Source organism: Mesorhizobium sp. NPDC059025 (assembly GCF_042739655.1).
Lineage (GTDB): Bacteria > Pseudomonadota > Alphaproteobacteria > Rhizobiales > Rhizobiaceae > Mesorhizobium.
The window spans coordinates 241258-286552 of the sequence record NZ_JBHYIM010000008.1 but is presented as its reverse complement, the minus strand read 5'-3'; the positions used below and the strand labels follow the sequence as shown (position 1 = coordinate 286552).

General features: G+C 62.9%; 44 protein-coding genes and 1 pseudogene (1 of these 45 cut by a window edge). 23 read left to right on the top strand and 22 right to left on the bottom strand.

Features of this window, described 5'->3' with window-relative positions:
• The 10 genes from ACFWYE_RS20700 to ACFWYE_RS20655 form a co-directional block, all read left to right on the top strand.
• Positions 1-191 (top strand): hypothetical protein (locus ACFWYE_RS20700; protein WP_379113936.1); only part of this gene is annotated, 191 nt, incomplete at its 5' end.
• Positions 192-369: 178 nt separating this feature from the next.
• Positions 370-1308 (top strand): diguanylate cyclase, encoded by a 939-nt coding sequence (locus ACFWYE_RS20695; protein WP_379073166.1) that lies wholly within the window; start codon positions 370-372, stop codon positions 1306-1308.
• Between the two features lie 228 nt (positions 1309-1536).
• Positions 1537-2493 (top strand): cellulose biosynthesis protein BcsN, encoded by a 957-nt coding sequence (gene bcsN, locus ACFWYE_RS20690; protein ID WP_379113934.1) that lies wholly within the window; start codon positions 1537-1539, stop codon positions 2491-2493.
• A gap of 164 nt (positions 2494-2657) precedes the next feature.
• A complete protein-coding gene (gene bcsA / locus ACFWYE_RS20685; RefSeq protein ID WP_379062491.1) occupies positions 2658-4856 on the top strand; it encodes a UDP-forming cellulose synthase catalytic subunit in 2199 nt (732 codons plus the stop codon).
• On the top strand, positions 4853-7168 hold the full coding sequence (locus tag ACFWYE_RS20680) for a cellulose biosynthesis cyclic di-GMP-binding regulatory protein BcsB (protein ID WP_379113933.1): 2316 nt from the start codon (positions 4853-4855) through the stop codon (positions 7166-7168). The genes bcsA and ACFWYE_RS20680 overlap by 4 nt, the downstream gene beginning before the upstream one ends.
• 199 nt (positions 7169-7367) lie before the next feature.
• A complete protein-coding gene (locus ACFWYE_RS20675; protein ID WP_379113931.1) occupies positions 7368-9506 on the top strand; it encodes a cellulose synthase in 2139 nt (712 codons plus the stop codon).
• 152 nt (positions 9507-9658) lie between these two features.
• On the top strand, positions 9659-10453 hold the full coding sequence (gene paaG / locus ACFWYE_RS20670; RefSeq protein WP_379113929.1) for a 2-(1,2-epoxy-1,2-dihydrophenyl)acetyl-CoA isomerase PaaG: 795 nt from the start codon (positions 9659-9661) through the stop codon (positions 10451-10453).
• Positions 10450-10890, top strand: a complete 441-nt coding sequence (gene paaI, locus ACFWYE_RS20665) for a hydroxyphenylacetyl-CoA thioesterase PaaI (protein ID WP_379062484.1) — start codon at positions 10450-10452, stop codon at positions 10888-10890. The genes paaG and paaI overlap by 4 nt, the downstream gene beginning before the upstream one ends.
• Positions 10891-10964: 74 nt before the next feature.
• Positions 10965-12275, top strand: a complete 1311-nt coding sequence (gene paaK, locus ACFWYE_RS20660; protein WP_379113927.1) for a phenylacetate--CoA ligase PaaK — start codon at positions 10965-10967, stop codon at positions 12273-12275.
• Positions 12276-12302: 27 nt separating this feature from the next.
• Positions 12303-12899: a TetR/AcrR family transcriptional regulator gene (locus ACFWYE_RS20655; RefSeq protein ID WP_379062480.1), complete on the top strand. Its 597-nt coding sequence runs from the start codon at positions 12303-12305 to the stop codon at positions 12897-12899.
• Between the two features lie 186 nt (positions 12900-13085).
• Here the strand turns inward: ACFWYE_RS20655 and ACFWYE_RS20650 are convergent, their stop codons facing one another.
• Positions 13086-16517: an indolepyruvate ferredoxin oxidoreductase family protein gene (locus tag ACFWYE_RS20650; RefSeq protein WP_379113925.1), complete on the bottom strand. Its 3432-nt coding sequence runs from the start codon at positions 16515-16517 to the stop codon at positions 13086-13088.
• Positions 16518-16669: 152 nt separating this feature from the next.
• On the opposite strand from ACFWYE_RS20650, the gene ACFWYE_RS20645 reads away from it, so the two are divergent.
• Positions 16670-17128, top strand: coding sequence for an Lrp/AsnC family transcriptional regulator (locus ACFWYE_RS20645; RefSeq protein ID WP_379113923.1), 459 nt, complete (start codon positions 16670-16672; stop codon positions 17126-17128).
• Positions 17129-17140: 12 nt separating this feature from the next.
• Here ACFWYE_RS20645 and paaZ read toward each other — a convergent pair whose 3' ends face one another.
• The 8 genes from paaZ to paaA form a co-directional block, all read right to left on the bottom strand.
• Complete coding sequence (gene paaZ, locus ACFWYE_RS20640) at positions 17141-19201, bottom strand: phenylacetic acid degradation bifunctional protein PaaZ (protein ID WP_379113921.1); 2061 nt, start codon at positions 19199-19201, stop codon at positions 17141-17143.
• Between the two features lie 37 nt (positions 19202-19238).
• Positions 19239-20000: a Phenylacetic acid catabolic protein gene (locus ACFWYE_RS20635; protein ID WP_379113919.1), complete on the bottom strand. Its 762-nt coding sequence runs from the start codon at positions 19998-20000 to the stop codon at positions 19239-19241.
• 290 nt (positions 20001-20290) lie between these two features.
• Entirely contained in the window at positions 20291-21364 is a 1074-nt protein-coding gene (gene paaE / locus ACFWYE_RS20630) for a 1,2-phenylacetyl-CoA epoxidase subunit PaaE (RefSeq protein ID WP_379062474.1), read from the bottom strand.
• A 7-nt stretch (positions 21365-21371) separates the two neighbouring features.
• The gene (gene paaD, locus ACFWYE_RS20625; protein WP_379113917.1) at positions 21372-21875 is read right to left on the bottom strand and encodes a 1,2-phenylacetyl-CoA epoxidase subunit PaaD; all 504 of its coding nucleotides are present in this window, start codon (positions 21873-21875) and stop codon (positions 21372-21374) included.
• A gap of 7 nt (positions 21876-21882) precedes the next feature.
• On the bottom strand, positions 21883-22644 hold the full coding sequence (gene paaC / locus ACFWYE_RS20620; protein WP_379113915.1) for a 1,2-phenylacetyl-CoA epoxidase subunit PaaC: 762 nt from the start codon (positions 22642-22644) through the stop codon (positions 21883-21885).
• Positions 22644-22928: a 1,2-phenylacetyl-CoA epoxidase subunit PaaB gene (paaB, locus tag ACFWYE_RS20615; protein ID WP_054313507.1), complete on the bottom strand. Its 285-nt coding sequence runs from the start codon at positions 22926-22928 to the stop codon at positions 22644-22646. The genes paaC and paaB overlap by 1 nt, the downstream gene beginning before the upstream one ends.
• Positions 22925-23338 carry a hypothetical protein gene (locus ACFWYE_RS20610; RefSeq protein ID WP_379113914.1) on the bottom strand — a complete coding sequence of 138 codons (414 nt, stop codon included), beginning with the start codon at positions 23336-23338 and terminating at the stop codon, positions 22925-22927. Before ACFWYE_RS20610 ends, paaB begins: the two co-directional genes overlap by 4 nt.
• A 17-nt stretch (positions 23339-23355) precedes the next feature.
• Positions 23356-24354 (bottom strand): 1,2-phenylacetyl-CoA epoxidase subunit PaaA, encoded by a 999-nt coding sequence (gene paaA / locus ACFWYE_RS20605; RefSeq protein ID WP_379113912.1) that lies wholly within the window; start codon positions 24352-24354, stop codon positions 23356-23358.
• Positions 24355-24712: 358 nt separating this feature from the next.
• Here paaA and ACFWYE_RS20600 point away from each other — a divergent pair, with 358 nt between their 5' ends.
• Positions 24713-25138 (top strand): GNAT family N-acetyltransferase, encoded by a 426-nt coding sequence (locus tag ACFWYE_RS20600; protein ID WP_379113910.1) that lies wholly within the window; start codon positions 24713-24715, stop codon positions 25136-25138.
• Positions 25139-25256: 118 nt separating this feature from the next.
• Positions 25257-25655, top strand: coding sequence for a VOC family protein (locus ACFWYE_RS20595; RefSeq protein ID WP_379113908.1), 399 nt, complete (start codon positions 25257-25259; stop codon positions 25653-25655).
• Here ACFWYE_RS20595 and ACFWYE_RS20590 read toward each other — a convergent pair.
• Positions 25639-26277: a TetR/AcrR family transcriptional regulator gene (locus tag ACFWYE_RS20590; protein ID WP_379113906.1), complete on the bottom strand. Its 639-nt coding sequence runs from the start codon at positions 26275-26277 to the stop codon at positions 25639-25641. The two genes, ACFWYE_RS20595 and ACFWYE_RS20590, sit on opposite strands and share 17 nt — an antisense overlap.
• Positions 26278-26376: 99 nt before the next feature.
• On the opposite strand from ACFWYE_RS20590, the gene ACFWYE_RS20585 reads away from it, so the two are divergent.
• The 3 genes from ACFWYE_RS20585 (at position 26377) to ACFWYE_RS20575 (ending at position 30358) form a co-directional block, all read left to right on the top strand.
• Complete coding sequence (locus ACFWYE_RS20585; protein ID WP_379113904.1) at positions 26377-27933, top strand: FAD-dependent monooxygenase; 1557 nt, start codon at positions 26377-26379, stop codon at positions 27931-27933.
• A gap of 190 nt (positions 27934-28123) precedes the next feature.
• Positions 28124-29041: a LysR substrate-binding domain-containing protein gene (locus ACFWYE_RS20580; RefSeq protein ID WP_379113902.1), complete on the top strand. Its 918-nt coding sequence runs from the start codon at positions 28124-28126 to the stop codon at positions 29039-29041.
• Positions 29042-29173: 132 nt separating this feature from the next.
• A complete protein-coding gene (locus tag ACFWYE_RS20575) occupies positions 29174-30358 on the top strand; it encodes a GGDEF domain-containing protein (RefSeq protein WP_379113900.1) in 1185 nt (394 codons plus the stop codon).
• Positions 30359-30400: 42 nt separating this feature from the next.
• Here the strand turns inward: ACFWYE_RS20575 and ACFWYE_RS20570 are convergent, their stop codons facing one another.
• The 7 genes from ACFWYE_RS20570 to ACFWYE_RS20540 all read right to left on the bottom strand — a co-directional run bounded on the left by ACFWYE_RS20570 (position 30401) and on the right by ACFWYE_RS20540 (position 35553).
• On the bottom strand, positions 30401-30844 hold the full coding sequence (locus ACFWYE_RS20570; protein ID WP_379113899.1) for a c-type cytochrome: 444 nt from the start codon (positions 30842-30844) through the stop codon (positions 30401-30403).
• A 2-nt stretch (positions 30845-30846) separates the two neighbouring features.
• A complete protein-coding gene (locus ACFWYE_RS20565) occupies positions 30847-31347 on the bottom strand; it encodes a c-type cytochrome (protein WP_379113898.1) in 501 nt (166 codons plus the stop codon).
• Positions 31340-31879: a methylamine dehydrogenase light chain gene (locus ACFWYE_RS20560; protein ID WP_129411057.1), complete on the bottom strand. Its 540-nt coding sequence runs from the start codon at positions 31877-31879 to the stop codon at positions 31340-31342. Before ACFWYE_RS20560 ends, ACFWYE_RS20565 begins: the two co-directional genes overlap by 8 nt.
• A 34-nt stretch (positions 31880-31913) precedes the next feature.
• The gene (locus ACFWYE_RS20555; protein ID WP_379062449.1) at positions 31914-32513 is read right to left on the bottom strand and encodes a redoxin family protein; all 600 of its coding nucleotides are present in this window, start codon (positions 32511-32513) and stop codon (positions 31914-31916) included.
• Positions 32513-33079: a MauE/DoxX family redox-associated membrane protein gene (locus ACFWYE_RS20550; protein WP_379113897.1), complete on the bottom strand. Its 567-nt coding sequence runs from the start codon at positions 33077-33079 to the stop codon at positions 32513-32515. Before ACFWYE_RS20550 ends, ACFWYE_RS20555 begins: the two co-directional genes overlap by 1 nt.
• A gap of 5 nt (positions 33080-33084) precedes the next feature.
• Positions 33085-34242: an amine dehydrogenase large subunit gene (locus ACFWYE_RS20545; RefSeq protein WP_379113896.1), complete on the bottom strand. Its 1158-nt coding sequence runs from the start codon at positions 34240-34242 to the stop codon at positions 33085-33087.
• A gap of 291 nt (positions 34243-34533) precedes the next feature.
• The gene (locus ACFWYE_RS20540; RefSeq protein ID WP_379113895.1) at positions 34534-35553 is read right to left on the bottom strand and encodes an AraC family transcriptional regulator; all 1020 of its coding nucleotides are present in this window, start codon (positions 35551-35553) and stop codon (positions 34534-34536) included.
• Positions 35554-35794: 241 nt separating this feature from the next.
• On the opposite strand from ACFWYE_RS20540, the gene ACFWYE_RS20535 reads away from it, so the two are divergent.
• Positions 35795-36679, top strand: a complete 885-nt coding sequence (locus ACFWYE_RS20535) for a cytochrome c3 family protein (protein ID WP_379113894.1) — start codon at positions 35795-35797, stop codon at positions 36677-36679.
• A 23-nt stretch (positions 36680-36702) separates the two neighbouring features.
• Here ACFWYE_RS20535 and ACFWYE_RS20530 read toward each other — a convergent pair whose 3' ends face one another.
• The gene (locus ACFWYE_RS20530; protein WP_379113960.1) at positions 36703-37002 is read right to left on the bottom strand and encodes a DUF982 domain-containing protein; all 300 of its coding nucleotides are present in this window, start codon (positions 37000-37002) and stop codon (positions 36703-36705) included.
• Positions 37003-37278: 276 nt separating this feature from the next.
• Here ACFWYE_RS20530 and ACFWYE_RS20525 point away from each other — a divergent pair, with 276 nt between their 5' ends.
• Positions 37279-37806, top strand: coding sequence for a DUF4142 domain-containing protein (locus tag ACFWYE_RS20525; RefSeq protein WP_379113892.1), 528 nt, complete (start codon positions 37279-37281; stop codon positions 37804-37806).
• Between the two features lie 94 nt (positions 37807-37900).
• Positions 37901-38770 (top strand): non-homologous end-joining DNA ligase, encoded by an 870-nt coding sequence (ligD, locus tag ACFWYE_RS20520; protein WP_379113890.1) that lies wholly within the window; start codon positions 37901-37903, stop codon positions 38768-38770.
• Between the two features lie 101 nt (positions 38771-38871).
• Here the strand turns inward: ligD and ACFWYE_RS20515 are convergent, their stop codons facing one another.
• Positions 38872-39309 (bottom strand): CBS domain-containing protein, encoded by a 438-nt coding sequence (locus ACFWYE_RS20515; RefSeq protein WP_379062435.1) that lies wholly within the window; start codon positions 39307-39309, stop codon positions 38872-38874.
• A gap of 168 nt (positions 39310-39477) precedes the next feature.
• On the opposite strand from ACFWYE_RS20515, the gene ACFWYE_RS20510 reads away from it, so the two are divergent.
• The 3 genes from ACFWYE_RS20510 to ACFWYE_RS20500 all read left to right on the top strand — a co-directional run bounded on the left by ACFWYE_RS20510 (position 39478) and on the right by ACFWYE_RS20500 (position 40563).
• Positions 39478-39903 (top strand): low affinity iron permease family protein, encoded by a 426-nt coding sequence (locus ACFWYE_RS20510; protein ID WP_379113888.1) that lies wholly within the window; start codon positions 39478-39480, stop codon positions 39901-39903.
• Between the two features lie 88 nt (positions 39904-39991).
• Complete coding sequence (locus ACFWYE_RS20505; RefSeq protein WP_129411046.1) at positions 39992-40156, top strand: DUF3309 family protein; 165 nt, start codon at positions 39992-39994, stop codon at positions 40154-40156.
• A 17-nt stretch (positions 40157-40173) separates the two neighbouring features.
• On the top strand, positions 40174-40563 hold the full coding sequence (locus tag ACFWYE_RS20500) for a hypothetical protein (protein WP_379113886.1): 390 nt from the start codon (positions 40174-40176) through the stop codon (positions 40561-40563).
• Between the two features lie 19 nt (positions 40564-40582).
• Here ACFWYE_RS20500 and ACFWYE_RS20495 read toward each other — a convergent pair.
• A pseudogene (locus ACFWYE_RS20495) lies at positions 40583-41440 on the bottom strand (ABC transporter ATP-binding protein); the annotation flags it as partial.
• 181 nt (positions 41441-41621) lie between these two features.
• Here ACFWYE_RS20495 and ACFWYE_RS20490 point away from each other — a divergent pair.
• Complete coding sequence (locus tag ACFWYE_RS20490; RefSeq protein ID WP_379113884.1) at positions 41622-43943, top strand: Tex family protein; 2322 nt, start codon at positions 41622-41624, stop codon at positions 43941-43943.
• 34 nt (positions 43944-43977) lie between these two features.
• On the opposite strand, the gene ACFWYE_RS20485 is transcribed toward ACFWYE_RS20490, so the two are convergent.
• Together ACFWYE_RS20485 and phnF are read right to left on the bottom strand one after the other, a co-directional pair.
• A complete protein-coding gene (locus ACFWYE_RS20485) occupies positions 43978-44886 on the bottom strand; it encodes a 2-hydroxyacid dehydrogenase (RefSeq protein ID WP_379073163.1) in 909 nt (302 codons plus the stop codon).
• 305 nt (positions 44887-45191) lie between these two features.
• Positions 45192-45295, bottom strand: partial view of a phosphonate metabolism transcriptional regulator PhnF gene (phnF, locus tag ACFWYE_RS20480; protein ID WP_379113882.1) — the final stretch only. It continues 634 nt past the right edge of the window; the window shows 104 of its 738 coding nt (coding positions 635-738); its start codon lies off the right edge, out of view; the stop codon is at positions 45192-45194.

Genomic DNA, 45295 nt, shown 5'->3' with positions numbered 1-45295 from the left:
GCTTCCAGGCGCTGCCCGGTACCGCCTTCAGCATCGAAGGCGCCAATCCCGACCGCTACAGCGCACTCCTCGACGCCGGCATCGAATACGCAACCAACAACGGCTTCTTCGCCGCCGCAAGCCTCCAGGGCGAACTCTCCGGAAACGTCCACAACGTCGCTGGAACCGCTAAAATCGGCTTGAAATGGTGATCGCCAGCGGCTGGCAGCAACCAACTGTTGGTTCTGCCAGCCGCACGTGGCTCGATACGGGCAGGAGCCGCGCTGGTGACGGTTCGTTCATGTCGATTGACATCAAACCAACGCAATCCAGTCGCACGTGATAGTATGCTAACGTACTGTCTGATGCGGGGACTTGCAGCGGCTGATGATGGAAGACATCGTTCTTCGGCTATCGGAGGTCCAGGAAATTTCCGGCGCCATGGTGGCGCTCTATGACGGTTCCGATCGCCTGAGATATGCCAATCGGGCGTTCCGCGACGTTTATTTCATCGATCCCGACGAGACGCCGCTCTGGGCGGAGATCATGCGTCGGAATTTTGCCCTGTCGCGCGGAACGATAATCCGGGCTGCCAGCTTCGAGGAATGGCTGGTTTCGACCCAGGCCAGGCGCGGAAAGGTTGGCTTTCGGGCCTTCGAGACGGATCTGTTCGACGGGCGCTGGCTCTGGATGACCGAAACCGTCGATGCCGAGGGATGGATGCTATGCATCGCCAGCGACATCACATCGATAAGGGCGACCGAGCGAAAGGTTCGGCAGGATCGCGATTTTGCCCTCAAGGTCGCCCAGACCGACGAACTGACTGGCATACCAAACCGCCGCTTCGTGCTGGCGCGGGCGGAAGAAATCATCGCCAGGGCAACTGCCGTGCCTGACAACAGCTGTGGTTGTCTGGCGATCCTCGACCTCGACAATTTCAAGAACATCAATGATCGCTTTGGCCATGCCGCCGGCGACATCGTATTGCGAGACTTTGCCATAACCATCCATGGCATGGTGCGCCGTCTCGACAGCATGGGAAGGATCGGCGGTGAGGAGTTTGCGCTCGTTTTGCCGGGCGCCTGCCTTCCAGATGCCGAAAACATCGTCGAAAGGATGCTTTCGCAGGTCCGTCAATCGCGGCCGCTGAGCATAGATACTGCCTTTGGCTACACGTTTTCGGCAGGAATTGCCCAGGCCCGGCCTGGCGATACGCTCGACAGACTATACGAGCGTGCCGACAAGGCGCTTTATCGGGCAAAGCTTGGCGGCCGGAACCGCATCTGTCTCGAAGGTGAGCCCAGAAACGAACCGGCGCCAGTGATTTGATCCGGCCTGACAGTGATAATCTTCTGGCGGCGATGCATGGTGGCAAGCGGGCCGCTGCGTTGATCCAATGTGGCAATTTCGACTCAGGCCACATCAAAATGTGATGAACCGCTAAAGGGCTGGCTTTCGCGCTTCGTTGGACAGGCCGAATCTCTTAGCTTCGGCGCCATGCGAACTTTGCTCAAAAGCAGGCTGCCTGCAGCAAAGACCGGAAAAGCACGGCCTCCCATGCTGGTTTTATCCGGCATGATGACGGGACTGCTTCTGGCCAGCTGTGCCCAGCAGACCCATGTCGGTTCGCTGTCGGACACGCAGATGGTCTCTGCCGAAAAGGCCTTCGCCTATCCTGGCCCTGGCGGACCGGCAATCACAGGGATCATCGAACGGCAATATGCCAACGCGCTTCAGCAGGAGATCGCATTGTCGACCTCCGCGCATTCTCCCGGCCAGAACATGCTGAGGGTTCAATTGTTCGGCCCCGTCGACCGCAAGGTCGCAGGGCAGACCGAATTGCGCGCGGGGTTCCTGCCGCCCAGCAACATCGGCACCGAGATGCGCCAGCTCTTTCCCGGCGTTCGCATGACCCGATCACCTTACTACGTGCAGAACCGGTACGGCCCGTTCGGCTACGCCGTCGGGCGGTCATCTTCTGGGGATACCTGTCTCTATGCCTGGCAGCGCCTGACTTCCACCGGTTCGACGCAGACGCTCATCGGCAACAAGGGTTCGATCCAGATCAGGTTGCGGCTCTGCGATCAGGCACTGCCGGAAGAGCGCCTGCTGCAGGCCATGTATGATTTCACGATCTCGTCCTATTTCCGTTCGAGTGGCTGGAATCCTTATGGCGCGGTCAATGCGCCGGATGCTTCGCTCGGCAAATCCGGCGCCCCCGTCTATCCGACGGCATCGGAGAAGTTCGCGACGGTGACAACGTCTCCAGTGCGCGAGGCTCCGTCGGTCGAGCGGGTCGTGCGACCGAGACATATCGCGCCTGCCCCACAACGCGTGCCCGCCCTGCCGGAGCCGACCGGGCCGATCGTTCCCCCGCCGCCGGGGACTGCCACATCGCAAGCAGAAACGCGGCTGCCGACAGCACTGGTTCGCCAGGTACCCACAGCAAGTCAGCCGGCGGTGATCGTGCCGCCGCCGCCGTGTGATCCGGTGAGCTCCAACTGCAAACAATGAGAAAGGAATCGCTAACCATATCTGCGGGCAGGCAGGCAACGGAGACCTGCATCGGCCATTGATTGAAGGGAGCGGGAATCGGCTTCCTGGAAGGCGCGGCGAATCCGCGTGTCGCGCGATGACCGCAGCGGCGAGGTTTGAGGAATGATGGAAAGACAGGTCTGATGCGTGGGTTGTTGATCGTGCTGCAGTGGGCGATCGCCTCCGTGGCCGTGCTGGGGCTGGTAACGCTTCCCATCAGCCTCGAGACGCAGCTGGTCGCGGGACTCTCGGTTCTCCTCGCGATGATGATCCTGAAGCTGGTCCGGCCAGACGGGATCTGGCGCCTGGTAGCGCTCGCCTTCGGCACCGCGATCGTCATGCGCTATGTCTATTGGCGCACCACCAGCACCTTGCCGCCGATCAACCAGCCGGAAAACTTCATTCCAGGCATCCTGCTCTACCTTGCCGAGATGTACAGCGTCATGATGCTGGCGCTCAGCCTGTTCGTGGTTGCGCAACCGCTGCCGTCCCGGCCATCGCGGGCGAAATTCGACGGCAGGTTGCCGACCGTCGATGTGTTCATTCCGACTTACAACGAGGAGCCGGCACTGCTGGCGAACACCATCGCCGCCGCCATGGCGATGGACTATCCGAAGGATCGCTTCACCGTCTGGCTGCTCGACGACGGCGGCACTTTGCAGAAGCGCAATTCCGATCGGCTTGCCGAGGCCGACAATGCGCAGCGGCGACATGCCGAACTGCAGCAACTGGCGAGCGATCTCGGGGCACGCTACCTCACGCGCGAGCGCAATGAGCATGCCAAGGCCGGCAACATGAACAACGGCCTGGAGCACTCGACGGGAGAGCTCATCGCGGTCTTCGACGCAGACCATGCGCCGGCACGTGATTTCCTGAAGGAGACCGTCGGCTATTTTGACGAGGACCCGCGCCTGTTCCTTGTGCAGACGCCGCATTTCTTCCTCAATCCGGATCCGATCGAACGCAACCTCAGGACGTTCGAAAAGATGCCGTCCGAGAACGAGATGTTCTATGGCGTGATCCAGCGCGGTCTCGACAAATGGAATGCCGCGTTCTTCTGTGGTTCGGCGGCGGTGCTGCGGCGGGCTGCCTTGCTCGAAACCAACGGTTTCAGCGGCGTCTCGATCACCGAGGATTGCGAGACCGCGGTCGAGCTTCACTCGCGTGGCTGGCATAGCGTCTATGTCGACCGGCCGCTGATCGCCGGTCTGCAGCCGGCCACCTTCGCTTCCTTCATCGGACAGCGCAGCCGCTGGGCGCAAGGCATGATGCAGATCCTGCGCTTCCGCTTCCCGCCGCTGAAGCGCGGCCTCTCGTTTCCGCAGCGCCTCTGCTACATGTCATCGACGCTGTTCTGGCTGTTTCCGTTCGCGCGGGCGATCTTCCTGTTCGTGCCGCTTTTCTACCTGTTCTTCGATCTCCAGATATTCACGGCGTCCGGCGGCGAGTTCATGGCCTACACGCTCGCCTACATGATCGTGAACCTGATGATGCAGAACTACCTCTATGGAGCGTTCCGCTGGCCCTGGATCTCCGAACTCTACGAATATGTGCAGACAGTTCACCTGCTGCCGGCGGTCGTTTCCGTCATGATCAATCCGAGCAAGCCGACCTTCAAGGTGACGGCAAAGGACGAGTCGATCGCACAGAGCCGGCTCTCCGAAATCGGGCGACCTTTCTTCGTGATCTTTGCCGTGTTGCTGGCTGCCGTCGCGATGACCGCCTACAAGGTTTACGCCGAACCTTACAAGGCTGATGTGACGCTGGTCGTCGGCGGCTGGAATCTGCTCAACCTTCTCATGGCCGGATGCGCCCTCGGCGTTGTCTCGGAGCGAGGCGAGCGGGCTGCGACGCGTCGCGTCAAGGTAAGCCGACGCTGCGATTTCAACTACAATGGAAAATGGTTGAAGGGCACGATCGAGAACGTGTCTGCGAACGGTGCGCGTGTCGTGGTGCCCGGCGCCGAACTCGATGACCTCGCCAGGGGAGCCGACGCGACCTTGCGGTTCATGACATTTGCCGATGACGCCGAAGGCGCCTTGCCGGTCAAGATCCGCAATTTCGAACGGACGACCGAGGGCATCGCCATCGGCTGCCGCTACACGCCGCAGGAGGCTCGGCACCATCGGCTCGTCGCCGACCTGATCTTCGCCAACTCCAGGCAGTGGGAACAATTCCAGCTGTCACGTCGCGGCAATCCCGGCCTGCTGCGCGGCACGTTCTGGTTCTTCCGGTTGGCGCTTTTCCAGACATATCGTGGACTGGTCTATTTCTTCCGCGATCTTCGTGGCCGGACAGAAATCAAGGCTGCGGCCGGTGAAACCGCGGGGCATCAGCCATGAGATGGCGGCATGTGGCCCTTGCCCTTCTCATGTCGACGGCGGCTGCCGGAGCGCAGGTGGCGCCTTTCGACATGTCGCCGGAAGCGCCGGGGCCAGCAGAGCCGGCGAAGCCGGCCATTGCCGATCCTTCGGGCTCTACAATCGGCAAGCAAACCGTCTTGCCTGCCTCCGAAAATCAGCGCCGCTATCTGATACCGTTTGGAGAGCTGGTTCTGGCAGGAGAGACCGCGCGCCGGTCGTGGGCGATCTACCTGACGCCGCAGGAGGCAGAATCTCCGGCGTCCGTGCAAATGGCCTTTCAGAATGCGATCGTCGTGGCGCCAGAGGCCTCCCGCCTGAAGCTGTCGATCAACGGCACCCGGCTGATCGACACGCCGGTGTCATCTCCAAACAGTGTTGCGCAGCTCGATGCCGCCTTGCCTGCCGGAGTTCTGCGGCCCGGGTTCAACGAAATCGTGGTGGAGACAAGCCTGCGTCACCGCACGGACTGCACGATACAGTCCACCTATGAATTGTGGACCCAGTTTGATCCAACCCGAACCTTCCTGACCTTCCAGGGGGCAGGGGCGGGGCGCTGGAAGAGTTTCGAGGACATCCGGGCCATCGGTGTCGATGAGCGCGGCGAGACCAGCTTCCGCTTCGTCGTGCCATCCTTGACCCAGGCGGTCGCGACAGCGCCCGTTGTCAGGCTGGCGGAGGCGCTGGCGATATTGGCCAATATGCCCAACCAGGCTTTCGAGCTGCGCGAAACATTGGGCAGCCCTTCGGGCCCGGGACAGGCCACCGTCGTCATCGGACCGGCAGCGGAGATCCAGCAGCTTCTGCCAAATCTGCCGGCGGGGGCATCGACAACCCCGGTGTCGGCGATGGTCGAAGAGCCTGGCAGGGCGTTTGCAACATTCGTCATCACCGGGCCCGACTGGCAGGCGGTGAACTCGGCGATAGACGAACTGATCAGGCAAGTGGATCGCCCGGCCGAAAGCCGGCGCACGAACCTTGCCACCCAGACCTGGCGCATGCCCGACGTGCCGATCTTCTTCGATGCCGGCCGCAAAAGGTTTTCCGAACTCGGAGTGCCGACGCAGGAGTTTTCCGGACGGCGGTTCAGGACTGATTTTTCAATCGGGGTGCCGTCCGATTTTTATGCCGATTCCTACGGTCATATCACCCTGCTGCTGGATGCCGCCTATTCCGAGCAGGTTCTGCCGGGCAGCCACATCGACATCTATGTCAACGACAACATCGCCGCCACGATACCGATCACGGCGGCCAGGGGAGAAATCCTGCGGCATCTGCCGGTCAACGTCACGATGCGCCATTTCCGGCCAGGGGATAACAAGATCTCCATCGAGGCCGATTTGCGCACGCAGGCCGATTCCGTCTGCGCACCCGGGGCCACCGCATCCACCAGCAGCCGCTTCGTCCTGTTCGACAGCTCCGAACTCGTCATGCCGGCATTCGCGCGTATCGGCAGGACGCCGAACCTGGCGGCGATCGGCGGCACCGGAGCTCCCTACAGCAGGGCCGTCAGCCCGGTCGCACTGGTCGTGGACAATGCCCAGCCGCAGGTACTGTCCGCAGCGGTTTCGCTGATGGCGCGGCTATCGGCCGCCGCTGGCCGACCAATTCCGTTCGACGTCACCGCAGCACCAGCAGCCATCACCGATCGCGATGCCATCTTCGTCGGTGCGGCATCCCAGATACCTGCCGCCGTGCTGTCACAGGTCGGCATCGCCGACGACAGCAGGACCGCATGGGGGGAAGCTGTCAATTCGGCAAGATCGGGAACGGATGTCACATTCGACCAATGGCGCGACAAGCTGCGTGGAAGCGGTTGGCGTGGACAGGTCAGTGCACTGGAGGACTGGCTGAGCCGGACCTTCAATCTCTCGGGCAGTTCATTGCGATTGATACCCGGGACCGACGCGCCCTATTCGCCGACAGGAAACGCCACGCTGCTCGTCGCCCAGCAAAGCAGTCCCGGCGGCTCCGGAACGTGGACGCTGGTTACGGCACCCGATGCCAGCAAACTGCATTCGGGAATGGACATGCTGACCAATCAGGCCGTGTGGCGGCAACTGGGCGGGCGCATCACCACGATCGATGCAAAGAATGCGAAGGTTGCTGTTCAACCGGCGGCGCGGACCGCCTTTGTCGAAACGCTGCCTTTCTCCATCTCCAATTATCGCCTGATCATCGCGAACTGGCTGTCGGCGAATGCGCTGTTCTACGCGCTGATCCTTGCCTTGCTGTCCATCGTCCTGGGCCTTGCCACGGCCGGCCTGCTGAGCTCAACCGGGCGGCGATCGTGAGGTGGACCAGGCACCTGACAACAGGCCGCCCGAAAAACGGCTCGATCCTGTTTGACGAATCATCGACATTTCCGGGAGAGAGCCGGGCAGGGCGAAAGACGAGGCAGCGGGTTCGGATTGTCATATCTGGAACAGAGCAGGACAGACGGAGCAGCGGCTTTGAACGCGCCCGGCCGGCCGCAAGGCGGATGAGGCATCGATGAGGTCGCTTCTCCTCCTACCAGCCGGCGTGGCTATTCTCGGGGCAGTCGCACTCGGGGGTCCGGGCCTGGTCGATCGGTTCTTGCCGCGCCAGGGTGGAGAAAACCCTTCCTCGCTGGTCAAGACGGAGGCAGTCGAGCCGGACACTCCCGCGGACGTTGTCCCGGCGCAATCGGGCGGCGGAACTTCTCCCCGATCCGGCACGACCGATCAGTCGGGCACGGTCGATGAAACGGCGTTGCGATACTTCGCGGCCAAGGGCGATACCAAACGGCTGGAGGCTGAAATTGCCCGGCTCAAGGCGCTCTACCCGGGCTGGACGCCGCCGAAAAACCCCCTTGCGACGGGGCCAGCCAGCGATCCGCAACTCGATGCGATGTGGAAGCTCTATTCCGAGGGCAAGTTCGCCGCCGTGAGGAAAGCTGTTGCTGAGAGGCAGGCTGCCGAACCGGGCTGGCAGGTGCCGCAGGATCTGCTCGAGCGTCTGGCCGTCGCGGAGGCGCGCGACCAGCTCATCGGCGCTTCCGATCTCAAGCAGTACGACAAGGTCGTGCAACTGGCTGCGACCAATGCCAGCCTGCTGACCTGCGGCGATGTCGACGTCCTGTGGCGCGTGGCCGAAGCCTTTGTCCGCACGAACCGCAAGGATCGCGCGCGCGATGCCTATCTCTACGTCCTGAAGAACTGCGACAAGTCCGAGGAGCGCTTTGCCACCGTCCAGAAGGCGCTGCCTTTGCTGCCGCGGACCGATATCGATCAGCTGCTGGCAGAAGAGCGCAAGGCGCCGGACGGCAAGGGTGAGTTCGATCCGTTGCGGACGGATATCGCGCGGCAAAGCCTGGCGAATGCCGGCGACGATCCGAAACTCCTCGTGGCGCCGGCAGACCTTGCTTTGGTTGAAAAGCTGGCGAACGATCAGGGTCTTGTCTCCGACGCGGTTCTGCTGGGCTGGTACCATCTGCGTCGCGATAGCCCCCAGGCTGCGGAAACCTGGTTCCGCCGCGCCTATGGCAAGGAGAATTCCGCCGAAACGGCACAGGGGCTGGCCCTTGCTCTCGTCGACATCAGCCGTCCGGCCGAGGCAGAGAGCGTGCTTTTCCAATGGCGGAACACCAGCGACGACACCAGGAAGGTTTATCTGGCTGCTGTCGCCAATCTTCTTGCCGTGACACCGCCGCCGCAGATTGCCGTTGAGGTGCTGGATCGCATGTCGCGTGCCGTTGCCGAGGCCAGGGATACGACCTCCGCCGAACAGTTCGGCTGGTATGCCGATGCGCTGAATCAGTTCCAGACGGCCGCGCAATGGTTCGCGCTTGCGCTTGGCTGGAAGCCCGACGACGAACCTTCGGCCTACGGGCTTGCCCTGATGCGCTGGAAACTTGCCGATCATGCCGGTGTCCGCGATATCCAGAAGGCGTGGATCGGGCGCTCGGAGCGTATCGCGAGGGTCGGCGAGCCGGAAGCGAAGCCGCGCGAGACTGGCAGGGTTCCGTCCGCCGTGCCGCCGTTGCAGCAGCCAGGACCGCAGCCGGAAACCGCCGCCAACACATCGCAGAGAGCGATGCCGCCCGATCTCGGCCCGCGCGCTGGGACGACAAGGCAGACAAGGGCTGCACCTGCAAAGACCACAGGATGCCGGGAGACGCGGGACCCAAGAGCGCTGACGCCGACGCAAGCGCTGACACGCGGCTGGTGCCTGATGGAAATCAACCGGCCGCTCGAGGCCGCCGCCGCATTCGACGTGGCGCTGGGTGGGACCGGGCAGACCCGCAGCGATGCCGCCTACGGCCAGAGCCTCGCCTATCTGCGTGCCGGCCTGGCCGACCAGGCGGCGGTTGCTTCTTCGAAGGCACCGTTGAGCAGGGAACGCGCAGTCGAGGTCCGTGTTGCCCTGCTCGAAACGCAGGCGCTCGCTGCTTTCGAACATCAACGTTATCCCGAAACGATCATGGCCCTTGAAGAGCGTGCCCGGATCGCTCCCGAGCGGATCAACCTGATGATCCTGCGCGGCTACGCCTATCTCAAGCTCTATCGTTTCGGCGATGCCGAGCAGGTGTTCCGCGCTGCCGCCGCGACCGGTGATCGCGATGCCTTGAAAGCCCTGGGCGACCTGGAGCGTGCGCGCAACCGCAACTGACGCGGTGGGATTTCATCCGGCGCTTGGGAAGCGTCCGACCAAGCCAGGCACATGCCGCGCGGTTAATCGCTGGTTTCCTTTATATTGACCGACCGGTCGGATTATGTAACTGTCAAGCCTTCGCCGAAGAGGAACTGGCGGGAGGAAATGACGTGAGCCAATCTGATCCGCTGTTGGTGGCGGTGGCCGACGGCGTCATGACGCTGACGCTCAACCGTCCGGACAAGCTGAATTCCTTCAATCCGGAATTGCATAAGGCCCTGCGTGCTGCCTTGGAGCAGGCTCGCGATGACGCGGCGATCCGTTCTGTTCTGCTGACCGGCGCTGGCCGCGCCTTCTGCGCCGGCCAGGATCTTGGCGATCGCGATCCGCGTAAGGCCGCCGAGGCGCCGGATCTCGGCCACACGATCGAGACTTTCTACAATCCACTGCTGCGTCTTATCCGCTCGCTGGACAAGCCCATCATCTGTGCGGTGAACGGCGTCGCCGCCGGTGCGGGCGCTAACATAGCGCTGGCCTGCGATATCGTGCTCGCGGCCAAATCGGCCAAATTCATCCAGGCCTTCTCGAAGATCGGCCTGATCCCCGACACCGGTGGCACCTGGACATTGCCGCGTCTGCTCGGCGAGGCGCGCGCAAAGGCTCTGGTGCTGACGGCCGAGCCGTTGCCGGCGCAGACCGCCGCCGACTGGGGGCTGATCTGGAAGGCCGTCGATGACGACCAGCTCATGGCAGAGGCAAGCGCGCTGGCGAAACGCCTGGCTGCAGGCGCGACCTTCGGCATCGGGCTGACCAAACAGGCTATCCATGCCAGCGCCGCCAACACGCTCGACCAGCAGCTCGACCTCGAACGGGACCTGCAACGCAGGGCGGGCCGCAGCGCCGACTATGCGGAAGGCGTCGCCGCGTTCCTCGACAAGCGGACGCCGGAGTTCAAGGGCAAATGACGATCGACATGGGTGATCCCAAGGCTGTCGCCGCGGCGTCGGCCGAGGCGATGTGGCGGGAGGATCGCGCTTCGCGGCATCTCGGCATGGAACTGGAACATGTCGGGCCTGGCGAAGCGACGGTTTCCTTCACCGTGACCGACGCCATGACCAACGGCCACAACACCTGCCATGGCGGTTACATGTTCACGCTGGCCGATTCCGCCTTTGCCTTCGCCTGCAACAGCTACAACCAGCGCGCTGTGGCGCAGCACTGCTCGGTGACTTTCGTTGCGCCGGCCTTTCTCGGTGACCGGCTGACGGCGCGAGCCCGCGAGGTTTCGCGCGCCGGCCGCAACGGCATCTACGACATCGCGGTGATCAACCAGAAAGGCGAGCGGGTCGCTGAATTCCGTGGCCACTCGCGCACAGTCAAGGGAACACATCTGCCGGCATAGAGCACCGTGCGTCCGCCTTCGGATGCGCAAAGGGCGTTCCAGCGTGGAACGACCGCACAGTCTGGGAGGATTGAATGGAAGACCTGTCTCCGCGCCCGGGTGATCTGGAGCCGATAGAGATTGCCTCGCGCGACGAGATTGCAGCACTTCAGCTCGAGCGGTTGAAGACGACGCTGGACCATGCCTACCGCAACTCACCGCACTACAAGGCTAAGTTCGACGCGGCTGGTGTCCATCCCGACGACCTGAGGCAGCTGTCGGATCTGTCGAAATTCCCGTTCACCGTCAAGAAGGACCTGCGCGACACCTATCCGTTCGGCATGTTCGCGGTGCCGCGCGAAAAGCTGGCACGCGTCCACGCCTCCTCCGGAACGACCGGCAAGCCGACCGTTGTCGGCTATACCCGAAACGACATCGACATGTGGGCAACCTGCGTTGCCCGCTCCATCAGGGCGTCGGGCGGCAGGCCAGGCGACATCTGCCATGTCGCTTATGGATACGGCCTGTTCACCGGCGGTCTCGGTGCCCACTACGGTGCTGAGAAGCTCGGTTGTACTGTGGTGCCGGTCTCCGGCGGCATGACAGAGCGCCAGGTGTCACTGATCGAGGATTTCAAACCGCGCATCATCATGGTGACGCCGTCCTACATGCTGTCGATCCTGGACGAATACCGGCGGATCGGTGTCGATCCGCGTTCGTCGTCGCTGGCGGTGGGCATCTTCGGCGCCGAACCCTGGACAAATGCCATGCGCGAGGAGATCCAGGGCGATTTCGACATGCATGCCGTCGACATCTACGGCCTGTCGGAAGTCATCGGTCCCGGCGTCGCCAACGAATGCGTCGAGACCAAGGACGGCCTGCATGTGTGGGAGGATCATTTCTATCCGGAGGTCATCGATCCCGAGACCGGCGAAGTGGTGCCGGACGGCGAGATGGGCGAACTGGTCTTCACCTCGCTGACCAAGGAAGCCCTGCCGATCATCCGCTACCGCACGCGCGACCTGACCCGCCTGCTTCCGGGCACCGCGCGTTCCATGCGGCGTATCGAGAAGATCACCGGCCGTTCCGACGACATGATGATCCTGCGCGGTGTCAACGTCTTCCCGACCCAGATCGAGGAACAGCTGCTCAAATGCGCGGGGCTGGCGCCGCATTTCCAGATCGTGCTGAGCCGCGAGGGGCGCCTCGATGACATGACCGTTCATGTCGAGGCCATGCCGCATGCCGTGGAGACTGCCCAGCGCACCGCTTCCGCCAAAGAACTTGCACACCACATCAAGAGCGTGGTGGGTGTCAGCACGAAGATCGTGGTCGGTGACCCCGATTCGGTCGAGCGTTCGGCTGGCAAGGCCAGGCGGATCGTCGACAACAGGCCTAAAGCATGATGATGCGCCGGACAAAGAGCTAGGAAGATGGCAAGGACGAGGGCTGCGGATTTCGACGAGAAACGGCGCAGCATTCTCGACAGCGCCGCCGCGGTTTTCGCCAAGCTCGGCATGGAGCGCGCCTCGATGGCGCAGATCGCGCAGGAGAACAACGTCTCCAAGGCGCTGCTCTATCATTACTATCCGAGCAAGGAACTGCTGTTGTTCGACATCGGCCGCACCCATCTCGTCGAGCTGGAACAGGCGATCACCGAAGCCGACCGGCCTGACCTCGAGCCTCGGCAGCGCCTGCGTCATCTCATCGGCGGCGTGCTGGAGAACTACCGCACCGCCGCCAATTTCCATCAGGTCCTGCTCAACGGCACCGGCTCGCTTTCCGAGGCGCAGAAGACCGAACTGCAGCAGATGGAACGCCGCATCGTGAAGGCATTTTCCGACGTGCTGGCTGACATCAACCCACAGCTTGGCAAAGCCCGTGCCGGCGTCACGCCGATCACCATGTCGCTGTTCGGCATTCTCAACTGGGCCTACACCTGGTTCAAGCCGAGCGGTGCGCTGAACCGCGAAGGTTATGCCGACATGGTGACTGCGCTGTTCCTCGATGGCGTGAATTCGCTGAAGTAGGGTGGCGGTGCGTCCTTCGAGGCTCGCCCTGACAGGATTACGCTCATTTTCCACCCGTCTGCGGGCTCGCGCCTCAGGATGAGGGTGATCGGCATGGCACAACGGTCCTCATCCTGAGGTGCTCGCCTGCGAGACGCTGGAAGAATAGCAAAAATTCAGGCGGGCGAGCCTCGAAGGACGCACCAATCACGCCGCCTGCTTCATCTCCGCCTTGGTCAGCAAAGCCGCCACCCGTGCCTTGACCTTTGCAACCGCCTCGTCCTTCACCGGGCCGTAGCCGCGGATATCCATCGGCGCCTTTGCCAGTTCGACCAGTTCGGCGGGAGAGCGGCCTGGAAGCTGTTCGATCATCTGGTCGACCAGTTCCCGGTACCAGCCGATCAGTTCCCGCTCCATCCGCCGTTCGGCCGTGTAGCCGAACGGATCGAAGGCTGTGCCGCGCAATCGCTTCAGCCGCGCCATGACACGCAGCGGCGTCTGGATCCACTGGCCGAACTGGCGTTTGCGGGGCCGGCCGCGCGCGTCCTTCTCGCCGCCCATGAATGGCGGCGCGAAATGATAGTTGACCTTGTAGTCGCCATCGAATTCGCGCTGGAGTTCGGCAAGGAAGCCGGTCTGCATGTGCAGTCGCGCCACTTCATATTCGTCCTTGTAGGACATCAGCTTGAACAGCGAGCGGGCAACGGCACCGGTCAGGGCCTCCGAGCCGAATGGCTGCTCGGCGCCGCGAACCCGATCCACCGTCGCGCGATAACGCTGCGCCCACGCCCGATCCTGATAGTCGGTGAGGAAAGCCTCACGCCGCGCGATCATCTCGTCCAGGTTTTCGCTGGGCGCCGGCTGATCGGGAGCAAGTGAGCGCGGATCTGCGGCAGCCAGCCGGCCGGCGGCGAAGGCCTGTTTGTTGCGGTCGACGGCGACGCCATTCAATTCGATCGCCCGTTGCAGCGCGTCGTGCGCGATCGGCACCAGGCCACGCTGCCAGGCACAGCCAAGCAGGATGATGTTGGCGAAGACGGCGTCGCCGAACAACCGCTCGGCGAGCGCGTTGGCGTCCAGAGCACGCACATTGTCGCCTCCGGCCACGCGTTCGATTTCCTTCAGCCGCCGGCGGGTCGAAAGGTCGGCATCACGCAGCCGCACGATGTCGCCGGTCGGCATTTCCGCCATGTTGACCACCGCTTGCATGCCGGGCCGATAGCAGCCGGAAGCCTTCGGTGACGACGACACCACGATATCGCCGCCGATCAAGGCATCCGCGGCACCGGCATCGATGCGCACCTGGTTGATCTGGGCAGGCGTCGCCGCAAGCCGGATGAAGGACAGCACCGGTCCGAATTTCTGCGCGAAGCCGGTGAAGTCGAGCACCGAGCTGCCCTTGCCTTCCAGATGCGCCGCCATTGAAATCAGTGCGCCGACCGTCACCACGCCGGTACCGCCGACACCGGTAACCAGCAGATCATAGGGTCTGTCGAGCGTTGGCGTCTCCGGCCGAGGCAGTGCGGCGGCGCGGGCGCTGAAATCCTCGCCGCTTGCCTGCCGCTTGCGTCGGATCGCGCCCTCCACGGTCACGAAGCTCGGGCAGAAGCCGTTCAGGCAGGAGAAGTCCGTGTTGCAGTTGGAAAGGTTGATCTTGCGCTTGCGGCCGAACGGCGTCTCCTTCGGCTCGACGCTGAGGCAGTTGGACTCGACCGAACAGTCGCCGCATCCCTCGCAGACCAGGTCATTGATCCAGGCAAAACGCTTGGGGTCTTCCATCGTGCCGCGCTTGCGCCGCCGCCGCTTTTCGGTTGCACAGGTCTGTTCGTAGATGAGCACCGAGACGCCTTTGACCTCGCGCAGGTCGCGCTGCACGGCATCGAGTTGTGAACGGTGGTGCAGCGTCACGCCGGAAGGAAATGCCGCAATGCTGAATTTGTCGGGCTGGTCGGAGACCAGCGCGATGCGGTCCACGCCTTCGGCGCGGACTTCCTGCGCGATCGCCTGAACGCTGATCGGGCCGTCCACCGGCTGGCCGCCGGTCATGGCGACCGCGTCGTTGAAAAGGATCTTGTAGGTGATGTTGGCCTTTGCCGCGATCGCCTGGCGGATCGCCATCGAACCGGAGTGGTAGTAGGTGCCTTCGCCGAGGTTCTGGAAGATGTGGCCCTTGCCGGTGAACAGCGATGACGCCGCCCAGTTGACGCCTTCGCCGCCCATCTGGATCAGAGAAGTCGTTTCACGATCCATCCAGCTTGCCATGAAATGACAGCCGATGCCGGCCAGTGCCTTGGAGCCCTCCGGCACCTTGGTGGACGAGTTGTGCGGGCAGCCGGAGCAGAAGTAGGGCGTGCGTGTCGCACCCGACACCTGGATCAGCCGCTCGGATTCCGGCAGCAGGGCCGCGGCACGGTCGAGCAGGCGCAGGTTGGGGAACACCATGTCCAGCCGCCTGGCGACGATTGGCGCCAGCATACGCGGCGACAGCTCGCCAATCCACGAGATCAGCCGGTTGCCGTCTTCGTCGCGCTTGCCGACCATCGAGTGCGGCTTGTGGCCCGGATAGTCGTAGAAATACTCCTTGAGCTGGCTTTCGATGATGCCGCGCTTCTCCTCGACGACGAGGATCTCCTTCTTTTCCTTCACGAACTCCAGCGCGTCGCGGCGCGCCAGCGGCCACACCATGCCGACCTTGTAGATGTCGATGCCGAGCTTGCGGCAGGCCTTTTCGTCCAGTCCGAGCAACCGCAGCGCTTCCATCAAGTCGAGATGCGCCTTGCCGGTGGTGACGATGCCGAAGCTGGCATCGGCAATGTCATAGATACACCGGTCAATCGGATTGGCTTCGGCGAAGGCATAGACGGCCATCTTCTTGGCCTCCATGCGTTCTTCGATCTGGGGTCCGGGCAGGTCGGGCCAGCGGTAATGCAGGCCGGTCGATGGCGGCGTGTATTCAGGCTGCTGGAACTCGCGATAGGCGACCACTTCCACCGACTGGCCGCTCTCCACCGTTTCGGAGATCGCCTTGAAGCCGACCCACATGCCGGTGAAGCGCGACAGCGCATAGCCATATTCGCCAAAGGCCTGATATTCGCCGACGGATGAAGGGTTCAGGGTCGGCATGAACCAGGCCATGAAGGCGACGTCGGACTGGTGCGGCATGGAGGACGACACGCAGCCGTGATCGTCACCGGCCACCACCAGCACGCCGCCATGCGGCGAGGAGCCATAGGCATTGCCGTGCTTCAGCGCGTCGCCGGCGCGATCGACGCCGGGACCCTTGCCGTACCACATCGAAAACACGCCTTCGACGGTGCGCTCCGGATTGGTCTCGACCTGCTGTGAGCCGAGCACAGCGGTGGCGGCAAGATCCTCGTTTACCGCCGGCAGGAATTCGATGCCGTGCTGTTTGACGAGGTCCTTGGCTCGCCACAGTTCGAGGTCGACGCCGCCGAGCGGCGAACCGCGATAGCCGGAAACGAAACCCGCCGTGTTCAGGCCGCGTTCCTTGTCGCGCCGCGCCTGGTCGAGCGTGATGCGCACCAGCGCCTGCGTGCCGGTGAGGAAGACACGGCCGTCCTTCTTTGTGTAGCGGTCGTTGAGATTGTAGTCGGCAAGAGAGGGGGCAGCGTCAGCCACGGCGGGAATCTCCCGAAAGGATACCATCCGATCCAGTGTACGCTTGCTGCTTGAAATATCCTGCCAGTCTCACCCCGGTTTGCTCGCGATGTGGTCAATTATACCGGGATCAGATATAGGATTGGTATAATTGACCAGGGGACGAAATTTCAATGCAACTCACCGAACCGGACCGGATTCTGCTGCGGCTGCTGCAGCAGGACGCCCGGATCTCCAACCAGGAACTGGCTGAGAAGGCAGGCATGTCGGCGTCGGCCTGCTGGCGACGGGTTCGGTCGCTGGAAGAGGCCGGTATCATTTCCGGCTATGGCGCCGTCGTCGATCCGATGAAGGCCGGCTTGAGTTTTTCCGCCGTTGTGCATGTCATGCTGTCGCGGCACGAGGCGGATCACGTCGCCACTTTCGTCTCGCGTGTCGCGGCACGGCCTGAGGTGCTGGAGTGTTTTTCAACCACCGGCGAGGCCGACTACCATTTGCACGTCGTCTGCCGTGACAAGGATGCCTATAACGACTTCCTCGAACACTTCCTGTTCAGGTTGCCCGGCATTGCCCATGTGCGCACCAATCTGGTGCTCAAGGACATCAAGGTGCACGGGGAGGTGCCGGTCTGACGTTTCCTGCGATTACTGCGGCCAGGTCTTCGCCACCATGGTCAGCACGTCGTACTGCGCCACCACCTGCGTGTCCTGGTTGGTCACCGCGCAATCCCAGCGCACCTCGCCATAGCTTTCGGTCTCGCGCGGGTTGATCTGCTTGGCCGTCAACGTCACTTGCAGCGTATCGCCCGGGTTGACGGGCGTGAGGAAGCGCAGCGAGTCCACGCCGTAGTTGGCAAGCACCGGCCCCGGCGCCGGGTCGACGAACAGGCCGGCAGCGAAGGACACGATCAGGTAGCCATGCGCCACCCGCCCGTCGAAGAACGGGTTTGCCTTGGCCGCCTCCTCGTCCATATGGGCATAGAAGGTGTCGCCGGTGAAACTGGCGAAATGCTCGATGTCCTCCAGTGTCACCGTGCGTGTACCCGTCACCAGCTGGTCGCCGATTTCCAGTTCGGCCAGTGATTTGCGGAAGGGGTGCGTAGTGTCGTGCCTGGCCTTCGCGCCCTGCATCCAGCGGCCGGTGACTTCCGAAAGCAGCCAGGGCGCTGCCTGCACTGCAGTGCGCTGCATGTAATGCTTGACCGAGCGCATGCCGCCGAGTTCTTCACCGCCGCCAGCACGGCCGGGTCCGCCGTGCACCAGCACCGGCAAGGGTGAGCCATGGCCGGTCGACGACTTCGCGCTGGCGCGATTACCGATCATGACGCGGCCGTGCCAGGGGCCAAGCGCATGCACGGTATCGCGCGCGAATACCGGGTCGTTGGTGAAGACGGATGCTACCAGGCTGCCCTTGCCACGCCTTGCGAGCGTTGCGGCCTCCTCGGCGGTTTCGTAGGGGACGATCGTGCTGACCGGCCCGAAGGCTTCCACATCATGCACAGCCTTCGCCGTGTTCGGCCTGTCGCAATAAAGCAGGACCGGGCTGAGAAACGCGCCCGCTTCGGCGTCGCCGGAGGCGACATTCGGCCGGTCCGGGTCGCCAGCGACGATTTCGGCATCGCCCTGCAGATCCTTGATACGCGCCCGCACCTCGTCGCGCTGCGCCAGGCTCGCCAGCGGTCCCATCTTGATGCCTTCCTCGCCGGGATTGCCGAGCGGTGTCTTGGCCAACCGATCGCCGAGCGCCTTGATAAGCGCGTCGACGCTGGCGCGCGGCGCGATTACCCGACGGATCGCCGTGCATTTCTGGCCGGCCTTGGCGGTCATTTCGCGGGCTACTTCCTTGACGAAGAGGTCGAACTCCTCGGTGCCGGCGACTGCATCGGGTCCGAGGATCGCCGCGTTGAGTGAATCCGCCTCCATGGTGAAGCGCACGGAATTCTCGATGATCGCCGGATGCGCCTTCAGCTTGCGCCCCGTCGTCGCCGAGCCGGTGAAGGTCACGACATCCTGGCAGTCGACATGGTCGAGCAGGTCGCCGACGGAACCGCTGACAAGCTGCAAGGCGCCCTTGGGAAGGATGCCGAGGTCGATGATGCGGCGCACCATCAGCTCGGTGAGATATGCGGTCTGGCTTGCCGGCTTGACGATTGCCGGCATGCCGGCAAGCAGCGTGGGGGCGAGCTTCTCCAGCATGCCCCAGCAGGGGAAATTGAAGGCGTTGATGTGAATCGCCACGCCTTCCAGTGGGCTCAGTATATGCTGGCCGGAAAAGCTGTTGTCGCGCGACAGCAGCTCGACGTCGCCATCGACCAGCGTGTGGGTGTTGGGCAACTCGCGCCGGCCCTTCGATGCGTAGGAAAGCAGCGTGCCGATGCCGCCCTCGATGTCGATCCAGCTGTCGGTGCGGGTCGCCCCTGTCGCCGTCGACAGGGCGTAGAACTCTTCCTTGGCTTCCATAAGCGCCTGACCCAGCGCCTTCAGCATCAGCGCCCGCTCGTGGAAGCTCATCCTGCGCAGTGTCGGGTTGCCTGTTTGGCGGCCAAAGTTCAGCGCCGCCTTGAGGTCGATGCCGCTGGCATCGATCAGCGCTACCGGTTCGCCGGTAGCGGCATCGAGCAGCGGCAACGCCTTGCCGGCTCCGCGGACCCATTGCCCGGCGATGTAGGATTCCAGCTGGCGGACATTTTTCACGGGCGCATTCATGGCTGGCTCCTCGATGACTTTAAAGGCGAGCAGGGGATCAGTTGAGACCGATATCGCCCAGCAAACCGTCGACCTGGCGCGCCCATTCGGCCGCGAGTTCCGCATTGCCGGTATGACGCAGGCCGAATTTTTTCTGCGTGCCGAAGTTCTGGGAGGCGTTGGCACCGAAGCTCGCCGCGACGCGCGGGCGCCAGTAGGCGATCGATTCCGCAATGGCCGGCTTGTTGGCCTCGTCCTTGAGCAGCTTGCGCAGGCCCTCTTCGCCAAGCTCCATGTGCCGGCGCTCCCGCGGCAGGATCGCCCGGAAGATGTCGCCGAGCGGCTGGTAGGACAGTCTTGAAAATTCGTCGAGCTGGATCGTCACCGCCCGGCCCATCAGCACGTTCATCACGACCGCATCGAGCCAGTCCTGCAGCGGATAATGCAGCACGGCCAGCCGCATATCCGAGCCGTGGCGGGCCGCGCCGAGATCGCTGTCGCGCGCGACGCGCGCGGTCCAGGGATGGTGGCTGGCGTAGCGCGAAACATCGGCACCGAACTCGCCCATCACGGCAAGCACGCGTTCGGCATGGTCGAATTTCTCCAGCACGATACGTGAGGCCGCGATGCGTTCCTTGATGCCGGGTCCCTGGTTGATGATGTCGGCAAACCCTGCGGCGCCGGCCAATTCGCTATCGACAAAGGTCGCCATCAATCGCAGCAACTCCCCGCGATAGCGCGGCGGTGCGTTCTCCGGCGTCGTCAGCTTGCCGCCCTGGGCGAGATAGTCCTCCAGCGGCATGGTTTCGGTGTCAGACATGGTCGTACCTTGTCGGTATGAACCGCACGCGCGCATTCCTTCTCCCCTTGTGGGAGAAGGTGGCCGAGCCAAAGGCGAGGTCGGATGAGGGGTGCTGGACGGAGTGCGATCTTTCCGGACGGGGTGTGGTGTTGAAACAGGTGTTGATCCTTGCGCTGCCCCGTTTTTTCCAACACCCCTCAACCGTCTCGGCGCTGCGCGCCGATCCACCTTCTCCCACAAGGGGAGAAGGGGTCGTCGTCGCCATGCCAAAGATCTCGATCTGTAGACGAGGGTGGCTTCGGACATGCCTACTGGTCATAGGTCACCACCACGTGGTCCGACAAAGGATGGCACTGGCAGGTCAGCACATAGCCCTGGCGTACCTCATAGTCCTCCAGCGCGTGGTTGGTCTCCATCTCCACCTCGCCTTCCAGCACCATGGCGCGACAGGTCGAGCAGACACCTGCCTTGCAGGCATAGGGCGCGTCGAGGCTGGCCGCCAAAGCAGCCTCCAGGATGGTTTCGCCCTTCTTCGCCATTTCAATGACGCGGGTGGAGCCGTCGAGCGTGATCGTTGCCTTGCAGGTCTCTGCCCTGTCGCCGTCGGCTGCAGCCTTGACGACATGCCTGGCGCGGCGCGGCGCCGAGGCAAACAGCTCGAACTTGATCTGGTCGTCGCGCAATCCGTGCTCGCGCAGTGAAGCGGCGATCGCCAGCATCATCGGCTCCGGTCCGCAGATGAAGGCCATGTCGATGGCGGCGATGTTGACCCAGCCCTTGAACAGGCGCGCGCATTTCTCGGCATCGATGCGGCCGGAGAACAGGTCGATCTCCTGCGCCTCGCTTTCCAGCACATGCACCACGTTGAAGCGGCCGAGATTGGTGTTCTTGATGTCCTCGAGTTCCTCGCGGAACATGATCGAATTGATCGAGCGGTTGCCATAGATCAGCGTGAAGCGCGATCCGGGTTCGCGCGCCAGCGTCGTCTTGATCAGCGACAGCACCGGCGTGATGCCGCTGCCGCCGGCAAAGCCGAGATAATGCCGGCTCACCTCCGGCCGCAGGGGCACATGGAAGGCTCCCATCGGGGCCATCGCTTCCAGCGCGTCGCCAGGCTTCAGGTCCTCATTGGCCCATGTCGAAAAGGCACCGCCGTCGACACGCTTGATGCCGACCTTGAGCAGGCCTTCATCCTTGCCGGCACAGATCGAATAGGATCGGCGCAACTCCTCGCCTTCGAACGAGCGGCGGAAGGTAAGATACTGGCCCTGCGTGAAGTCGAAGGCTTCACGGTCCTCGGCGCGCGGGGCAAGCGTCACCACGACAGCGTCGCGGGTCTCGCGGCGGACGTCGGTAACCTCAAGGGGAAAGAAGCGGGCCATCGGCGCCTCAGATGCTCTTGAAATAGTCGAAGGGTTCCAGGCACTCGGTGCAGCGGTAGTGCGCCTTGCATGGGGTGGAGCCGAACTGGCTGATGCGCTCTGTTCTTGTTGAGCCGCATTGCGGGCAGGATACAGTCAGCGGCTTGAGCGCGCCGGCGCAGGCCGCCGTGCCTTCCTGAGGTGGGGCGATGCCATAGGCGCTCAGCTTCTCGCGCCCTTCGGCGCTGATCCATGCCGTGGTCCATGCCGGCGACAGCTGCCGCTTGAGTTCGAGCTTTTCGATGCCGTGTTCACCGAGCGTGCGTTCGATCTCGAAGTTGATCACGCCGGTCGCCGGGCAGCCCGAATAGGTTGGCGTGACTGTCACCTCGAGTGTGTCGTCGCGCCAGGCGACGTCGCGGATGATGCCGAGGTCGATCAGCGAAATGACCGGAATTTCCGGATCCGGGATCTCGGCGAGCCAGGACCAGACCTGGTCGAGGCGAGGGCGGGTGATGGTGGCGACGTTCATTGCGGTCTCACCATTTCACGCCTGGGTAGGCGCGCTGCAGGAACTGCATTTCGGCAAGGATGAAGCCGAGATGCTCGGAATGCACGCCGCGTTTGCCGCCCTTCTGGGCATAGCTCTTATCCGGCGCCTTCAGCGTGGCCTCGGCAAGCGTGCGGCCGACATGCTGATCCCAGGCGGGCCGCAGCGATGCGGGTGCCGGTGCTATGCCGGCTGCTGCCAACTCTTCATCCAGCGCATCGCTGAGGAACATCTCGCCGGTATAGGGCCACAGGAAATCCAGCGCCGACTGCATCCGCCCCTGGCTTTCACGGGTCCCGTCACCGAGGCGCACGACCAGATCGGTGCTGCGCTCGAGATGATAGGCAACCTCCTTGGACGCCTTCTCCGCGATCTCGGCGATGCGCCTGTCGCTGGAGTTGACCAGCGCCTTCAGCATCGGCAGGTGCCAGGCGTCGAACAGGAACTGGCGCATGATGGTGCGGCCGAAGTCGCCATTCGGCTGTTCGACCAGCAACAGGTTGCGGTAGCTGGAGGCATCGCGCAGGAAGGCAAGCGCATCGGCCGTCCTGCCCTTGCCTTCGACTTCGCAGGCAAGGCCGAGCCACAACTGCGCCTGGCCGACATGGTCGAGTGCGGTGTTGGCGAGCGCGATGTCTTCCTCGAGCGCTGGTGAATGACCGCACCATTCGGAATCGCGATGGCCGAGGATCAGGCAGTTGTCGCCCATGCGCAGCGCGAATTCCGCTATGGCAGCAGCAGTCCCGCTCATCACATGTGACCCACTTCATCCGGCACGTCGAAGAAAGTCGGGTGGCGGTAGACCTTGGAATTGGCGGGGTCGAACAGCGGGCCCTTGTCGGACGGCGCGCTGGCCACCACGTCCGACGAGCGTACCACCCAGATACTCACCCCTTCATTGCGGCGGGTGTAAACGTCGCGCGCGTTGTGGATCGCCATCTTGGCATCCGGCGCATGCAGGCTGCCGACATGCCGGTGGTTGAGGCCGTGCTGGCCGCGGATGAAGACCTCCCACAGGGGCCATTCGCTTGTCATGTCAGGCTCCTCTGCGCGATCGAGCCGCGCTCTTTCATGAACAGTCCGGTCAGCACCACTGCCAGGGCGGCAAGTGCGCCAGTCTGCAGCCAGTAGACGGAGGTGCCGCGCCCGCTCAGCACCTCGGCGAGCTCGCTGGACTGGTTGATGTAGGCAAGGCCGATCACCGTCGCCCAGATCGAGATCAGCGCGAAAGGCACCACCGCGCGGTCACGCGAGGCAGCGAAGAACAGCGCCGCATAGGTGACCAGGGTGAAGGAGATGATGCGGTCCTGATAGGCGTAGAAAGGTGTGTCGAAATAGATGAACAGCACCGGCACCTTCAGGCCGAGGAAATGGGCCGTGCCCATGCACAGGAAGAAGGCGACGCAGATCAGGAGCAGCGTCCTCAGGATCGGGGAGGGTGCCATTGTGCGCTCCATCGCGGTTATGCTGCTGCCGCTGGCGTCTTGCGAACGGCATGCTTTTCGGCATGGGCAGTGAGTGCGTCGCGGAACCAAGCGCCGTCGTCCCAGGCCTTGCGGCGGGCTTCCAGCCGCTCGCGGTTGCAGGGACCGTTGCCGGCGATCACCTCGAAGAACTCGGTCCAGTCCGGTTCGCCGAAATCATGGCCACCCTTCTCCTCGTTCCACTTCAGGTCCTGATCGGGGACGGTGAGGCCAAGGTACTTGGCCTGTGGCACGGTCTGGTCGACGAATTTCTGGCGCAACTCGTCATTGGAATCCTGCTTGATGTTCCAGGCCATCGACTGGGCTGAGTGCACGGAAGCGTCATCGGAAGGGCCGAACATCATCAACGATGGCCACCACCAGCGGTTCAGCGCGTCCTGAGCCATCGCCTTCTGCTCGGGCGTGCCCTTGCACAGTACGGTCAGGATGTCGAAACCCTGGCGCTGGTGGAAGCTCTCTTCCTTGCAGATGCGCACCATGGCGCGTGCGTAAGGGCCGTAGGAACAGCGCTGCAGCGGCACCTGGTTCATGATCGCAGCGCCGTCGACCAGCCAGCCGATGGCGCCGATGTCGGCCCAGCTCAGCGTCGGATAGTTGAAGATCGAGGAATACTTCGCCTTGCCGGAATGCAGCTGTTCGTACATCTCGTCGCGGCTGATGCCGAGCGTCTCGGCCGCGCAATAGAGGTAAAGGCCATGGCCGGCCTCATCCTGCACCTTGGCGAGCAGGATCGCCTTGCGCTCCAGCGTCGGCGCGCGCGTGATCCAGTTGCCTTCGGGCAGTTGCCCGACGATCTCCGAATGGGCGTGCTGGGAAATCTGCCGGATCAGCGTCTTGCGATAGGCCTCCGGCATCCATTCCTTCGGCTCGATCTTCTGGCCCGCGTCGATGCGCTCCTGAAAGGCGCGTTCCTGCGGCTCCATCTCATCCAGGCTCTTCACCCGGGCGGCGTCCGTCTTGACCATCTGTGCGTACATGGCGACGTCTCCTTCTTCGACGGTGTCACGCGCGTCCTTGAGGCAGTGCGTTGAGGGAAGAAGTTGCCGGTGCGCAAGCCACGCACAGGCCGCGGTCCTGGCTGCCTGATGGCGTGTCAATCACGCCGCGGGTGTGGACTTCACGCATGAGGTTCCTCCCTGTCGGCGTCTTATCACTTAATTCACCGACCGGTCGGTCATTTAATCGCATGAAATGGCCGTGAGATCAACCGTAAACTGCAGCCGCGGTGGCAACAGATCGCATGGACGCCGGTTGGATATCGGAGCAACCGTCGCGTCACCGTCATGGGTGCTGCCTATGTGTTGGGCGCCGGCAAACAAATCGTGGAGACCCGAGATGGAGACCAGACCCGCCATATCGCGTGATGTCTCTTCCCTCGCGCACCTCATGACCGAACTCGGTTATCCGACGTCCACCGAGGAAATGGCGGCTCGGATGGCGGCGCTGGTCGACCGGACAGACCATGCGGTGTTCGTGGCGGTTGAAGGTGCGCTCGCTGCGGGCATGATCGCGCTCTCGACTTCGCCATCGCTTTACAGAGACGATCCGCAGGGTGCGATTGTCGCGCTCGTTGTCTCCTCTCGCTTCCGCGGCCGCGGGGTGGGTGCGCTGCTGGTGGAGTGCGGAGAAAGCTGGCTTCGCCAGAACGGTGTCTGCTATGTCACGGTGAAGCCGAGCGTGCATCGTGAAGATGCACATCGGCTGTACATCCGGCTCGGATATGAACATACCGGGCTGCGGTTTTCGAAAAATCTGGATTAGCTCCCGCGGAGGCAGTCGAAATTCCTCAAGACGGCCGATTCGACATAGTTCAGCGGAGGATGGCGTTCCAGGGCGGCGGCGCGATAATAGCGGCTGCGATTCTGTGAGGGCTGCGCATATGCTGCATCATCTGTCTCTTGGAGTAGGCGACATCGCGAAGGCGGCTGCGTTCTACGATGCGGCGCTGTCACCTCTGGGATACATCCGCGTCTGGGAAGACATCCGGCCGGGTGAGGAAGACCAGGCCGTCGGTTATGGTCTTCCGGGTGGCGGCGACAAACTGGCGCTGAAGCATAGGCCCAATCGGACCGGAGCGCCCGGAGCCGGCTTTCACATCGCTTTTGCCGCACCCAGCCGCGACGCCGTCACGGATTTCCATCGCGCGGCGCTGGGCCATGGCGGCCGGGACAACGGTGCGCCTGGACTCAGGTCGCACTACGGTCCCAACTACTTTGCCGCTTTCGTCATAGATCCGGACGGGCACAACATCGAAGCGGTTTTCAATCCGAAGCCGTGACGTAGGGCGTGCCGGCGAGTGCCGCATCGACTCCGCCAAAGCCGCGTTCCATGACCTTCATCAAGGCTGCTTCGGGTTTTCGGTTCGCGCGAAAGGCGCGCAGGGCCTCCCGGTAGGCAACCACCAGCGTACCCATCGACATTGTCGCGGCCAGGGCTGCATCGGGGTCCGAGCGTAGCCTGCCGGCCACATCGGCCAGCATTTCCGCGAAGTCGTTGGCCAGCGTCACCTGGAGTTCGCACGCGCGCGCAGTCAATGTCGGGCTATTCGCCACCATCTGCCAGAACTGGATCGGCCGCTCGTCGATCCTGAACAGGGGATGCTGTGTTGCCACCAGTGTCCGCATCAGCGCCTGGAATGCCTGCACCGGTGACTGGCCGTGGCGGTCGACCAGCGCCTTGCGCACGAGTTCCCGCACCTCATCCTCGCGATCGAAGACCAGGTCTTCCTTGCGGGCGAAGTAGTTGAACACCGTCTTTCTTGCGACGCCGGCCTCGCGTGCGACGTCCGTGACGGAGACCTGGTCGAAGCCGCGCTCGACGAACAGCAGTGTCGCGACATTGGAGATCGCCTGGCGCGTCTCCTGTTTTTTGCGATCTCGGTGGCCTGGCGGATTTGACATATCGAGCCCTATAGCATAAATAAATTTTACACCGGGTGTAAAAATATTGATCCACGATCGAAATGAGCGCTGTGCGAGATGCCCGAAGAGGATTTTTCCATGATCTACGATGTCGTCATTGCAGGAGCCGGTCCCGTCGGCTTGTTCCTTGCCAGCGAGCTGCGTCTCGCAGGCCTTTCCGTGCTGTTGCTGGAGCAGGCAGAAGACCCGCACTCGCCTTTGAAACGCCTTCCATTCGGCATGCGCGGTCTTTCAGCGCCCACGCTCGATGCATTTTACCGCCGCGGATTGCTGGACCAGGTCGCGGCTGCGCAAGGCGCAGGTGCCGGCAAGGCTTCGGCTACCGCGCATTGGGTGCAGCAGCCACGCCGTCCGGGCGGTCATTTCGCTGGCATCCAGTTCTATCAGGACAATATCGATACCTCGAAATGGCCATTCCGCCTGCCAAGTCCGGCCGGCACGAGCATGACAGTCGAGATGCAGTCGCTCGAGGCCGTCCTGGCCGCCAACGCAAGCGCTGCTGGTGTCGAGATCAGACGTGGCTTCGGCGTCGAAGATGTCGACCAAACCAACGATGGCGTGATTGTTCGTGCCTCAGGTGAGACGTTCCGAGGGTTTTGGCTGGTCGGCTGTGATGGTGGGCGCAGCACTGTGCGCAAGGCTTGCGGCTTCGAGTTCGTCGGCACTGATCCCGAATTCACCGGCTATTCGCTTGAGGCCGAGCTTGCCGATCCGGACAAGCTGCAAACAGGTCGTCAATATACGGCGACCGGCATGTATACCTACGCACAGCCCGGAACCATCTCGATGGTCGACTTCGACGGCGGTGCCTTCCACAGAAGCCAGCCCGTCACGCTCGACCATGCTCAGGCGGTATTGCGTCGGGTGTCTGGCACGGATGTCTCCCTGACGTCGCTTCGTCTCGCCACCACATGGACGGACCGGGCCTTTCAGGCAACCACTTACCGCAAGGGGCGGGTACTGCTGGCAGGCGACGCTGCCCATGTCCATTCTCCGCTGGGCGGCCAGGGGCTCAATCTGGGGCTCGGCGATGCCATGAACCTCGGCTGGAAGCTGGCGTCCACCATCTATGGCGATGCGCCGGAAGGTCTGCTCGACAGCTACACAAGCGAACGCCACCCTGTTGGCGCACAGGTGCTGGACTGGTCACGCGCCCAGGTCGCGCTGATGCGGCCAAGCCGCAGTTCGCGTGCGCTGGAAGCCATCATCCGGGATCTCGTCGCCACGCGCGACGGTGCGACATATTTCGCTGAGCGGGTGTGGGGCGTTTTGCTTCGCTATGATCTTGGCGGCAACCATCCGCTGGCAGGCCGCAGCGTTCCCGATTTCGAGCTGGCTGATGGAAGGAAGGTCGGCAATCTCCTCATGACGGGCAAAGGCCTGTTGCTGGACTTCACGGCCGGCATGTCGCTCAGGATGCTTGCCGAAGACTGCGCCGGCAAGGTCGCCTATGTCGCCGCTCAGGCCCGCGACGAATTCGGTCTGAGTGCTGTGCTCGTGCGCCCTGATGGGTTTGTCGCCTGGGCCGCAGACGGTGCTCCCGATATCGACGGGGCTGCACGGGCGCTGTCGCGATGGTTCGGTGACGTTCGCCTCACAGATACTCGAAATATGGCTTCCGGTATGGGGGCGTGAAGCCGATGTCACGCATCATGTGATCGTCAAGATCATGCGGCCGGATCCCGCAGGTTCGCGTTGGAGCGAAGAGTCTCCCAGCAATTATCTTCATGTAAAGGGTGCATGAACATCTCAAGAAGCCGACAGTTGCATCGAATGGCGACGCCGGTACAATGAAATCACCATATCTTTTGCATGAAGAATTTGAATGCAAAGCAGCAGAACATATCCTTCATTGCAAAGCCTGCTTTCGATGCTGGCCGTGTACCGGCAGCGCAGCTTCACGCGGGCGGGGCTGGACCTTGGCCTGACACAGACCGCCGTCAGCCATCAGATCGCGCAGTTGGAAAGGTGGCTGGGTTACACGCTTTTCCTGCGCGGAAGAGCCGGTGTCGAGCTGACCCCCGAGGCCGGAATGATCGTCCCCGGGATGACGGAAGCCATGGAAGGGCTGCTGCGCGTGCTCGACGAGGCGAGGTCGACAGAGCAGGGCCGAAAGCTGCGCATTTCGACGACATCGGAATTCGCGACGCAGTGGCTTCAGCAACGGCTGCCGGGTTTCTGCTCAGCCAACCCATCGATCGACGTCAGCGTCACGATCGAATACCGCCGTGCGCAGCTGGATGTGGAAAATGTCGGCGTGGCGATCTGGCTGATGGGCGCGCCAGCCCACGATGGCGCTTTCCGGTTGACGGATGATCACGAACTCGTCGTCTGTTCGCCGGGCCTGCTGGCGAAGCTGCCGGCGATGGACGCGCTGCTGGAAGCCCCGCTGCTTCGCTATGAGGGCGCCCGCCACACGGTCCTGGACTGGGAGCGCTGGCACGGGCAGCTTTATGGCAGGACGGCGAGCGAGGGCGAAAGGTCGATCGGTTTCGACAGCGGTCCATGTTTTCCGACATTCGCCGACATGGTCGCCGCCTGCGAGGCGGGTGATGGTTTTGCCCTTGTTCGCACCAGCCTTGTCGCGGACAGGCTCGCGGCTGGAAAACTCGTGCAGGCGTTCGTCGAAACGGTCAGGTCGGACCTGCAATATCACCTCGTTTCCACCCCGACGCAGCGAAAGCGTGCTGAGGTCGTGGCTTTCCGGGCATGGCTTGTTCGGGCAATGGGTCTCGCGGAATAGCTTCGTCGGCGGAAGGCCCAAAAGGTTTTCGCCCCGGCATTGACGAGGCGGTAACCGGACTTGGCTTCGATCGTTGCCAGGGACCGGCTTCTATGCGAAAGCTGCGCCGCGTTCCAGGACCGCCGAGCCGCCATGCGTGTCCCTTCCAATCCCCTTGTCCTGATCGGACCCGCCATCCTGCTGGTTTTCGCGGCGAGTTTCGTGGCGATCTGGTTGCGTGACCGGCGCCTTCAGTACCTGCTGTTCTTCTGTGCCGCCTGTCTGTTCTTCTGCCTGGGAACCTTGTCGCAGATACTGGCCGTGCCGGACGGGCATGGCCCGAATGCCATGGCATCGTCTTTCCTCTATACGCTGAGTGTGCTTCTGCTCAATGACGGGCTGCTTCGGCGCTCCGGTCAACGTTTGAGCATGGTCGGCTATCTCGCCATTCTTGCCCTGATCTGCGGTGGCATCGCCTTTTTTTTCTATGTCGACCGCCAGCTGATCGTTCGCATCTACATCCTGAACTTCGGCTATGGGCTGATCTGCCTTGCCACCGCCTGGCGGCTGCGCCAGCTGCGGGCAGGCATGTTCGCCGAGAAGGTCCTGTTCTGGATATTGCTTGCCTTTTCGCTGCATTTCTTCCCGCGTACCGTGCTGACGGTCGGTACGGTGGCGCCATCGGCTGGGACATTCGGCACCTCGCCCTTCTGGCTGGCACTGCAGTTTTCGCTGGCGGTGCTGGGCGTCATGCTGGCGCTTGCGCTGTTTGCGGTGACCGTCAGCGACATGGTCGCTGACCTGCGCCACGAACGCTCCGTGGATCCGCTGACCGGAGTGCTCAATCGGCGCGGCTTTGACGAGCGGGCGCAGGAACTGCTTGCCGACACGCGCAACTGGCCGGTCAGTCTCATCCTTGTCGACATCGACCACTTCAAGGCCATCAACGACACTTTCGGGCATCCGGCGGGCGATGCCGTCCTCAAGGCATTCGGCCATCTGCTGCATGATGCGATGCGCCAGGTCGACGCCTGTGGCCGGCTCGGGGGCGAGGAGTTTGTCTATCTGCTGCCAAACTGCGACGCGGCCGGCGCACATGTCTTTGCGCAGCGGCTGAGGGAGAATGTGCGTGGCAACCGTTTCGATGGGCTGCCGCCAAACCACCAGCTCACGGCCAGTTTCGGCGTCGCTTCAGCACGACGTGGCGAAAACCTCGACGTATTGCTTGCGCGCGCCGATGCCGCACTCTATCGGGCCAAACGACAGGGCCGTGATCGTGTCGAGGTGGATGGGAGGGTGACCAAAAGCCCGCCAGTGTCCACGACCGCCGGAAAATAGGCGGAAAGCCGCCGTGAGCCAGGCATTCTTGCTGGAATTGCCTCAGTAATTCGGCAGCGCATAACCCTGTTTCTGCAGGTTCTCAGCCACTTTGCGCCGCGCGACAAAGAAATCCGGTGGCCGGTTGGCGCGCGAATGCGCGATCTCGTCGACCGAGTAGGGCTTGAACGGCTCGGTCAGTGACTCCTTGGCCAGTGCCGGCACCAGCCAGTTCATCAGTGTCGCCACATCCTTGTCGTCGAGGCCGGAATTCATGATGCCTGGTGCCTGGGTGAGGAAGGTTCGCGACTCTTCCGATTTCATGAAGGTGCCGACATTGCCGGCGAGTGCCGGGATGCGGCCGACGGTGGCCGCGTTGCCCTGCAGGCCATGGCAGCCGGAACAGTGCAGCCTGTAGAGGATCTGACCGCTCTCCGAGGCGGCGGCCGGGCCAAACCCGGCGGTAGCCATCGAGACGATCAGGAAGGCGAAGGCAGCACGTCTCATCGTCACTGGACCAGCTGTGAGCGCGTCCCGAGCAGCGCCTTGTGGTCGACCTTGTTGGCGCGCAGTGCCGTTACATCCGCTGCGGTCAGTGGCTTGAAATCGGCCGGTGCGGTGTTCAGCGTGGCGAGCACGTAGTTGGCCAGTGTCGCGATCTCGTCGTCCTTGCGTTGCTTCTGCGCCGGCATCACGCTCTGATAGGTGCGGCCGGCTGCCGTGAGTTTGCCGGAGAGGCCATTCAGGATGACGGTCGGGACATAAGTCCGGCTGTCCGGTTTTCCGGCCTTTGCCCAGTCGGCGCCGGCGAGCGGCGGCGCCATGCCGGGTATGCCGACGCCGCCCTTGCCATGGCAGGCCCCGCAGGTCTGCGTGAACAGGGCAGCATCGTCGGCCAGTGCACTGGACGTGACCAGCATCGCCAGTGCCAGGGCGAGCGCAGTTCTTTGCTTTGGCGTAATTCCGGACGCAAAACCGTTGTGCGCTTTTGCTGGAATTGCATTAGCCATTGCTGTTGCCGAGACCGACGACGGCCGCCACGGTGCAGTGGTAGTTGGTCTGCGTATTGGCCATGCACCAGTTGATGTCGTTGTGCACGCCCATGCGGTAGCCCGGCCGTTCGCGCAAATTGAAGTTGCACAGGCACTTGCCGCAGGACGCGACGCCGCAGCAGTCGTTGTAGCTGATCAGATAGTCCTTGCCGTCGCCCGGATTCTGGCAGGTGCCGACCCAGGTCACCGCCGAGATCTGCGCATTGGGCGGGCACTGGTTGATGGTGCCGCCGCAGCAGGTGCACAGGAAGCCGTCGAGCGCGCAATAGCGCCAGTATTCGCATTCCTGGTCGGTTTTTTCCGCGGCAGCGCGGGCGGTGCCGCCACCATCGCGGTCGAAGGGCAGCAGCGGCATGATCGCGCCACCGACGGCCACCTTGCCGACGAAGGACAGGAAGGTGCGGCGTCCGAGCCGATGCGCCATCTGCCGCGATCCTCGTTCCGTGACGTGGTCGATGGCACCGAAGAGTTTGTCGATCAGTTTCGACATTGTGTGTCTCCCCTAATTCTAAGCACGTCTCGATTCAGCCACGACCGGCGACTTCGGCTTCGATCCAGTTCTGGATCGATGCCTGACCGAGATCCTGGGCATTGAGAAGGCTTTCCAGTTGCTCGCGCGAGTTGACCAGACCCTTGCCACGCACCACGCCCTGCGGATCGAGCAGCACCGCGAAGGGCAGGCGGTTGATGCGGTAGGTCATGCCAAGGTCGCGCGACAGCACATATGGGAAGTCGGTCAGGCCGGCGGCGCGGCGGAATTCGGCGTGTTCCAGCGCATCGCCGTCGGAGGCGATGACAATGCCGAGCTTCTGCGCTTCCGCCTGCTTCAGCGATTTGAGAACCGGCAGCAGCTTCTTGCAGACCGGGCAAGTGGTCGACAGGAAGAACACCAGCGTGCTCTTCGGCGCTGGCGGCCCGAGGGTCAGTGACTTGCCATCCAGAGTGAGCAGGTCGAAGCGTGGCGACTGTTCACCGATCTTCGGGCCGGCGTCTGTCATCAGCGCACCCATCGGCGCCACGCGTTCGAACAGGATGCCGACCTGTCGCGCCAATGCGAAGACGACGACCAGGAGGACTATGACGATCGCCCACAGGACGATCACGGCTACAACCAGCGGATCCATCAGTCATGCCCCTCGTGATTGTGCTGCTCGAACGCGCGGTTGGACGCTTGCAGCCAGGACCAGTTGTCGATGAGTTTTTCGATGCCTGCGAAAAGCAGAATGGCGGAGAGGATGCCGGCCGCGGCACTCAGCCAGGCCACGGCGGTCATCTCGGCCGGAAGCAGGGAGGCCATCGCCACCAGGCAAAGCATGCCGAGTACGGCGTTGCGCGCCACCAGATACCAGGACAGGCCTTGCCCTGCACCACCGCAGCCACAGTCGATATGCGTGTTGCCGCGTACCAGGTTGACGGCAATGGCGCCGGCGTAGATGGCGAGCAGGATAAGCGCGATGCCCGCGGCGAATGGCCGGGTCGCCGGCACGATCAGCCCGAGGATCACCAACATCTCCAGAACCAAAAGGCCGAGTGCCGCCGGCGTCAGCAGCGTTGCGGGCAACAGGCGATAGCCGCCCATCGTGTGCATGAACATTGTGAGGTCGGTGGCCTTGTGCATCGCGGCGCGGGCGAAGACGCAGACCAGCGTGCCTGCCGCGATGACCACCAGGATCGGGTGCAGCGCTACCATGGCTGCTACCGCACTTCGACCTGGTCAGGCAGGTCTCCGCCAGAGGCTGTGGCCGCTGGCGTCAGCGCGAAATCCTTGCCCGCTTCCGGCAGGTCATAACGGACGATCTCGGCCTTCAGCCCATCGATCGCGAATAGCGCCGGTTTGTCGCCCTGGTTGACGGTCAGCCCGATCGCCGGCACCGATTTCGAACGGCCGATGACCTTCTTGGCCTTGAGGTCGACCGCCCAGATTTCTTCGGCCGGATTCTTGTGGCTGCCTTCCGTGCCGTTGGAGTGCATCAGCATGTAGGCGATGCCGTTCTTGTCGTGCACGGTCAGCGGCTGGTAGCCGCCGGGGCGCCAGTTGCCTTCGACACCCTTGGCCGCTTCGATCTTGTCGACCAGCTTGGCGGTGTCGCCTTCGACGTCGATGACATAGATATTGCCGCCGTAGGACGGGAACACCCAATAGTCGCCCCATCGATAGGCGCTGGTGAAAATGGCATCCTTGTCCGGATCGAATATCGTTTCGGAAGGCTTCATCTCGCCGGTGCCGTCCGACTTGACGTCGATGGTGCCGACGGTGCCGTCACCGCACAGGGTCGCGAACCGTGTCGCAGTCTTGGCTGAGGGGAAGATACCGTAACAGCCAGGGTTGGGAATGTCGCCGATCTGCTTCTTGGCGGCAAGATCGACGACCGTCACCGAGGTTGCCGGCGTTGCATTCTGCACGAGGAGATACTTCATCTCGGCCGACGGCTGGAACAGTGAGCGATAGTTCAGCGCCTGCGCCCTGTTCTTGGAGATCGGAATCTCTTCCTTGAAGGTGAGATCTTCGCCGGAATAGACTTCGACGAAGTCCGACCGCTCGCCGCGTGTCGTGCGCGAAAGATGCGTCGTCGCGACAAAGATGTCCTTCGAGCCCTGCGGGAACTGGGCCATGCCGAGGCTGCCGGTGCCGATGATGCCGATGGGCTTCAGCGTCTTGGCATCCATCGCATAGATCCGGCCATCGACCACGTGGTTCAGTGCGAGGTCCATGGAAAAGAGCATTTCGGTTCCGGCCGGGATCTTGACGTTGGTGATCTCCTCCGGCTGGATTTCCTTGGCCGCCTCCTGGGCGTAGGCAGGCAAGATCGCCGTACCTGCCAGCAAGGCCGCTGCGAACAGACCCAAACGCATTGGTGGTCCTCCCCTTTGCTCGTTCCTTCCGCGCCGGCCCTTCCATGCGCCACAACCATTCCGTAACGGCATGGGTTGCAAACTAAACCGGAGGTGGCAGAAAGGATCGTGACCACGGATGATGTCGATAGGGTCTGCCGTCGCGCTTCTCCTCGCCCCGGCAACCCCCTCCGCAGCCTCTCTCCACTCCTCCCAGGGCAGCTACAGGCTCTCGACCTTGAGTTTGCATCGCCAGTTCGGCGACCCGCTTGACAGAATGCGCCAAAATGCCGGCGATCAGCCGCCCGGCGATCAGATATGTCTTTCCCGGGTCCGGTAGTCGGCAGGCGTTTCGCCGACCTGGCTCCTGAAATTGCGTGAGAAAGCACTGGGCTCGCTGTAACCGAGTTGCAGCGCAATCGTCGTCAACGGGATGTCCGTCGCCACCAGCATGCATTTGGCGATCTGGACACGCACCTTGTTGCGGATGTCGAGGAAGTTCACGCCGCATTCGGCCAGGCGCCGCTGGAACGTGCGCAGCGAGACGCCGAAATCGGCGGCGGCATGTTCGACATCCGCATCGAAGGCGCGCGCAAGCGCTGCGCTCATCCAGGCCTGCAGGGCGGTGACCAGATCGACCTCCTGTTGCAGCGCGGAGCGCTTGTCCTGAAGTTCTTCCTCTGCCTTTGCGTTGGCGACCGGATCAGCGCCGGGAACGCTGTGCTCGAGATAGGCGGCGGGGAAATAGATGGCGTTGCGCGGCCGCCCGTTCTGCACGGTACAGCCGAAATAGCTGCGATAGGCATCCAGGTCCCGCGAGCAGTCATGCTCCAGGTCCACATGCGAGATCGCGCGCCGTGGCCCGATGACGTCGGTCAGCATCTTGTGCTCGAGCGCGACGGTGAAGTCGGCGTCCTGGTGGCGTAGCCGCACCGTTGGATCTGAGATCGAATAGCTCAGCCTGGCGAGGTCACCCGAAACGTCCAGGCGCGCCTCGGTGTTGCTCTGCAGGCTGGAGAAATAGCTGGTGAATTTCGAGAATGCCCAGCCAAGCGTCGGCGCGGTGAAGAATATGGTGGCGATGGAGCCCAGCGCCGGCAGATTGTAGCTGCGGCCGAGCTTCAGGCCGAAGGTGATGTCGCCCTTCTCGCGCGCCGCGGCCTCGAGGATGGTGGTGAAGATCGCCAGTGGCGTGCTGTCGCTGCTTTCCGCCAAACTCGCGCGTGTAAGCCCGAGCCGCGCCAGGATGCTCTCCGGCTCCTGGCCTTTGCTGGCCAGTGCGTCGAGCAGCAGCGTCGTTGCCTGCGGCGCGATCGTTCCGCTTCCCTGCATCCCGAACCTCTCCAGAGCGTTTCCGTTTTTCACGGAAACGCGGAAACGCTCTAACTTCTCGTTCTCGCCAGGGGCATCCCTCTCATGCCCTGGTGGGATTTCTGCGGGAATTGTTGGATCGCGGCATGGGCCTGTCAATTGCCTTGAAGTCGAACATGCCCTTTGTCGGCCAAGGCACTAGCCTGACGACGGTTCGCCGGGGACTGTTGTGGTGATGAGCCTGCGCGCGAGGTGGCTGCAGATGCTGGCCAGCCAAGCCGGTCGGGCAGGGCTGGTGTCGCTGACGCTTGGCCTTGTTGTGCTCTTGTGGCAACCGACCGATGCAGGATGGTGGGCCGCACGGCTGCTTGGTGCCGCTGCCCTGATGCTGACAGCCAGCACGCTCTTCCTGCGGCCGGCCCCGGGCCGACGCCCCCTGCACCGGATTTTCGGCTGGGCCGCACTGGCTGCGCTCGTCGGTCATGTCACCATGACCACGGCTTTCCAGCCCGTCTTCTGGCGCTGGCTGTCGCCGGCGGTCCCGATCGAGATCGTCGCCGGCATCGTAGCTCTGCTGGCCTTTCTCGTTGTGCTGCTCGTGCAGCGGTCCCGAGTGATACGCCGACGGCTCGGTCCCTTTGCCAGCCTGTCGGTGCACCGCACCGCCGGCTACCTGCTCATGGCCGCCGCCGCTATCCACATCGCGTTGATTTCCGGAATGATCATGCTGGCTGCCGCTGCCTTGCTCGCGGGGCTCGCATTTCTGCTCATCGAAGGCCTCGTGCGCGAGCGGCATATCTTGCGCCTGGTGATCACGCTGGGGCTGTTCGTTGGCGCAATTGCATGGCTAGCGATGGGGTCGATGGCCGAGACCCGGCTGGCCAGCCTGCGGCAGGCGCCGATCGACCATGCCCGCTTCCTGCATACCGACCACACCGGACTGGCATGTGCAGGTTGCCATCACAATTTCGTCGACCGGACCGGGAGCGAGAACTGCCTGACCTGCCACAAGCGTATCTCTGTGTCCGAGACCACTCGCATCGACGGCATGTTCCACGCTTTTTGCTCGGATTGCCATCGCAGGGACAAGCAGGTGGGCAGGAAATTCGGACCGATCGACGATTGCAATGGCTGCCATGGAAGATGACGGCCGGCGATGGTGGCTCCGTCCTATGACGCCACGAATTTCGTGATGTCAGCGAGCGTGCTGGCGACTTCCTTGGGAAAACGGTGACGATTGCGGACGATCCGGTCCTGCTTGCTGGCCGCTTCCATGAAGGCACCAAAGGCAGCACGAGGGCTGCATTCGCCATCCTGCGAGCGCTTGATCAACTCGACGGCCCGCAGATAGCTCTCGCAGTCCTTGTCGGGCCAGGAACGGCGCATGGCGTCAGACATGTCCCTGATGTTGCGGATCATGAATTTGCTGCCGCAAGAAGTCTTGAAGGTTACTGGTGTAAAACAAGCCATCTGTCGTGATCTCCTCTCGTTGTGCGCATGGATGCCAAGATTGCTCCCATGCAGGCGATCGTTGATCCTCAATGAAAATCCGCATCGGGGTGGATAAGTCTTTTGATGGAAGCCAGTTCCAACACAGAGTGTTTCGCTCTCAAACACTTTGTTTGAGGGGTGCAGCCGGAGAAACTCGGAGATCGGGGTTTTCCGTTCCCATTCAACTTCCGTCCGGTGTTTTATGGAACGATCGAAGCGTGCTTCCGTTCGGATTTCCAACATAGGAGAAAACCGATGAAGCCATTCGTTCTCGCTGCTGCCATTGCCTTGGCGACCACGCCCGTGCTGGCTCAGTCCGTCGCGGAAAAGACTGGCGTGAACACGCTGCTCGGTGTTGCCCCTTCCACGGCTGATTTCGTCACGAAAACCGCGGCAAGCGGTCTCCTCGAAATTGCGGCGAGCAGGCTTGCCGTCGAGCGAGCCGATCCGGCGACCAAGGCCTTCGCCGAAGAAATGGTGCGCGACCACGAGCGGCTCTCCGGCGAGCTGAAACAGCTGCTGGAGAGCCAGGCCATCACCGTAGCCATCCCGACCGAGATGACGGGAGACCAGAAAGCGACGCTGGCCAAGCTTCAGGAACTGCAAGGACCAGAGTTCAGCGGTCGCTATCACTCCGATCAGGTCAAGGCGCACGCGGATGCAGTCGACCTGTTCCAGCGTTACGGCGAGAAAGGCGAACAGACCGCGATCCGGACGTGGGCCGTAAGCACGCTGCCGACATTACGGCGCCATCTCGACATGGCCAAGGAACTGAACAGATAGCGGCTACGGCTGGACCGTCGACGGGCCGTGCGTCATGCTGTCGGTCCGGGGCCTGCGTGACCATTGGACAATGGCCACGATCATGGGAGCAGTCATGACATCAGCCGACAAATCCACGGTTCAGCTAACCCACCCCGACCGCGTCTACTGGCAAGACGCCGGTGTCACCAAGGCCGGCCTCGCGGATTATTATGCCGAGGCATGGCCGCGCATGGCGCCCTTCGTGACCAACCGGCCGCTGGCTCTGCTGCGATGCCCGGAGGGCACGGCAGGCCAGTGTTTCTTCCAGAAACACGCCTGGCGAGGCCATGCCAGGGAGGTCCTCACCGTGCAGGACCCGAATGACAATTCCGAGGAGCCCATCCTTGCCATCGACAGCTTCGATGGCGTGATCGGACTCGTCCAGGGCGCGGCGCTCGAGATCCATCCTTGGCAGGCATCCCTGGCCGATCTCGAACATCCGGATCAGATCGTCATGGATCTCGATCCCGGCGAGGGCATCACATGGCAGGATCTGATCGATGGCGCACGGGAAGTTCGCGGGCGTCTGGAGAAGGTAGGGCTCAACACTTTCGTCAAGACCACCGGTGGCAAGGGCATCCATGTCGTGGCGCCGATCAAGCCGGTCACCGGGTGGAATGAGGTAAAGGAATTCACCAAGGCGATCGCGGATGAGATGGCCTCGGACAGTCTTGATCGATATGTCGCGACCATCACCAAGTCGAAGCGGGTCGGCCATATCCTCATCGACTATCTGCGCAACCAGCGTGGCGCGACGGCGATCGCGCCATACGCCAGCCGGGCGCGCGCCGGCGCCCCCGTTTCGATGCCGCTCGACTGGGATGAGCTTGGCCCTTCGATCGGCCCGGCACATTTCACGGTCACGAACGCCGCGAGCCGACTTGCCCAGGCCGACCCATGGAAGGAGTTTCGCAAGGCGGAAGTTGCTTTGAAGCTGAAGTGAAATGATCGGGCCTGGAACAGGCGGGAGTATGGGGTCACACGACCCCGTGCCAGATTGAGCAGTAGCCGCCCCTGGCGGACGGCCACTGCTGTTGGTCTTTGTCAGTGCGTGGTCTGCGAATGTTCGCCGCCACGCTGCGAGATTCCGCCGAGCGCTTCGCCGGCATGCATGGCTTCACCATTGGTGGCGAGATCGCCAAGCGAGACGATGCCCACCAGCCGCTTGTCGCGGTTGAGCACGGGCAGGCGACGCACCTGGATATCGCCCATGTTCTGCAGCACGGCGCTGACTTCCTCGTCATCGAAGCAATATTTGACGTCCGATGTCATGACATCGCGGACCGGCGTTTCCGGACCTTTGCCCAGGGCAACGCCGCGCACCGCGATATCTCGATCGGTGACCATGCCGATCAACTGATCGCCGTCTGCCACAGGTAGCAAACCTGCGTCGAGGGTGGCCATGGCTTGCGCGACGTCACGCAGGGTTGCGTCCGGCATGGCGATGCGTACGTCCTTGGTCATGCAATCTCGTACTCTCATGGTGATCTCCCGGGAGTTCGACGCCCCACGCCGATCAGATGATGCAAGCCCAATGAGCGGGCGGCAAAAAAGGTTCCGACGAAGTGGTCCTCCGCGCAGTTTCTCGGAACGGGAGCACGGATGATCTCGTTCCAGCCTTGCAGCGCGGGCAAGGGAGGAACGGGCGCGATGAAACCTGAGCTGATCTTCACCCACATTGCGAATACGATATCTCATGCCGCGGGCAAGGCCGTGACATTCGGCCTTTGCGTTGTGGCGGTGCTGGCCTGGGCGGTGACCGGCCCTTTTTTCGGCTATTCCGACACCTGGCAGCTGATCATCAACACCAGCACCACCATCATCACCTTCCTGATGGTTTTCCTGATCCAGAACACCCAGAACCGGGACAGCGCGGCGATCCAGGCCAAGCTGGATGAACTGATCAGGGCATCGGAAGCGAGGAACCGGCTGATCGGCATAGAGCATCTGACCGAAAAGGAAGTCGAGCAATTGCGCAAGGACATCGAGCGGAAGGTGAGTGCTCTTGCGAAAGGCAGACATGGGCGATTGCCGAAAAGAGGATCGCAACCCAAACAGTCCGCTACGACCAGATAATTGGAACGAGCCGCTACCCGGAAACGTTCGATTTCGGTCGAGCTTGGAGCCTCCGGGTTCGATTCAAGAATTTCGCAAGGAGAGAGCCATGAGCCTCGGCACAATTCTGATCATCATCCTCATTCTTCTCCTGCTCGGTGGTTTTAGTGGTTTTGGCGGCGGTCCGTTTTATGGCACCGGTTATTATGGCGGCGGCGGATTGTCCCTGCTGCTCATCATCATTGTCATTCTGGTGCTGCTGGGACGGGTGTGATTACAAAGGAGAAGCCGATGCGTATCTTGACGCTGGTCGCGACCCTTTCCGCGATGGCCGCCTTTTCGCCGGCATTGGCACAGCAGCCGGCCCGGAAGTTGCCCGAGGTGACGCCGGATCACTCGCCGCAGCAATCCGTGCCAATGCCTGGACTGTCGCCGGACCAGGAGGTCACGGCGATCAACATCGTCAGGATCGAGGAACTGCCGCAGCCGGACAAGGCGCAGGTGGAGAACAAGCTGAACGACACCAGCGTGGATGAATTGCGCGAGCTGCAGACATCGATCCAGGCGTCACCAGTGGCGGTGCTGATGCTGGCCCAGAACGGGCTCGACGCGACGCAGGTGGTGGCGGCAACCATAGACCAGACCGGCACGCTCACCTTGGTCATCCAGGAAACGGCATGACCGCCGAGTTCTACCGATCGGTATCGAGTTGCTCGATGACTTTGGCGTCCCCGACATCGCTGAGCACCGTCTCGACCTCTTCGTCGTCGACGCCGAGATAGGCGGCGATGACCCTGGGGTCGGAGCGGACGAAAGCCGGGTCGCCGTCAGAGATTTTGCGGCCATATTCCAGCACCACGATGTGATCGGAAATCTGCATCACCACCGACATGTCATGCTCGATGAGCAGGATCGACGTGCCGTTGTTGTCGCGGATATCCATCAGCAGCTCGTTGAGCGCCAGCGACTCCTTCGGGTTGAGGCCGGCGGCGGGCTCGTCGAGGCAGAGCAGTTCCGGCCCGGTGCACATGGCGCGCACGATTTCGAGTCGTCGCTGTGCGCCATAGGGTAGGTCGCCGGCGGGATCGTCGGCGCGGTCCATGAGGTCGGCCTTTTCCAGCCAGTATTGCGCCAGTTCAACCGATTCCGCGGAAGCGCGGCGATAGCTGCCGATGCCGAACAGGCCCAGGATGAGGAAGCCCGACGCCTTCATCAGCTTGTTGTGCTGGGCGACCAGCATGTTCTCAAGCACCGTCAGGCCGGGAAACAGGCGGATGTTCTGGAACGTGCGTGCAACTTTGGCCCTGGCGGTGATCTGGAAATCCGGCATGCGTTCCAGCAGGAATTCCGAGCCATCGTGCCCGGTGAAATGGATCATGCCTTCGGTGGGCTTGTAGAAGCCGGTGATGCAGTTGAACACCGTCGTCTTGCCGGCGCCATTCGGACCGATCAGCGCGGTGATCTCGCCGCGCCTGGCCTCGAAGGAGAGATCACCGATGGCGATCAGGCCGCCGAATTCCATGGTCAGGTGCTGGACCTGAAGAAGGGTTGTGTTCATCGAGGGCACGCTCTCTGATAAAGCCCCTGAGGTTCGGAATGCGCGAGCAGCCGATCGGTTCCGCACCTTTTCGGCCGTTCTGCTCGCTGTGGAGAAACGCCGCCGCCCGGCCAACAGCGTGGCGGCCCTCCGCGCACTTGAATATGGTGCGCCGACTCAATGGTTGGAGACGAAGTAACGCATGAGTGGCGCAGAACAGGCGGGCAAGGACCGGATCGCTTCCATCATCGCGGCTGAGATCTCGGCCAGGCCGCAGCAGGTATCGGCGGCGGTCGCCCTGCTCGACGAAGGGGCGACGGTTCCGTTCGTGGCGCGCTACCGCAAGGAAGCGACCGGCGGTCTTGACGACACGCAACTGCGCCAGCTTGCCGAACGCCTCGTCTATCTGCGCGAACTCGACGCGCGTCGCGTCGCGATCCTGGAATCGATCGGCGAACAGGGCAAGCTGACGGACGAGCTGAAGCTCAAGATTGCCGCGGCGGCGACCAAGGCCGAACTTGAAGACATCTATCTGCCCTACAAGCCGAAGCGCCGCACCAAGGCCGAGATCGCGCGCGAACGCGGGCTCGGTCCGCTGGCAGAGGCGATCATGGCCGACCGCGCCGCCATACCGCTGCAACTGGCCGAAGGCTACATCACCGAAGAGGTCCCGGACACGAAGGCCGCGCTGGACGGCGTACGCGATATCCTTTCCGAACAATTCGCGGAAAACGCCGATCTCGTCGGCAAGCTGCGCGCCTATATGCAGGACCGCGCCTTCCTGCGTTCGCGTGTCGTCGACGGCAAGCAGGAGGCCGGTGCCAAGTTCTCCGACTATTTCGATCATGGCGAGCGCTGGGCGACGACGCCGAGCCACAGGGCGCTGGCGATGCTGCGCGGCCGCAATGAGGATGTGCTGTCGCTGGCGATCGAAGTCGATGCCGACGACACCTCGCCGGTCAAGCCGGTGGAGCGCATCATCGTGCAGACGCTGGCGATCGGCAACGTGCTGCCGGGCGACAAATGGCTGACCGAGGTCGCCGGCTGGACCTGGCGCGTGAAGCTGTCGCTGCATCTGTCGCTCGATCTGATGCGCGACCTGCGCGAACGCGCCGAGGAAGAGGCGATCCATGTCTTCGCCCGCAACCTCAAGGACCTGCTGCTGGCCGCTCCTGCCGGTTCGCGCGCCACCATGGGGCTCGACCCGGGCATCCGCACCGGCGTGAAGGTGGCCGTGGTCGACGGCACCGGCAAGCTCAAGGAAACGGCAACGGTCTATCCGTTCCAGCCGAAGAACGACGTGCGCGGCGCCCAGGCCGAACTCGCCCGGCTGATGCGCCAGCACAATATCGAGCTGATCGCCATTGGCAACGGTACGGCCAGCCGTGAAACCGAGAAGCTGGTGGCCGAACTGCTTGGCGACATGCCGGCGCCGAAGCCGCTCAAGGTGATCGTCAGCGAGGCCGGTGCATCGGTCTATTCCGCCTCTGAAACGGCTGCCGCCGAATTCCCGGGCCTGGACGTTTCCCTCCGTGGCGCCGTCTCCATTGCCCGCCGGCTGCAGGATCCGCTGGCAGAGCTCGTCAAGATCGAGCCCAAGTCGATCGGTGTCGGGCAATACCAGCACGATGTCGATCAGTACCGGCTGGCGCGCTCGCTCGACGCCGTGGTGGAGGATGCGGTGAATGCCGTCGGCGTCGACCTCAACACGGCGTCAGCCTCGCTGCTGGCACGCGTGTCCGGTCTTGGTGCCTCGCTGGCGGAAGCAATCGTTGCCCACCGTGATGCCAATGGGCCGTTCCCCAGTCGGCAGGAACTGCTCAAGGTGTCGCGGCTCGGACCAAGGGCCTTCGAACAGAGCGCCGGTTTCCTGCGCATCCCGAACGGCACCGAGCCGCTGGACGCATCCTCCGTGCATCCCGAAGCCTATGGCGTGGCCAAGAAGATCATTGCCGCCTGCGGGCGCGACCTGCGCGCTCTGATGGGCGACCGCGCCATGCTGCAGGCGCTCGACCCGCGTGTTTTTGTTGACGAGCGTTTCGGCCTGCCGACCGTGCGCGACATCATCGGTGAACTGGAAAAGCCTGGCCGCGATCCACGCCCGGGCTTCAAGACGGCAACCTTTGCCGACGGGGTCGATGACATCAAGGATCTGAAGCCGGGCATGCTGCTGGAAGGCACGGTCACCAATGTCGCCGCATTCGGCGCCTTCGTCGACATCGGCGTGCATCAGGACGGCCTGGTGCATGTCTCGCAACTGGCCGACAGGTTCGTGAAGGACGCGCACGAGGTGGTCAAGGCCGGCGATATCGTCAAGGTGCGCGTGGTCGATGTCGACATTGCCCGCAAGCGCATCGGCCTGACGATGCGGCGCGACGGCGATGGCGGTTCGGCCAGGCCGGCTCGCCAGGACGGTCCGACAAAACCTTCGATGCCGCAGCAAGGCAGGGGCAGGCCGGACAAGGCGCCGCCGTCGCAGGGTGCGTTTGGCGCGGCGCTGGCCGAGGCCTTCAAGAAGCGATGAACGCCATCCGGACGGACAGGCCAGACGCCGGACGTCAGTTCACGGTGTTCTCCGGCCGCTTTCCGGTGAAATAGGCGTCGAGGCTCGCCAACACCATGTTTCCCATGGTGCGGCGTGTCTCGATGGTGGCGCTGGCCTGATGCGGCATCAGCACGACATTGGGCAGGTCGAGAAAATCCTTGCGGATGGCCGGTTCGTTCTCGAACACGTCGAGACCGGCCGCCGCGATCGTGCCGTCGCGTAGGGCTGCAATCAGAGCATCCTCGTCAACCACGCTGCCGCGCGCGATGTTGATCAGTGTGCCCTGCGGGCCGAGTGCCTTGAGCACGGCCCCGTTGATGACACGGCGCGTGTCCGGAGTTGCCGCGACGCAGACGGCAAGCACGTCGCTGTCGGCGGCAAGCTTGGCCGCATCAGAAAAATGCGGCCAGGCGACGTCGTGATAGTGCGTCCGGTTTGAATAGCGCACAGCCATGCCGAACAGCTCGGCGCGCGTGCCCAGCGCGCGGCCGATCTGGCCGAGCCCCAGGATGCCCAGCCGCTTGCCGCGCGGGCTCGAGCCGAGCGGAAATTGTTCACCTGCCTGCCAGCGGCCACTGCGCACGAAGCCGTCGCCCTCGACGATCCGGCGCAGCACGGCAAGGATAAGCGCAAGCCCCATGTCGGCAACTTCGTCGGTCAGCGCGCCCTGTGTGGTGCTGACATGAACATCGCGCTGGCGGGCGTAGGCCAGATCGATCCTGTCCGTGCCGACGCCGTTGACGGCAATGATACCGAGGGCGGGCAGCCGGTCGATCCAGTCATTGGTCAGGCCGGTGCCGCCGCCAGTCACGACGGCACGAATGTCGCTGCGCGCCGCTTCGACACTGTCACGCTGCGAGGCGTCGAAGAGGCGGTGCACCTGATAGCCGGCATCAAGCCTGGCTTCGATCTCCGCCATCATCGGTTCAACGAGCAAGAGCTGCGGTTTCAATCGACCTCCATGGAGCGTTTCTCGCGCCGATGCGCTGTTGCACGATCCGTTTGGTGGAGAACGCCACCAGGGTGTATAATGATGTCAGTCGACAGCCGAAACTGGGCTCGGCTGCGAGAGGGCGACATCCAGCCCGTTTAAGGAGGGCATGCTATGGCATTCCTCCACTTCGACACAAACCGTCCCGCGCACTTCCTCTCGGATTGGGGTGTCCCGATCGCAGCTGCCGCCATCGTCGGCTGCTGGGTCGCCCTGATGCTGTGGGGCTGAGCGCCCTAGCCGGGACTGACCGTCAGTTCCACGCGATCCGCCGAGAAGCGCGTCTGCGAATACTGGATCGGCTTGTCGCTGCTGTCGACATTGATGCCACGTGCCACCA

What these genes read in the sequence shown, in the direction of transcription:
- ACFWYE_RS20485 (WP_379073163.1), bottom strand. Translation starts at nt 44,886, where the DNA reads ATGATGGCGGAGATCGAAGCCAGGCTTGATGCCGGCTATCAGGTGCAC.
- ACFWYE_RS20540 (WP_379113895.1), bottom strand. Translation starts at nt 35,553, where the DNA reads ATGCAGGGAAGCGGAACGATCGCGCCGCAGGCAACGACGCTGCTGCTC.
- ACFWYE_RS20565 (WP_379113898.1), bottom strand. Translation starts at nt 31,347, where the DNA reads ATGGCTAATGCAATTCCAGCAAAAGCGCACAACGGTTTTGCGTCCGGA.
- ACFWYE_RS20675 (WP_379113931.1), top strand. Translation starts at nt 7,368, where the DNA reads ATGAGGTCGCTTCTCCTCCTACCAGCCGGCGTGGCTATTCTCGGGGCA.
- ACFWYE_RS20545 (WP_379113896.1), bottom strand. Translation starts at nt 34,242, where the DNA reads ATGCGTTTGGGTCTGTTCGCAGCGGCCTTGCTGGCAGGTACGGCGATC.
- ACFWYE_RS20695 (WP_379073166.1), top strand. Translation starts at nt 370, where the DNA reads ATGGAAGACATCGTTCTTCGGCTATCGGAGGTCCAGGAAATTTCCGGC.
- ACFWYE_RS20680 (WP_379113933.1), top strand. Translation starts at nt 4,853, where the DNA reads ATGAGATGGCGGCATGTGGCCCTTGCCCTTCTCATGTCGACGGCGGCT.
- ACFWYE_RS20515 (WP_379062435.1), bottom strand. Translation starts at nt 39,309, where the DNA reads ATGAGAGTACGAGATTGCATGACCAAGGACGTACGCATCGCCATGCCG.
- ACFWYE_RS20570 (WP_379113899.1), bottom strand. Translation starts at nt 30,844, where the DNA reads ATGAGACGTGCTGCCTTCGCCTTCCTGATCGTCTCGATGGCTACCGCC.
- ACFWYE_RS20590 (WP_379113906.1), bottom strand. Translation starts at nt 26,277, where the DNA reads ATGTCAAATCCGCCAGGCCACCGAGATCGCAAAAAACAGGAGACGCGC.
- paaZ (WP_379113921.1), bottom strand. Translation starts at nt 19,201, where the DNA reads ATGAATGCGCCCGTGAAAAATGTCCGCCAGCTGGAATCCTACATCGCC.
- ACFWYE_RS20635 (WP_379113919.1), bottom strand. Translation starts at nt 20,000, where the DNA reads ATGTCTGACACCGAAACCATGCCGCTGGAGGACTATCTCGCCCAGGGC.
- ACFWYE_RS20580 (WP_379113902.1), top strand. Translation starts at nt 28,124, where the DNA reads ATGCAAAGCAGCAGAACATATCCTTCATTGCAAAGCCTGCTTTCGATG.
- ACFWYE_RS20600 (WP_379113910.1), top strand. Translation starts at nt 24,713, where the DNA reads ATGGAGACCAGACCCGCCATATCGCGTGATGTCTCTTCCCTCGCGCAC.
- paaK (WP_379113927.1), top strand. Translation starts at nt 10,965, where the DNA reads ATGGAAGACCTGTCTCCGCGCCCGGGTGATCTGGAGCCGATAGAGATT.
- ACFWYE_RS20655 (WP_379062480.1), top strand. Translation starts at nt 12,303, where the DNA reads ATGGCAAGGACGAGGGCTGCGGATTTCGACGAGAAACGGCGCAGCATT.
- ACFWYE_RS20575 (WP_379113900.1), top strand. Translation starts at nt 29,174, where the DNA reads ATGCGTGTCCCTTCCAATCCCCTTGTCCTGATCGGACCCGCCATCCTG.
- ACFWYE_RS20525 (WP_379113892.1), top strand. Translation starts at nt 37,279, where the DNA reads ATGAAGCCATTCGTTCTCGCTGCTGCCATTGCCTTGGCGACCACGCCC.
- ACFWYE_RS20645 (WP_379113923.1), top strand. Translation starts at nt 16,670, where the DNA reads ATGCAACTCACCGAACCGGACCGGATTCTGCTGCGGCTGCTGCAGCAG.
- paaC (WP_379113915.1), bottom strand. Translation starts at nt 22,644, where the DNA reads ATGAGCGGGACTGCTGCTGCCATAGCGGAATTCGCGCTGCGCATGGGC.
- ACFWYE_RS20595 (WP_379113908.1), top strand. Translation starts at nt 25,257, where the DNA reads ATGCTGCATCATCTGTCTCTTGGAGTAGGCGACATCGCGAAGGCGGCT.
- ACFWYE_RS20585 (WP_379113904.1), top strand. Translation starts at nt 26,377, where the DNA reads ATGATCTACGATGTCGTCATTGCAGGAGCCGGTCCCGTCGGCTTGTTC.
- paaB (WP_054313507.1), bottom strand. Translation starts at nt 22,928, where the DNA reads ATGACAAGCGAATGGCCCCTGTGGGAGGTCTTCATCCGCGGCCAGCAC.
- ACFWYE_RS20550 (WP_379113897.1), bottom strand. Translation starts at nt 33,079, where the DNA reads ATGGTAGCGCTGCACCCGATCCTGGTGGTCATCGCGGCAGGCACGCTG.
- bcsN (WP_379113934.1), top strand. Translation starts at nt 1,537, where the DNA reads ATGCTGGTTTTATCCGGCATGATGACGGGACTGCTTCTGGCCAGCTGT.
- ACFWYE_RS20490 (WP_379113884.1), top strand. Translation starts at nt 41,622, where the DNA reads ATGAGTGGCGCAGAACAGGCGGGCAAGGACCGGATCGCTTCCATCATC.
- ligD (WP_379113890.1), top strand. Translation starts at nt 37,901, where the DNA reads ATGACATCAGCCGACAAATCCACGGTTCAGCTAACCCACCCCGACCGC.
- paaE (WP_379062474.1), bottom strand. Translation starts at nt 21,364, where the DNA reads ATGGCCCGCTTCTTTCCCCTTGAGGTTACCGACGTCCGCCGCGAGACC.
- paaI (WP_379062484.1), top strand. Translation starts at nt 10,450, where the DNA reads ATGACGATCGACATGGGTGATCCCAAGGCTGTCGCCGCGGCGTCGGCC.
- paaA (WP_379113912.1), bottom strand. Translation starts at nt 24,354, where the DNA reads ATGTACGCACAGATGGTCAAGACGGACGCCGCCCGGGTGAAGAGCCTG.
- ACFWYE_RS20505 (WP_129411046.1), top strand. Translation starts at nt 39,992, where the DNA reads ATGAGCCTCGGCACAATTCTGATCATCATCCTCATTCTTCTCCTGCTC.
- ACFWYE_RS20560 (WP_129411057.1), bottom strand. Translation starts at nt 31,879, where the DNA reads ATGTCGAAACTGATCGACAAACTCTTCGGTGCCATCGACCACGTCACG.
- bcsA (WP_379062491.1), top strand. Translation starts at nt 2,658, where the DNA reads ATGCGTGGGTTGTTGATCGTGCTGCAGTGGGCGATCGCCTCCGTGGCC.
- ACFWYE_RS20610 (WP_379113914.1), bottom strand. Translation starts at nt 23,338, where the DNA reads ATGGCACCCTCCCCGATCCTGAGGACGCTGCTCCTGATCTGCGTCGCC.
- ACFWYE_RS20510 (WP_379113888.1), top strand. Translation starts at nt 39,478, where the DNA reads ATGAAACCTGAGCTGATCTTCACCCACATTGCGAATACGATATCTCAT.
- ACFWYE_RS20535 (WP_379113894.1), top strand. Translation starts at nt 35,795, where the DNA reads ATGCTGGCCAGCCAAGCCGGTCGGGCAGGGCTGGTGTCGCTGACGCTT.
- ACFWYE_RS20555 (WP_379062449.1), bottom strand. Translation starts at nt 32,513, where the DNA reads ATGGATCCGCTGGTTGTAGCCGTGATCGTCCTGTGGGCGATCGTCATA.
- ACFWYE_RS20500 (WP_379113886.1), top strand. Translation starts at nt 40,174, where the DNA reads ATGCGTATCTTGACGCTGGTCGCGACCCTTTCCGCGATGGCCGCCTTT.
- paaD (WP_379113917.1), bottom strand. Translation starts at nt 21,875, where the DNA reads ATGAACGTCGCCACCATCACCCGCCCTCGCCTCGACCAGGTCTGGTCC.
- ACFWYE_RS20530 (WP_379113960.1), bottom strand. Translation starts at nt 37,002, where the DNA reads ATGGCTTGTTTTACACCAGTAACCTTCAAGACTTCTTGCGGCAGCAAA.